This window comes from Jonquetella sp. BV3C21, from assembly GCF_000468895.1.
Taxonomy (GTDB): domain Bacteria; phylum Synergistota; class Synergistia; order Synergistales; family Dethiosulfovibrionaceae; genus Jonquetella; species Jonquetella anthropi.
In genome coordinates this window covers 56,673-112,429 of sequence record NZ_AWWC01000008.1, presented here as the reverse complement: position 1 = coordinate 112,429, position 55,757 = coordinate 56,673, and the positions used below count along the sequence as shown (strand labels likewise).

Annotated in this window: 55 protein-coding genes and 1 riboswitch (2 of these 56 cut by a window edge); of the genes, 26 read left to right on the top strand and 29 right to left on the bottom strand. The window is 60.9% G+C overall.

All coding sequences use genetic code 11. The features are described from left to right. From HMPREF1249_RS02395 to HMPREF1249_RS02385, 3 genes are all read left to right on the top strand, one after another. On the top strand, positions 1 to 208 hold the 3' portion of the coding sequence (locus HMPREF1249_RS02395) for an MFS transporter (protein ID WP_008521654.1). 1,034 nt of this gene lie to the left of the window's left edge; the window shows 208 of its 1,242 coding nt (coding positions 1,035-1,242); its start codon lies beyond the left edge, outside the window; the stop codon is at positions 206 to 208. Further along, on the top strand, positions 195 to 512 hold the full coding sequence (locus HMPREF1249_RS02390) for a GIY-YIG nuclease family protein (RefSeq protein ID WP_008521655.1): 318 nt from the start codon (positions 195 to 197) through the stop codon (positions 510 to 512). The genes HMPREF1249_RS02395 and HMPREF1249_RS02390 overlap by 14 nt, the downstream gene beginning before the upstream one ends. A gap of 160 nt (positions 513 to 672) precedes the next feature. Beyond that, positions 673 to 1,365, top strand: coding sequence for a Crp/Fnr family transcriptional regulator (locus HMPREF1249_RS02385; RefSeq protein WP_231366869.1), 693 nt, complete (start codon positions 673 to 675; stop codon positions 1,363 to 1,365). 63 nt (positions 1,366 to 1,428) lie between these two features. On the opposite strand, the gene HMPREF1249_RS02380 is transcribed toward HMPREF1249_RS02385, so the two are convergent. Further along, positions 1,429 to 2,622 (bottom strand): pyridoxal phosphate-dependent aminotransferase, encoded by a 1,194-nt coding sequence (locus HMPREF1249_RS02380; protein ID WP_008521657.1) that lies wholly within the window; start codon positions 2,620 to 2,622, stop codon positions 1,429 to 1,431. A gap of 315 nt (positions 2,623 to 2,937) precedes the next feature. Between HMPREF1249_RS02380 and metG the strand changes: the two genes are divergently transcribed. From metG to HMPREF1249_RS02340, 8 genes are all read left to right on the top strand, one after another. Next, positions 2,938 to 4,866: a methionine--tRNA ligase gene (gene metG, locus HMPREF1249_RS02375; RefSeq protein WP_021775771.1), complete on the top strand. Its 1,929-nt coding sequence runs from the start codon at positions 2,938 to 2,940 to the stop codon at positions 4,864 to 4,866. 76 nt (positions 4,867 to 4,942) lie between these two features. Continuing rightward, positions 4,943 to 5,725 (top strand): TatD family hydrolase, encoded by a 783-nt coding sequence (locus HMPREF1249_RS02370; RefSeq protein ID WP_008521660.1) that lies wholly within the window; start codon positions 4,943 to 4,945, stop codon positions 5,723 to 5,725. After that, on the top strand, positions 5,725 to 6,840 hold the full coding sequence (tgt, locus tag HMPREF1249_RS02365) for a tRNA guanosine(34) transglycosylase Tgt (protein ID WP_008521661.1): 1,116 nt from the start codon (positions 5,725 to 5,727) through the stop codon (positions 6,838 to 6,840). The genes HMPREF1249_RS02370 and tgt overlap by 1 nt, the downstream gene beginning before the upstream one ends. Further along, positions 6,837 to 7,796 (top strand): L-threonylcarbamoyladenylate synthase, encoded by a 960-nt coding sequence (locus HMPREF1249_RS02360; RefSeq protein ID WP_008523170.1) that lies wholly within the window; start codon positions 6,837 to 6,839, stop codon positions 7,794 to 7,796. The genes tgt and HMPREF1249_RS02360 overlap by 4 nt, the downstream gene beginning before the upstream one ends. 202 nt (positions 7,797 to 7,998) lie before the next feature. Further along, positions 7,999 to 9,216, top strand: a complete 1,218-nt coding sequence (locus tag HMPREF1249_RS02355; RefSeq protein ID WP_008523171.1) for a CdaR family transcriptional regulator — start codon at positions 7,999 to 8,001, stop codon at positions 9,214 to 9,216. Positions 9,217 to 9,312: 96 nt separating this feature from the next. Then, entirely contained in the window at positions 9,313 to 10,569 is a 1,257-nt protein-coding gene (locus tag HMPREF1249_RS02350) for an amidohydrolase family protein (RefSeq protein ID WP_008523172.1), read from the top strand. Between the two features lie 21 nt (positions 10,570 to 10,590). Further along, on the top strand, positions 10,591 to 11,004 hold the full coding sequence (locus HMPREF1249_RS02345; RefSeq protein ID WP_008521669.1) for a hypothetical protein: 414 nt from the start codon (positions 10,591 to 10,593) through the stop codon (positions 11,002 to 11,004). A 1-nt stretch (position 11,005) separates the two neighbouring features. Continuing rightward, positions 11,006 to 12,187, top strand: a complete 1,182-nt coding sequence (locus HMPREF1249_RS02340; RefSeq protein ID WP_021775795.1) for an aspartate kinase — start codon at positions 11,006 to 11,008, stop codon at positions 12,185 to 12,187. A 56-nt stretch (positions 12,188 to 12,243) separates the two neighbouring features. Here the strand turns inward: HMPREF1249_RS02340 and HMPREF1249_RS02335 are convergent, their stop codons facing one another. From HMPREF1249_RS02335 to HMPREF1249_RS02325, 3 genes are all read right to left on the bottom strand, one after another. Then, the gene (locus tag HMPREF1249_RS02335) at positions 12,244 to 12,774 is read right to left on the bottom strand and encodes a hypothetical protein (RefSeq protein ID WP_021775777.1); all 531 of its coding nucleotides are present in this window, start codon (positions 12,772 to 12,774) and stop codon (positions 12,244 to 12,246) included. Positions 12,775 to 12,926: 152 nt separating this feature from the next. Then, complete coding sequence (gene metK, locus HMPREF1249_RS02330) at positions 12,927 to 14,117, bottom strand: methionine adenosyltransferase (RefSeq protein ID WP_008521673.1); 1,191 nt, start codon at positions 14,115 to 14,117, stop codon at positions 12,927 to 12,929. A gap of 84 nt (positions 14,118 to 14,201) precedes the next feature. Then, a riboswitch (SAM riboswitch) is annotated at positions 14,202 to 14,307 on the bottom strand. A 54-nt stretch (positions 14,308 to 14,361) separates the two neighbouring features. Continuing rightward, entirely contained in the window at positions 14,362 to 17,952 is a 3,591-nt protein-coding gene (locus tag HMPREF1249_RS02325) for a hypothetical protein (protein ID WP_008523176.1), read from the bottom strand. A 237-nt stretch (positions 17,953 to 18,189) separates the two neighbouring features. Between HMPREF1249_RS02325 and HMPREF1249_RS02320 the strand changes: the two genes are divergently transcribed. Further along, complete coding sequence (locus HMPREF1249_RS02320) at positions 18,190 to 18,423, top strand: glutaredoxin family protein (RefSeq protein WP_008521675.1); 234 nt, start codon at positions 18,190 to 18,192, stop codon at positions 18,421 to 18,423. Positions 18,424 to 18,469: 46 nt separating this feature from the next. Here HMPREF1249_RS02320 and HMPREF1249_RS02315 read toward each other — a convergent pair whose 3' ends face one another. Together HMPREF1249_RS02315 and HMPREF1249_RS02310 are read right to left on the bottom strand one after the other, a co-directional pair. Continuing rightward, complete coding sequence (locus tag HMPREF1249_RS02315) at positions 18,470 to 18,937, bottom strand: hypothetical protein (protein WP_008521676.1); 468 nt, start codon at positions 18,935 to 18,937, stop codon at positions 18,470 to 18,472. 39 nt (positions 18,938 to 18,976) lie between these two features. Beyond that, on the bottom strand, positions 18,977 to 20,221 hold the full coding sequence (locus HMPREF1249_RS02310; protein WP_008523177.1) for an MFS transporter: 1,245 nt from the start codon (positions 20,219 to 20,221) through the stop codon (positions 18,977 to 18,979). Between the two features lie 189 nt (positions 20,222 to 20,410). On the opposite strand from HMPREF1249_RS02310, the gene HMPREF1249_RS02305 reads away from it, so the two are divergent. Then, positions 20,411 to 21,811: a phosphomannomutase/phosphoglucomutase gene (locus HMPREF1249_RS02305; RefSeq protein ID WP_008523178.1), complete on the top strand. Its 1,401-nt coding sequence runs from the start codon at positions 20,411 to 20,413 to the stop codon at positions 21,809 to 21,811. A 74-nt stretch (positions 21,812 to 21,885) separates the two neighbouring features. Here the strand turns inward: HMPREF1249_RS02305 and dnaB are convergent, their stop codons facing one another. The 19 genes from dnaB to ptsP form a co-directional block, all read right to left on the bottom strand. Continuing rightward, entirely contained in the window at positions 21,886 to 23,247 is a 1,362-nt protein-coding gene (gene dnaB / locus HMPREF1249_RS02300; protein ID WP_008521679.1) for a replicative DNA helicase, read from the bottom strand. After that, positions 23,247 to 23,693 carry a 50S ribosomal protein L9 gene (gene rplI / locus HMPREF1249_RS02295; protein WP_008521680.1) on the bottom strand — a complete coding sequence of 149 codons (447 nt, stop codon included), beginning with the start codon at positions 23,691 to 23,693 and terminating at the stop codon, positions 23,247 to 23,249. Before rplI ends, dnaB begins: the two co-directional genes overlap by 1 nt. Then, positions 23,690 to 24,622: a DUF2232 domain-containing protein gene (locus tag HMPREF1249_RS02290; RefSeq protein ID WP_008521681.1), complete on the bottom strand. Its 933-nt coding sequence runs from the start codon at positions 24,620 to 24,622 to the stop codon at positions 23,690 to 23,692. The genes rplI and HMPREF1249_RS02290 overlap by 4 nt, the downstream gene beginning before the upstream one ends. 74 nt (positions 24,623 to 24,696) lie before the next feature. Beyond that, positions 24,697 to 24,945: a 30S ribosomal protein S18 gene (gene rpsR / locus HMPREF1249_RS02285; protein WP_008521682.1), complete on the bottom strand. Its 249-nt coding sequence runs from the start codon at positions 24,943 to 24,945 to the stop codon at positions 24,697 to 24,699. Between the two features lie 31 nt (positions 24,946 to 24,976). Next, the gene (locus HMPREF1249_RS02280; RefSeq protein WP_008521683.1) at positions 24,977 to 25,489 is read right to left on the bottom strand and encodes a single-stranded DNA-binding protein; all 513 of its coding nucleotides are present in this window, start codon (positions 25,487 to 25,489) and stop codon (positions 24,977 to 24,979) included. 13 nt (positions 25,490 to 25,502) lie between these two features. Continuing rightward, a complete protein-coding gene (rpsF, locus tag HMPREF1249_RS02275; protein ID WP_008523181.1) occupies positions 25,503 to 25,787 on the bottom strand; it encodes a 30S ribosomal protein S6 in 285 nt (94 codons plus the stop codon). A 72-nt stretch (positions 25,788 to 25,859) separates the two neighbouring features. Continuing rightward, the gene (locus HMPREF1249_RS02270; RefSeq protein ID WP_008521685.1) at positions 25,860 to 26,153 is read right to left on the bottom strand and encodes an FtsB family cell division protein; all 294 of its coding nucleotides are present in this window, start codon (positions 26,151 to 26,153) and stop codon (positions 25,860 to 25,862) included. 2 nt (positions 26,154 to 26,155) lie between these two features. Continuing rightward, complete coding sequence (argS, locus tag HMPREF1249_RS02265) at positions 26,156 to 27,841, bottom strand: arginine--tRNA ligase (protein WP_021775764.1); 1,686 nt, start codon at positions 27,839 to 27,841, stop codon at positions 26,156 to 26,158. 75 nt (positions 27,842 to 27,916) lie between these two features. Then, positions 27,917 to 29,761 carry a hypothetical protein gene (locus tag HMPREF1249_RS02260; RefSeq protein ID WP_021775799.1) on the bottom strand — a complete coding sequence of 615 codons (1,845 nt, stop codon included), beginning with the start codon at positions 29,759 to 29,761 and terminating at the stop codon, positions 27,917 to 27,919. 12 nt (positions 29,762 to 29,773) lie between these two features. Next, entirely contained in the window at positions 29,774 to 32,623 is a 2,850-nt protein-coding gene (secA, locus tag HMPREF1249_RS02255; RefSeq protein WP_021775781.1) for a preprotein translocase subunit SecA, read from the bottom strand. 45 nt (positions 32,624 to 32,668) lie between these two features. After that, complete coding sequence (gene pgsA / locus HMPREF1249_RS02250; protein ID WP_008523188.1) at positions 32,669 to 33,238, bottom strand: CDP-diacylglycerol--glycerol-3-phosphate 3-phosphatidyltransferase; 570 nt, start codon at positions 33,236 to 33,238, stop codon at positions 32,669 to 32,671. 108 nt (positions 33,239 to 33,346) lie between these two features. Beyond that, the gene (gene nrdR, locus HMPREF1249_RS02245; protein ID WP_008523189.1) at positions 33,347 to 33,829 is read right to left on the bottom strand and encodes a transcriptional regulator NrdR; all 483 of its coding nucleotides are present in this window, start codon (positions 33,827 to 33,829) and stop codon (positions 33,347 to 33,349) included. A 58-nt stretch (positions 33,830 to 33,887) separates the two neighbouring features. After that, on the bottom strand, positions 33,888 to 34,349 hold the full coding sequence (locus HMPREF1249_RS02240) for a GatB/YqeY domain-containing protein (protein ID WP_008523205.1): 462 nt from the start codon (positions 34,347 to 34,349) through the stop codon (positions 33,888 to 33,890). Between the two features lie 5 nt (positions 34,350 to 34,354). Then, the gene (gene rpsU / locus HMPREF1249_RS02235; protein ID WP_008521692.1) at positions 34,355 to 34,534 is read right to left on the bottom strand and encodes a 30S ribosomal protein S21; all 180 of its coding nucleotides are present in this window, start codon (positions 34,532 to 34,534) and stop codon (positions 34,355 to 34,357) included. 36 nt (positions 34,535 to 34,570) lie between these two features. Further along, entirely contained in the window at positions 34,571 to 34,903 is a 333-nt protein-coding gene (locus HMPREF1249_RS02230; protein WP_008521693.1) for a histidine triad nucleotide-binding protein, read from the bottom strand. A gap of 93 nt (positions 34,904 to 34,996) precedes the next feature. After that, positions 34,997 to 36,340, bottom strand: a complete 1,344-nt coding sequence (locus tag HMPREF1249_RS02225; protein ID WP_021775792.1) for a MiaB/RimO family radical SAM methylthiotransferase — start codon at positions 36,338 to 36,340, stop codon at positions 34,997 to 34,999. Further along, positions 36,337 to 37,224: a 50S ribosomal protein L11 methyltransferase gene (locus HMPREF1249_RS02220; RefSeq protein ID WP_008521695.1), complete on the bottom strand. Its 888-nt coding sequence runs from the start codon at positions 37,222 to 37,224 to the stop codon at positions 36,337 to 36,339. The genes HMPREF1249_RS02225 and HMPREF1249_RS02220 overlap by 4 nt, the downstream gene beginning before the upstream one ends. A 78-nt stretch (positions 37,225 to 37,302) precedes the next feature. Continuing rightward, positions 37,303 to 37,776, bottom strand: coding sequence for a prepilin-type N-terminal cleavage/methylation domain-containing protein (locus HMPREF1249_RS02215; protein ID WP_008523207.1), 474 nt, complete (start codon positions 37,774 to 37,776; stop codon positions 37,303 to 37,305). A gap of 21 nt (positions 37,777 to 37,797) precedes the next feature. After that, on the bottom strand, positions 37,798 to 39,510 hold the full coding sequence (gene ptsP / locus HMPREF1249_RS02210; protein WP_008523208.1) for a phosphoenolpyruvate--protein phosphotransferase: 1,713 nt from the start codon (positions 39,508 to 39,510) through the stop codon (positions 37,798 to 37,800). 208 nt (positions 39,511 to 39,718) lie between these two features. Here ptsP and HMPREF1249_RS02205 point away from each other — a divergent pair, with 208 nt between their 5' ends. Both HMPREF1249_RS02205 and HMPREF1249_RS02200 read left to right on the top strand, forming a co-directional pair. Further along, positions 39,719 to 40,207, top strand: coding sequence for a YchJ family protein (locus HMPREF1249_RS02205; protein WP_008521699.1), 489 nt, complete (start codon positions 39,719 to 39,721; stop codon positions 40,205 to 40,207). A 9-nt stretch (positions 40,208 to 40,216) separates the two neighbouring features. Further along, on the top strand, positions 40,217 to 41,734 hold the full coding sequence (locus HMPREF1249_RS02200) for a DUF1846 domain-containing protein (RefSeq protein ID WP_008521700.1): 1,518 nt from the start codon (positions 40,217 to 40,219) through the stop codon (positions 41,732 to 41,734). A gap of 91 nt (positions 41,735 to 41,825) precedes the next feature. Here HMPREF1249_RS02200 and HMPREF1249_RS07985 read toward each other — a convergent pair whose 3' ends face one another. Genes HMPREF1249_RS07985 through HMPREF1249_RS02190 form a run of 3 tightly spaced genes read right to left on the bottom strand, consistent with a single transcriptional unit; the run spans position 41,826 to position 42,912 of the window. Beyond that, the gene (locus HMPREF1249_RS07985) at positions 41,826 to 41,963 is read right to left on the bottom strand and encodes a hypothetical protein (protein ID WP_008523210.1); all 138 of its coding nucleotides are present in this window, start codon (positions 41,961 to 41,963) and stop codon (positions 41,826 to 41,828) included. A 54-nt stretch (positions 41,964 to 42,017) separates the two neighbouring features. Then, positions 42,018 to 42,188, bottom strand: coding sequence for a hypothetical protein (locus HMPREF1249_RS02195; protein WP_008521702.1), 171 nt, complete (start codon positions 42,186 to 42,188; stop codon positions 42,018 to 42,020). 10 nt (positions 42,189 to 42,198) lie between these two features. Next, complete coding sequence (locus tag HMPREF1249_RS02190; protein ID WP_008521703.1) at positions 42,199 to 42,912, bottom strand: hypothetical protein; 714 nt, start codon at positions 42,910 to 42,912, stop codon at positions 42,199 to 42,201. Positions 42,913 to 43,098: 186 nt separating this feature from the next. Here HMPREF1249_RS02190 and HMPREF1249_RS07980 point away from each other — a divergent pair, with 186 nt between their 5' ends. The 4 genes from HMPREF1249_RS07980 (at position 43,099) to nrdD (ending at position 46,275) form a co-directional block, all read left to right on the top strand. After that, complete coding sequence (locus HMPREF1249_RS07980; protein ID WP_008523212.1) at positions 43,099 to 43,245, top strand: hypothetical protein; 147 nt, start codon at positions 43,099 to 43,101, stop codon at positions 43,243 to 43,245. Positions 43,246 to 43,335: 90 nt separating this feature from the next. Next, a complete protein-coding gene (locus HMPREF1249_RS02185; protein ID WP_008523214.1) occupies positions 43,336 to 45,387 on the top strand; it encodes a ribonucleoside triphosphate reductase in 2,052 nt (683 codons plus the stop codon). After that, positions 45,388 to 46,077, top strand: a complete 690-nt coding sequence (locus HMPREF1249_RS02180; protein WP_008521706.1) for an anaerobic ribonucleoside-triphosphate reductase activating protein — start codon at positions 45,388 to 45,390, stop codon at positions 46,075 to 46,077. It abuts the gene before it with no gap. Positions 46,078 to 46,131: 54 nt separating this feature from the next. Next, positions 46,132 to 46,275 (top strand): anaerobic ribonucleoside-triphosphate reductase, encoded by a 144-nt coding sequence (gene nrdD, locus HMPREF1249_RS07975; protein WP_008521707.1) that lies wholly within the window; start codon positions 46,132 to 46,134, stop codon positions 46,273 to 46,275. A 447-nt stretch (positions 46,276 to 46,722) separates the two neighbouring features. Here the strand turns inward: nrdD and HMPREF1249_RS02170 are convergent, their stop codons facing one another. Then, on the bottom strand, positions 46,723 to 47,400 hold the full coding sequence (locus HMPREF1249_RS02170) for a flavin reductase family protein (RefSeq protein WP_008523215.1): 678 nt from the start codon (positions 47,398 to 47,400) through the stop codon (positions 46,723 to 46,725). Between the two features lie 158 nt (positions 47,401 to 47,558). On the opposite strand from HMPREF1249_RS02170, the gene HMPREF1249_RS02165 reads away from it, so the two are divergent. The 7 genes from HMPREF1249_RS02165 to pgsW all read left to right on the top strand — a co-directional run. Next, on the top strand, positions 47,559 to 49,481 hold the full coding sequence (locus HMPREF1249_RS02165) for a S9 family peptidase (RefSeq protein WP_008523216.1): 1,923 nt from the start codon (positions 47,559 to 47,561) through the stop codon (positions 49,479 to 49,481). A 259-nt stretch (positions 49,482 to 49,740) separates the two neighbouring features. Next, positions 49,741 to 50,322, top strand: a complete 582-nt coding sequence (locus HMPREF1249_RS02160; protein WP_008523217.1) for a DUF6305 family protein — start codon at positions 49,741 to 49,743, stop codon at positions 50,320 to 50,322. 55 nt (positions 50,323 to 50,377) lie between these two features. After that, positions 50,378 to 51,673 (top strand): hypothetical protein, encoded by a 1,296-nt coding sequence (locus tag HMPREF1249_RS02155; RefSeq protein ID WP_008521713.1) that lies wholly within the window; start codon positions 50,378 to 50,380, stop codon positions 51,671 to 51,673. A gap of 13 nt (positions 51,674 to 51,686) precedes the next feature. Continuing rightward, positions 51,687 to 51,872 carry a hypothetical protein gene (locus tag HMPREF1249_RS02150; RefSeq protein WP_008521714.1) on the top strand — a complete coding sequence of 62 codons (186 nt, stop codon included), beginning with the start codon at positions 51,687 to 51,689 and terminating at the stop codon, positions 51,870 to 51,872. 12 nt (positions 51,873 to 51,884) lie between these two features. Continuing rightward, positions 51,885 to 53,090, top strand: coding sequence for a deacylase (locus HMPREF1249_RS02145; protein WP_008523218.1), 1,206 nt, complete (start codon positions 51,885 to 51,887; stop codon positions 53,088 to 53,090). A 72-nt stretch (positions 53,091 to 53,162) separates the two neighbouring features. Continuing rightward, positions 53,163 to 54,779: a dipeptidase gene (locus HMPREF1249_RS02140; protein WP_008523219.1), complete on the top strand. Its 1,617-nt coding sequence runs from the start codon at positions 53,163 to 53,165 to the stop codon at positions 54,777 to 54,779. 75 nt (positions 54,780 to 54,854) lie between these two features. Further along, positions 54,855 to 55,757, top strand: the 5' portion of a protein-coding gene (gene pgsW / locus HMPREF1249_RS02135) for a poly-gamma-glutamate system protein (protein ID WP_008523220.1). The gene runs 3 nt beyond the window's last position; the window shows 903 of its 906 coding nt (coding positions 1-903); it begins with the start codon at positions 54,855 to 54,857; its stop codon lies beyond the right edge, outside the window.

Here is a 55,757-nt window from a genome sequence, read left to right as displayed (position 1 = left end):
GGGCCACTTCTTCGGCCTGTACAGCCTGTCGAGCAAGTTCGCCGGCATCGTGGGACCGATGCTCTGCGGCCTGACCGCTTCGATCACCGGCAAGCCTCACGCCGCCATCGCGGTTATCGGGCTGACGTTCGCCGGCGGGCTTATTATTCTCCGCTTTGTGGACGTCGAGCGCGGGCGACGAAGGATTCATTCCGATGAGCGGCGCTGACTGCTGGACCTACCTGCTTCGCTGCCGGGACGGTTCGCTTTACGCCGGCTGGACGGTTGACGTCCAAGCGCGGCTCAAGGTTCACAACAGCGGACGAGGCTCCCGGTACGTCAACTCCCGGCGGCCCGCCGTCCTCGCCGCCAGTTGGCGCTGGCCCGACAAAACGCTTGCCATGAGCGCCGAGGCGACCATCAAGCGGCTCAGTCGCGCCCAAAAGGAAGCGCTCATCACCGGAGAACTCCAGCTGCTCGCCTCGGGCGGCCACGTCGTCGTCGCGGCGGGGGACGTCCGGCCGAATCACTAAGGAAGCGCCTCATAACAGGTCAGCCGAAGCCCTAGGGGCTTCGGCTGTTTTTCAGAACGTCCGGACGACGCTCAGCTTTTTCCCCTTTGAAGTCCCAGTCTAGCGTGGTAGATTAGGAACGCCTAACAGAGGCAAACGAATGAGAGAAGGGGGCAAGGCCATGGGACAAACGCTTCGTCAGATTTGGGACGAGACGGCCTGCCGGCTTTTAGCCGAGCGGACGCCGCTTTTTGCCGGCTTCGACCCTCACGACCTGCCGCTGGCGCTCGCCTGCCTCGGCGCGAGCCAAAAGGAGTACGCCAAAGGGCAGACTATCATCAATCTGGGGGAACCGCTTCGTCTGGCCGGCGTCGCCCTGTCGGGAACTCTCCACCTCGAAACCTGTTCCCCCGACGGCGAGCGGCAGATCATCATTCCGCTGGAGCCCGGCGACCTGTACGGCGGCACCGAGGCATGCGCGGGACAGACCTGCGCGCCGTTCCGGGTCGTGAGCCTTCAGCCGTCCCGGGTGCTCCACATCGACCTTTCGAGCGTCGTCCACCCGACCGTTCCCGTCTGTCCCTACCGGGCAAAGGTGATGGAAAATCTCCTTCGCCTTCTGGCCGGCCAGAACCTTCAGCTTCAGCAAAAACTTGAAATGCTTTCGGCGAAAAGCCTGCGGGACAGACTCTTGGAATACCTGAAACGACAGAGCCAAAAGGCCGGCAGCCCGTCGTTCCTCATCCCGTTCTCCAGAGCTGAGCTGGCCGACTACTTAGGAGCCGATCGAAGCGCCCTGTCCCGGGAGCTGGGCCGCATGAAGTCCGACGGCCTGATCGACTTCTGCCGCAGCCGTTTCTGCCTCAAGATGTGACAAGCTGACAGAAAAAAGGCAGCCCCTCGAGGGCTGCCTTCATTTTTTAGGTCCGCTTCGACATCAACGCCGAGCGATAGACTCGACAAAGCCGCGAATCTTTTCTAAGCCGCGGACGATCGCGCTTTCCGACGCGGCAAACGACAGCCGAAAGAAGTTCTCCAGCCCGGGACCGAAGTCCCCGGCCGGGACGACTGCCACGCCGCAGCGTTCGAGCAAATCGGCGGCGAACCACTCACCGCTCAGCCCAGTCCCTTCTGTGCTGACGAGAGCGTAAAAGGCCCCCTGCGGCCGGACGAACGTCAGGCCAGAAATTTTTTGGAGGCCGCTCACGACCAGCTCGCGCCGCCGCGCAAAGCTCTGGAGCATCGCGCGCACCGCCGTTTCCGTCGCGGGATCGGCCAGCCCGCGGGCAAGCCCCTCTTGGACGAACGTGTTTCCCGACGCTGTCGTGTACTGGTGAACCTTCACCATCGAGCTGACCAGTTCCTTGGGCGCGCTGACGTAGCCCACCCGCCAGCCCGTCATGGCGTAGGTCTTTGAGAAGCCGTTGACCAACAGCGTCCGCTCCCTCATGCCCGGCAGACCAGCCATCGAGCAGAACGCGCTTCCGCCGTAGATCAGCCGGCTGTAAATCTCGTCGCTCAAGACCAACAGATTATGCCGCTCGGCCAGCCGAGCCAAGCCAGCGAGCAGCTCTTGAGGGAAAACCGCCCCGCTGGGATTGCACGGGTTATTCACCACGATCATCCTCGTCCGGACCGTGACGTGACGTGCCACCTCGTCCAAGTCGGGCTGAAAGCCGTTCTCCGGCCGGCATGGGACGAGGACGGGACGGGCGCCGCAGAGCCGGACGACGTTCTCATAGCTGATAAACGCGGGCGTGAGAATAATCACCTCGTCTCCCGGGCCGACGAACGCCCACAGGGCGTGATGGAGCGCCTCAGCCCCGCCGGTGGTAATCAAAATTTCTTCTTCCGGGTCGTATGACAGGCCGCTTGACGATTTCATCAGACCGGCCACGGCTTGGCGCAGTTCCAGCACGCCCCGGTTGGAACAGTAATGGGTTCGGTTGGCCAACAGGGCCTGACAGGTCCCGTCCTTAATCGGCTGGGGCGTGTCGAAATCCGGTTCGCCCACGCTGAACGAGATGACCGGCCGGCCCGCCCTTTCCATAGCCCGAGCCTTGTCGAGAACCGCCCGTATCCGGGAAGACCGGACGCCTTCCAGCCGGCCTGCCGGAGAAAAATCCGCCATGTTCACGCCTCCTGACGTCTCAAAACTTATCAAACCCGACCGCCCTGTTCGGCGGCCGGTGTTCGGGTGAGGATAACTTTACAACAAAACGCCCGAGTTTTCACCGGCTTTCAAAACTCCCGCCGGATCAAACCGAAAAACTTCGGCCTTCCGGCGCTCTGCGCTAAGAAAATGATCAGAAAATTAAAAAGAGGCCTGCAAATATGCCCTTTCGGGTCATCGAAGTGTTGAACGACTGCCGCTTCCGCGCTAGAATAACAAAATCACCCGGCGGCCGCGGGCTTCAGCGGCCCCCCTGGTTAGGAGGCAGAAGTCATGAGCAAAAGTTTTTACATCACCACGCCGATTTACTACGTCAACGATATCCCCCACATTGGACACGCCTACACCACCATCGCGGCCGACGTGATGGCCCGGTTCAAGCGAATGTCCGGGTATGACGTCTTCTTCCTTACCGGCACCGACGAGCACGGCCAGAAGGTCGCCCAAGCGGCAGCGGCCAAGGGAGTTGACCCGCAGAAGCTGACCGACGGCCTGTCGGAGAAGTTCCGCGAGCTGCTGCCCGTCATCGGGGCCAGCAACGACGATTTTATCCGGACAACCCAAGAGCGGCACATCAAGACCGTTCAGGCGATCTTCCAAAAGCTGCTGGCTCAGGGCGACATCTACAAGGGAACGTACAAGGGGCTGTACTGCGTGCCCTGCGAGGCGTACGTGCCAGAAAGCAGCGCCGGCGAGGGAAGAACCTGCCCGGACTGCGGCCGGCCTTTGATTGAAATGGAAGAAGAGAGCTACTTCCTCCGCACGTCCGCGTGGGCTGACAAGCTGCTGGCCTTTTACGAAGCCAACCCGAACGCCATCGGCCCGCAGCAGCGGTACAACGAGGTCGTCAGCTTCCTCCGCGGCGGCCTGAAAGACCAGTCGATCTCCCGCACGACGGTCAAGTGGGCGATCCCCGTCCCGGGCGACGAGCGGCATACCATCTACGTATGGTTCGACGCGCTGATCAACTACCTGACCGCCTGCGGCTACGGGACCGACCAGAAGAAAATGGACGCGTTCTGGCCTGAGGTCAATCACCTAGTCGGCAAGGATATCATTCGGTTCCACTGCATTATTTGGCCGATCATGCTGATGATGCTCGGCCTGACGCCGCCCAAGCAGGTCTTCTCCCACGGCTGGTGGACCGTCGAGGGCGAGAAGATGTCCAAGTCCAAGGGGAACGCGGTGAACCCTCACGAGATGATCGGCCGCTACGGCCGCGACGCGTTCCGGTATTTCCTCTTCCGCCAGATGCCCTTCGGGCTTGACGGCGACTTCTCTGAAGAGGCTCTGGCCAAGCGGATCAACAGCGATTTGGCCAACGACTTGGGCAACCTGCTGAGCCGCACCGTGACGATGGCGGTCAAGTATCAGGAGGGCGTCGTCGCCGCGCCGCAGAAGCGCGAGGCGCTGGACGAAGAGGTGGCCGCGCTGGGGGCGAAGACGGCAGAAGAGTACCGCTCGCTGATGGATGGCTACGGGTTTGAAGACGCCTTGAAGGCCCTTTGGAGCCTGATTAGCCGCGCCAACAAATATATCGACGAGACGATGCCGTGGAAACTCTCCGGCCCGGAGAACGCCGAGCGGCTCAACCAAGTGCTTTACACCCTGTGCGAAGTCCTTCGGCTGTCTGCTCTGGGAGTTGCCCCGTTCATGCCCGAGTCGGCAAATCGAATCTGGGAGCAGCTGGGCCTCGCCGGCTCGCCCGAGTCGGTCGGCTGGGAGAGCTGGAAGTGGGGCGGCGTGGAAGAGTACCGCACTCACCGGGGCGACGCTCTGTTCCCGAGAATCGACATGGTTCAGTGGGCCAAGGACAAGGCGGCCAGAGACGCCGCCAAGCTCGGCCCGACCGATCGGGAGCCTGAGATCTCGATCGACGACTTCTCCAAGATCGAACTGCGTGTAGCCCAGATCGTTTCGGTCGAACCGATTCAGCGGGCGAAGAAGCTCTACAAGCTCACGATTGACTTGGGCTTTGAAAAGCGCGTCATCGCGTCCAGCATCAAGGAGTTTTACACGCCCGAGCAGCTGACCGGACGGCGGATCATCGTGGTAGCCAACCTCAAGCCGGCGGTCATGTGCGGCGTGGAAAGCAAAGGCATGCTTTTAGCCGCGTCGGTCCGCACGCCTGACGGCAAAAAGGAGACCCTCTCGCTTCTGGCTCCTGTGGAGGATATTCCTCTGGGAACCCGGGTTCACTGACCGTTTCAGGCCCTCGAGCGCCCCTGCCCGAGGGCCTTTCTCTTTGCCACCCCAAAGGAGACCAAATTTTTTCCTGATGACGTATATTGACAGCCACTGCCACCTCAACTCACCCGAACTCGAAAGCCTGATGCCCGACGAGCTTGACGCCTGCTCGGCCGCAAATGTCCGCGGCGCGGTGATCGTGGGCACGACGCTTGACGACAGCCGTCAGGCGATATCGTTGTGCCGCCGGTGGGGCGGCCGCATGGCGCTAAAAGCGACGGCCGGCGTCCACCCTCACGAGACGTCCGCCCTCCCGGACGGCTGGACGGACCAGCTGAAAGAGCTCCTCGGCCAGCCGGAGACGGCCGCCCTCGGCGAGATCGGCCTCGACTACCACTACAACCTGTCGCCGAGGGACCGGCAGTTGGACGCGTTGCGCCTTCAGCTCCGCCTGGCCGGCGAGACGAAAAAGCCCGTGGTCTTCCACGTCCGGGAGGCGTACGGCGACTTCTGGGCCGTCACGGACAGCGAACCGACCCCATGCGGAGCGGTCCTCCACTGTTTTGACGGCACTTCGGCCGACGCGGCGGCCGGCCTCGAGCGGGGCTGGTTCATCGGCGTCACCGGCGCGGTCACGTTCGCTTCCCGGGACGAGCTGCGCGAGACGCTGGGCGGCGTGCCGTTGGAGTCCCTTTTGGTTGAAACCGACTGCCCCTACATGGCGCCCGTCCCCTTTCGGGGCAAAACGAACCGGCCGTCGTGGGTTCCATTGGTGTACAGCAAGTTGGCTGGGGTGAAAAACGTGAGCGTCGGCGAGCTGGCCGAAGCGGTCAGAGCGAACGCGGCGCGCCTTTTCGGACTGGAGGTCCTGTGATGTTCGAGTTCAAAGTTCTGGCCGAATGCCCGGAAACCGGCGCGCGGGCCGGCGAGTTCGTCACCCCTCACGGGGTAATTCCCACGCCGGTCTTTATGCCCGTCGGCACTCTTGCCACGGTGAAGGCCATGTCGCCGGACGAGCTGAAAGAACTGGGCGCTTCGATTATCCTTTCAAACACGTATCACCTGTGGCTCAGGCCGGGGCCGGAGCTGGTCGAGAAGGCCGGCGGCCTGCACGGCTTCATGAACTGGGACCGGCCGATTCTCACCGACAGCGGCGGCTTTCAGGTCTTTTCGCTGTCCAGCCTGAATCAGATCACCGAAGAAGGCGTTCACTTTCGGTCTCATCTGAACGGCGCGCCGCTTTTCCTGTCCCCTGAGCTCTCGATGGACATTCAGGAAAAGCTCGGCGCGGACATTGCCATGTGCTTTGACCAATGCCTCAAGCTGCCGGCTACCCGCGAGGAAGCCGAGCGAGCCACAGAACTAACGCTGAAGTGGGCCGGACGATGCAAGACCGCCCATAGCCGAAGCGATCAGGCGCTGTTCGGCATCGTCCAGGGCGGCCTGTTCGACGACCTTCGATCCCGCTGCGCCGACGAACTGACGCGGCTCGACTTCAACGGCTACGGCATCGGCGGGCTGTCGGTCGGCGAGACGGCCCAAGAGATGTACGCCTGCCTTGACAAGCTTACGCCGCTTCTGCCTCGGACGAAGCCCCGCTACCTGATGGGCGTGGGGCGGCCCGACAACCTTCTGGAAGGGGTCGCCCGCGGCGTCGACATGTTCGACTGCGTCATGCCGACCCGTGACGGACGGACTGGCACGGTCCACTCGTCCCGAGGCAAGTACAGCATTAAGGCCTCCCGATTTGCCGAGGACTTCGGCCCACTCGATCCGGACTGTTCCTGCTACGCCTGCACGCATTTTTCCCGCGCCTACATTCGCCACCTGTTCAGGTGCGGCGAGATCCTCGCGTCCCGGCTCATTTCATGGCACAACCTGCACTTCTTGGTCGGCCTGATGCGCGGCGCCAGAGCGGCGATCTTGGACGGGACGTTCCCGGAGTTCAAGGCCCGCGCCCTGAGCCTGATGGGGGGTAGCTACTTATGACCCAAGTCCTGCCGTTCGACCCAAACAAGCCGAACCGCGCCGTCCTCAACCGAGCCGTCAAGCTCCTGTCGGACGGCCGGCTCGTCGCCTTCCCTACTGAAACCGTCTACGGATTGGGCGGCAATGGCTGGGACTCTGAAGCCGCCAAGCGAATTTACGCCGCCAAAGGGCGGCCGTCGGACAACCCGCTGATCCTTCACTTTCCGTCCCCGGAAGCGGTTGAGCTGTCGGCAGACGTCTCCGACCGAGCCAAAAAACTCATGGCCCGGTTCTGGCCGGGCCCTCTGACGCTCGTCCTGCCGGCCAAGCCGATCGTCCCGCTTGCCGTCCGAGGAGGACTGGACACGGTGGGCTGCCGAATGCCGTCGCACCCGACGGCCCGCGCTCTCCTTTCGGCCTGCCCGTTCCCTCTGGCCGCGCCGAGCGCCAACGTGAGCGGACGGCCCAGCCCGACCGACGCGGCGACCGTCGCGCAGGACCTGAACGGCCGGGTTGATCTGGTCATCGACGGCGGCCCCTGCTCGGTTGGGCTGGAGTCCACCGTGCTGGACATCACAGGAGACGCCCCAGTTTTGCTTCGCCCCGGCGGCGTTTCGCTTGAGGAACTGGAATCAGTCCTCGGCCCGGTCGCCTTTCCCCGCGGCGCGCTGGAACTTCGCCGCTCCCCCGGAACGCGATACCGGCACTACGCCCCGGCCGTGGCCGTGTTGCTGTGGAAGGCAGATGAACCGTTCGACTGGCCGAGCCAGTTCTGCTTCATGGGACAGTCGGAGCCGCCCGTCCGCCCAGCCCGCCAGATTCTGTTTGATGATCTGGCGGCGTTCGCTCACGGCTACTTCGCCGGCCTTCGGGACTTGGAGCGGGAAAACCTGCCTATCGTCGTCCAATGGCCGGACGGAAGCGGCATCGGCCGAGCCCTTCAGGACCGACTCAAGCGGTCCGCCGGCTTGGAATAGGCCGGAAGTTTTGAAAGGACCATTATTTTTTCACATTTTGGGGATAAACTAGGGGCTTCTTTTGTCTTTTCCCGTCGCTTTTTTGGGGAAAATATCGTAAACTGATATTGTGACGTTTGTATCATTTGGTCTCAGGACAAGCGATTTATTTTTGAATCAGCAGTTTAACGGTAAAAAGGGATTTCCAGGAGGGACGGAAGAAATGCTTAGGCCTATTGCGCAGGAATTGGCGGAAACTATCGCCCGAACTATCGGGTACGACGTGGTTATTACCGATCTGGCGGGCATCATCATCGGCTGCAGCGATCCGACGCGGGGAATCGGGACGCTCAACGAGGCCTGCGCGCAGGTCGCCGCGTCCGGACAGCCCCGCTGGGAGAGCGAGGAGGACGCCAAACTTCTCAAGGGGACGAAGCCGGGCGTCACCTACCCAATTCTTGGCGTCGACCGAAAGGTCGCCGGCACCATCGCCCTGACCGGCGCGCCCGAACTTGTTCGTCCGTTTGCCCTGCTGGTGAAGACCCAGGCCGAGCTGTACTTAAAAGAGCGCATCGCCGCGGCGGAACTTCAGGAGCGAGAGCGCAACTTCCAGGCGCTTGTCAGCGACATCGCCCTGTTCAAACAGGGAATCAACGACCCGAAAATCTACGAGACGCGGGCCGAGCTGATGGGCTACACCCCCTCGTCCAGCTACTGCGTCGTCGCCCTCAACGAGACGTCCCAGCCGGACGAAGGGAGCTCTCACGGGGCCGATTACTCGGCCCAGCAGCGCCTGCTTTCTGAAATCAGGACATGCTTCGGCAACCCGGGCGACCTGTGCGGCTCCACGAGCCCGCACCGGTTTGTGGCGTTTTGCGCCGTGAACTGCGACGACGATACGTCCTCCCGAAGCGTTCTGGACGACGTGAAAAAGCGCTGCGAGACCCTGCTGAACCGGCTGACTGCCGCCAAACTGCCGTGCAAAATCGGCATCGGCGGGATTCACCGAGATATCGACGGCCTGTCGGCATCGTACCGCGAGGCTTTGGCAGCGCTCCAGATGGGCGGCAACGCCGACTCATCCGAGCCGATTCACTGCATTTCCGGCTATCGAATTGAAGAGCTGCTTCTCAAGTCTGAGATGACCCTGCAGGACGCGCTGGTCGAGCGAGAGCTGGCGCCGCTTTTCGCCCGCAACGACGGCGACGAGCTTCAGGACACGATTGCCGCGTGGTGCGAGAGCGGGTTCAGCGTCGTCCGCGCCGCTGAACTGCTCCACGTCCATCGGACCACTGTGGACTACCGGCTCGAGAAACTCCAGCGGATCTTATCAGTCGAGCCGCGGGACTTCCGCGAAATGAGCCGGCTTTACTGGGCCGTCGTGCTGTGGAGAAACGGCAGAAGCAAGAACTCCCCCCGGCGCCGGTCAAGACGTCGGTAACAAAACGCCCCGGTTCGTAATGAACCGGGGCGTTTTTCGTCAGCTTGACCGCGCCACGTTTTGCCTCATAATGGTACCCGAACAGGGGGGATCGACATGTGGTTTTCCGGAAAGATTTGGGACGGGACGAAAGAGTTTGAAGGCGCGCTTTCGGTGGACTACCGGGGAAGGATCGACGCGATTCGGACGGGGTTCGCCGCCGAAGGGACCGTCTTCGACTCGGACTGTCTGATCCAAGCCGGCGATTTTAACGCTCACTCCCACCCAGAACAGTCAATCTACACCGACATCGTTGACCCGTCATGGGATCTGGGCACCTGGTGCCGGCACACCATTTACCGGCATTCGGTTTCCCTCACGGCCCGATCCGTCCGGCTGGCCTGCCGGCGGGCGTTCGGCCGTATGGTCCGGCTCGGCGTTTCCAGCGTCATGGTCTCGTTCTACCTGCACGGCAACCGGGACAACGAGAACGCCCGAGCCGTGATCGCCGCCGCTCGGGACGTGGGGATTCGGCTCGTCTTCGGGCGGATGAACTACGACATCATCAACGAGAACGCCTACGAGGGGAAAAAGGCGTCCCAAAAGAGCTACTACGAGCCGATCGAAGTGGCGGCGCGAAACGTCCGCGAGCTGATGAGCGAGGAAGACGACCTCGTCACGGTCTGCCCGGCGCTTCACAGCTTTCACGCCAACACGCCTCAGGCGATCGCCGCGGGAATCAGGCTGGGAGCCGAGCTGAACAGGCCGGTCCAGCTTCATCTGTCGGAAGACCAAGGGGACGTGAAGCTGTCCCTCGACGCCTTCGGCGTGCGGCCGCTGGTCTATCTGCAACAGCTGGCCGACCGAGGAGAAATTCCGGGCCTCGACGGCCTGATTTTCTCCGACTGCTGCTGGCTCGACGACGACGAGCGGTCCGTGCTGGCGAAGGGCAGGGCGAAAGTCGTCCTGAACGCCCGAATGAACGCCCGCGTCAAGGCCGGGTTCCCCGATCTGCCGGCCATGCTCGCGTCAGGGGTCGTCCCTTGGCTTGGCACCGACGGCGAAGCCAGCAACGACGACCTGTCCGTGTCGGGCGAGCGGGCTTTTTTGGCGAAGAAGTTCAGCGGAGTCGTCAGGCCTCAGACGATCGAGCGGCTCGGCCAAGCGCCGTTTTTCTGCGGCACGTCGACGGTCGGAGACCTGCGGGTCGGCGGCTGGGCGGATTTCCGCGTTCTTCGCCGCGGCAAAGTCAGCGAGCTTTTCGTCGGCGGCAGGCAAGTTCTCCGGGACGGACGGCTGACCCAGCTGGACGAGGAACGCGACATCGAGGCCCCGCTTGCGGACGAAGTTGCGCGCCTGACGGGCGGAAAATAGCGGCCGCATGAGCGGCCTGACATGACGAGGAGTGATTCTTTGGAGCGCCAAGTTCACGGGGTCCAGTTCGACCCCGAAACGATGAAGATCAAGATCTGCAAAAAATGCAAGGGCGTCGGGTTCGGCCAAGACCTGACTGGGAACCGGTTCAAGTGCAGCGAGTGCGGCGGAACCGGCCGGATTATCGTCAAGACGCTCAAAAACGAGCTGGGACTTGACGAGCTGGGACCAAACCTGTCGTTTGACGACGAGACCATGAAGGTTCGGATCTGCCGGAGCTGCGGCGGGCTGGGAACGCTCCGCTGGGGTTCGGACGAGCGGTCCTGCGAGGACTGCGGCGGCTCGGGACGAGTGATCGAGCAAAAAATCGTCACCGAGTACCAATTGAACGAGGTTGAAGGGCTGGAAAACCCTGACGGCCCGCGGGAGGTCTGAGATGCCGGCAGACTGCCCGCCGGTCATGATCGTCAAGTTCGGCGGCAGCTCGGTGGCGACGCCAACGCTGCTGGCCCGAGTGGCTTCCAGAATCCGCTCGTTCTGTCAGGACGGCTGGCGCGTCGCCGCGGTGGTATCGGCCATGGGGCGTACGACCGACAAGCTGTTGGAGTTGGCCGACACCGTCTCGCCTCACGGCCGGGACGAGCGGGAAGTCGACCAGCTTTTAGCCACCGGCGAAATCCAGTCCGTCGCACTGCTCGCCTTGGCCCTGCGGGCCCAAGGCGTGATGGCCCGTTCCCTCACGGCCGGGCAGTGCGGCATTTGCGCGGCGGGCAGGCACGGACGTGCCCTCATCACATCGTTTGACGCCCAAAGCGTCCGACAGACGCTCGATGAAGGGGCCGTCGCCGTGGTAGCCGGTTTTCAGGCTTTGGACAGCCGGGGCGACGTGATGACCCTCGGCCGAGGCGGCAGTGACCTGACGGCCATCGCTCTGGCAGCGGCGCTGGACGCCCGAGTGTGCTCCATTTACACCGACGTTGGCGGCCTCTACTCGGCCGACCCGAAAATCGTTCCGGACGCCCACAAGATTCCCCAAATGGACGTCTCGCTGTGCTGTGAGCTTTCTCACGCCGGTTCACGGGTTCTCCAAGCCCGCTGCGTCGAACTGGCCGCGCGGCTGAACGTTCCGGTGTATCTGGCGTCCAGCTTTGACGAAACGGAGGGATCTTGGATCATGAAGGACGTGAACGAGCGGAGCGGCATTGCCGCCCTCGCCCACGAGACCGGCTGGGCCGAAGCGGTGTTCAGCCGGACGGAAAAAACATGGAATCTCCTCTCGTCGCTGGACGATCAGGGAGCTTCGCCGCTCGACTTCGCCGTCACTGAGACGCGGCTCACGGTCTGGTTCAAACAGGGCGATAAGGCGGTCGACGACGCTTGGCGCCGGTGGAACCTGACGCCGCTGGCAGTGACCCGCGGACTGGTCTCGCTGTCATTGATCGGCTCGGGGATCGGCAACCACCCGGAGACGGCCCGCGCGCTGACCCAGCTGCTGATCGACCAGAAGACGCCGCCGCGGCGGCTGACGACCAGCGGCAACCGGCTAACCTGCTTGGTGGCCACCGACCGAATTGACGAGCTGCTGAACGCCGTTCACCGCCGATTCCTGTGCGAATAAAAAAAGAACGCCCCGAAGGCCGGTTCGGCCTTCGGGGGCTCGTTTTTCATAACGAACTATTTGGTTCGGCGCTTCGCGTCCAACAGGACGGCCTTATTGGCCAACTGGGCGGACGAGTACTCCACCGTGACGGTGGCGGAGAACACGACCCGCAAAAGCGTCTTGTCACCGCGCCACGACAGCGCCGGCGACTGAGGGCCAAACACGGGCTTGAACGTGCCGGAATAGTCAGGCTCGCCGTAGGTCTGAATCAGCCACTTTTTCAGCTCTGCCTTCTGGTCCTCGCTCAGCCGCTCCCTCGAGCTGGCTGTCACGTCCCAGAATCCCAAGTCAGGGTCGAATCCGTACACCGGGGTGTCCATCGTCACGCCACCCAAGACGAACGTTTCGGTCGGCGACGTATACCACTTGCTGGTCAAAACAGGCCGGGATCCGTAGCGGGCGTCCTGCTGAACCGACAGATCCGGCCGCGAGTCCTTCGACCCGCCCCAAGTGATGTTCCCGAACCCGTCAGGCTCGTTGGTGAACGCCCACCCCGCCGACGATACCAGCAGAAGTGATAGTGCTGCCAAAATGCTCTTCTTCATCTGCGTCCTCCTCTCATCAACTAGGAACCCTTTGGCCGTAGAAACTTTTAACTTATTTTAACATCCGACGACAAGAAAGGAACCCGGCAAACGACGCCTTCCGAACTCGTAAAAAGCCGCGCTGCCTGAACACGGCGGCGCGGCTTTTTATGTCAGCTCAAAAGGCGGCGAAGCTCATCAGCCTTATCGGTGTTCTCCCACTTGGGCAGCGGGTCGAGGTCAATCCGGCCCATGTGCCCGTAGGCGGCCAGCCGCCGGTACTGGGGCCGGCGAAGGTCCAGCGTCCGGATAATCGCCGCCGGACGGAAGTCGAAAACTTGGCGCAGGGCCTTGGTCAGGGCCTCTTCAGACACCTGAGAGGTGCCGAACGTCTCGACCATCAACGACACCGGCTCGGCCACCCCAATGGCGTAGGCCACCTGAATCTGGCAGCGATGAGCCAGCCCGGAAGCGACGACGTTCTTCGCCGCGTAGCGGGCCATGTAGGCCGCCGAGCGGTCAACCTTCGTCGGGTCCTTGCCGGAGAACGCGCCGCCCCCGTGGGGAACCATGCCGCCGTAGGTGTCGACGATGATCTTGCGCCCCGTGAGCCCTGTGTCGGCGTGAGGGCCGCCCAGAACAAACCGCCCCGTGGGATTGATGAGGAACTTCGTCTTGCCGTCCATCAGGTTTTTCGGCATGACAGGCTCGATAACGAGGCGCTTCACGTCGCTACGAAGCTGCTCGAGGGAGACTTCCGGGTTGTGCTGGGTCGAGACGACGATGGCGTCCGCCCGAACCGCCTTGCCCCCTTCGTATTCCAAAGTCACCTGAGTCTTACCGTCCGGGCGCAGGTACGTCAGCTCGCCGACCTTGCGGACCGCGGTGAGCCGGCGGGCCATTCTCTGGGCCAGAGCAAACGGCTCGGGAAGGAACTCGGGCGTCGCGTCGGTGGCGTAGCCGATCATCATTCCCTGATCTCCGGCGCCTACCGCCTCGTCATTGCTCTCGTCCCCGCCCTTGCGCTCCAAGGACTGGTCAACGCCCATCGCGATGTCGGGAGACTGCCGGTCGATGGAAGTGACCACCGCGCAGGTATCGCAGTCGAAGCCGAACTTGCCACGGGTGTAGCCGATCTCGCGGACAACGCCCCGGGCAATGTCCGGATAGTCGAGCCGCGCCGTGGTGGTGATCTCGCCGGCGATCTGGACGAGTCCAGTCGTCACAAGGGTCTCGCAGGCCACCCGGCCCATTGGATCTTCGGCCAAAACCGCGTCAAGCACCGCGTCGGATATCTGGTCCGCAATTTTGTCCGGGTGGCCTTCGGTCACCGATTCAGAAGTAATAAACACTCGTTCTTTCATGCCGTTCTCCTTTCGATTATCCCCTGACGGGACAGGAAAAAGGCCTCTTCTCACCAATGAGAAGAGGCCGCGTTCACCGAGCTTCTCTCATCATCCGGCGAACTCGTTCGCCGCTGGTCTTAGCACCATACCTTTTCAGGCAGGTTGCCGGGCTTCATAGGGCCAGTCCCTCCGCCGCTCTTGATAAGAGTATTCGTTTGTGAGTGCATTATACCGTAATGCCGCAAAATATCAATCGTCTATCTTACTCCTCTGCCCCTTGAATCAGGCTGTCGACGATCTGTTTCAGAATCTGGTTCGTGGCCTGCTCCCCGACCGAGCTGCCCTTTCCTTCGCCGGGGCCGACTGGGATCTTGAACTTCAACGAGTAGCTGGTCTCCTGCTTCTTCGACTCGTCGCCAATGTGCCCAGCCCCATACGCCCAGTCATTCTTTCGGGCGAAGGATATTTCGTTCTCGATTTTCAGGTCGTCGACCCGAAGGTCGTCATACGGCCCGGCCACGGTGAACGACACGTCCCTGAACTGGTTCTTTGCGTTGCCGATGAGCCCTTGGACAAAGCCGCTGGCCAGCTCCTTGGGATCCGCGCCCTCCATGCCGCCTTGGATAAGAACGCCGATACCGCCCAAAAGGCTGTTCAGCGCCTTGACATTGAAGTTGCCGTTTACAGCCAGTTTGACCGTATCCCGGCTGCCGGCCAAAAGGTCCTTCGGGACGCCGGGCACAGACTCCAACGATTGACGCCACACCGGCCCGCTGAACGCCACGTATGAAAATACCGGGTCGTCTGCCCACGCGGACATGGTGCTCCCGGGCAGGATGAACACCTCGTCCGGGGTGGCCCGAAATGTGATCAGAGCCTTTTTAATCTTCACAGGAGAGCCGGACGTCACGAGCTTCATGTACGGCACGTCGTTAATAAAGACGTCCTTGCCGATTACCTCGCCGGTCAGCGCGCCTGACAGCAGCCCGCCCATCTGGAAATCAGCCTTGGCGTGAAGCTCCATCGCGCCGGAAAATTTCCCCGGCACCTTGAACGGCGCGACGAGGCGGTCTACCTGAATGTTTGACGCGTCGAGAGCCGCTTTCAGATTTTGCGATTTCAGGTCGCCCGTCGCCTGAATGGTTACGGGTGCGCCGACCAAGGACGCCGTTCCGGCGGGTATCTTGAGCACCGAGCTTCGGACCGTCATCGGCAGCGACAGGTCGTCCAAGGCGATCCACCGCGTTCCGAGCCGATCTGACGAGACCAAGCCGTCCGCTTGGACGCCCGCCTTCGGCGTGAATTTTCCCTTCACCTTCCAACTCAGCCGACCAGCTAAAACGTCTTTAGCGTCAGGAACTAGCGCCGAAAGCGGTATCCCTTGGGCGCTGGAATGGAACTCCGCCTTGATCCCGTTTTTCAGCGTCACAAGCGCTTTAGCCTCCGGACGCCGGTCGCCCAGCCCGGCCGCCATCGTCACGTCGATTTTGTCCAGCTGGGTCATCACGGCCTGAGCTTCCGGCTTCAACACCGTGATGGCGCCGCTTTGTATCTTGTCAGACCAAACTCTGGCGGTCACGGACGGCTGGAGCAGGCTCCCCTTCGCCGTCAGCTGTCCGGATATCAGGCCGGACAGCGGCGTCATCGGCGGCACGACGGACGACAAATCAAAACGCGACAGCTCAGCGGTCAGATCTACCGTGCCGCCGGCCCCGTCTGCCGGAAGGGAGAACGTCCCTTCGCCTTTGAGCAGATTGCCGTCCGGCCCATCGGCCGAAAGGCGAACGCTGTACTTTCCAAAGCCTGACGCTGCCAGCACACAATTTTGAAGCACCAGCCGCCCCACAGCCAGCTGAGGAAGATTCACTTGGGCGTCCAATTGCGGTTTGCTGACCGTTCCGCCCAGCTTCACCTTGCCGTTGACGAAACCGCTCAGCGGCATTCCGAGCGCCCGGAGGTCCAGTTTCGACGCCGTACCGAAAAGGTTCAAAGCCGGGTCGGCCTCTAACGTGACGTCTCCGGATAAATCCGTCTGCCCGCCCAGCAATTTAACCCCAGCCTTGTTCACCATCAGCCGTTTGCCATCCCAGTCGGCAGAAAAAACCGCGTCTTTCAGAGCCGTGCCGGAGACGACCGCGCTGGCCGCGGAAACTTTGGCGGCAGCTGACCGCTTTGGCCCCTGCAGGTGCACCGACGCCGACGCGGAGTTCTTGCCCAGACTGCTCACCGGACTGGCAGGCCAGCCCTTTTTCAGTCCCTTGGCGGTGAAACCGCCCGCCGAAGCCTCCAAGTCGCCCCAGAGACCGCCGGACGCGAGCCGAAACGCCCCGGAGGCCTTTAAAGAGCCGCCGAACAGCCCTGCTTTCAGCGAAGAAAGTTTAATTTCCTCCATCGAGCCGAGGGCCTCTGCCGACAGCGAGTCAACGGTCACTCCCTTGCCGCCGAGGCCGGAAGCCTGCAGCGAAAGCGAGAAGTTCGGGTTCTGCCTCGGCCCCTCGGCGCTTGCCGACGCGGTCACCTTTCCTTTAGGAGAGACGCCCGGAAGCAGTACCGAGAGCCCCGACAGGTTCGCCCCTTTGAGCGATGCCTTGGCCTTCACGGTCTCCCCGACGGTTCCGGAAGCGTTCAGGCTCCCGCCCAGCACTTGACCGGACAGGGAAAAATCCGCGTTTCCCAGGTCGAACGCCGCCTGACCTTTGAGTTTCTGAGCCGTCAGCCCCTGCCAGGACAGTCTAGCGTCGGAAAAGGACGCCTTGCCGCTCAGTTCCTTCAGCGGCCCGGCCAACTGAACGTCAACGGCGCCTAAGCCAACGCCGGCGCCTGTGCCTTTCACGCCCGGCGCCTTATCGAGCCGCGCGCCGGTCAATTTAACCTGCAGGAAAAGTGGGAAGTTCGGATCCCCGGCGTCAAACGTCCCGTCAGCCGCCAACGCCCCGCCGAAAACCGTCCCCGAAGCGCCGTCCACCGACGCCATGCTGCCGTCGTACTTAAATGGAAGAACAAAACTCCCTATCAGCGACCCGAGCGCTGCCAGATCTTGGCCGCTCAGCCGCCCCGAGATGGCCCACCCGTTTTTCGTTGGGACGAGCCTGACTGAACCCGACAGGCTTCCGCCCAGCTGAAGCGGCTCAAGGGACCGTTCCAGCTCCTTCAACTTATCGAGCTTCAGCCCTGACAGCGTCACGTCAAACCCTTCGGAGAGCCTGCCAGACAGAGTGATCGACGCGTCCAATGCTTGAACCGTCACGTTCCCGGCCGGGTCGTTCAGGTCCGGGCTCACGAGGCCGGACAGGTGAATCGGCACGCCCTGCCACGAAAGGGACGCCTCCAGCTGGCTGAACTTTTCGCCCGGAGCGACGGACAGCCTCTCAACAGCCCACGGCAGGTCAGTGCCCTGCCAGTCCTCAATCAACACCGTTCCCAACTGAAGGGGGCTGTGAAACGGCTCCTGCTGCTTCTCTGGCTCAGACGGAAACGCGGCGTCCACGTCTTTAAAAAATTCGGACAGGTTCCCAGCCGTCAGCCTCAGGCCGGACGACCGAAGGTCGAGCGAGCCGCCCAACGGCGACAGGGACAATCGGCTCAGCCCAAAGCGAAGGTCTTTCAGCTCCAGCACGTCAGAACCGCTTTGAGTCCGCAGCGACAGGCCGGTCAGGTCATATCCTGACCCCAAGTTGCCGCGAAGATCGTCAAACGTCACGTCTAACGGAACGCCGGCCAAGTATTGTTTTCCGTACCGGGACGCCAGACGGGCGCCCCAATCCCCGACGAACAGCAGAACAGCGCAGGCTGCCACGAGGATAATCAAAACCGTGCAAAGCCCAGCAAGGCTTCGACGATATATTTTTCTCATGCCAGTTTCCCTTCTGTCGCCTAGGCGGCAAACTTTTATTAAAGTCTAAACTGACGGCCGGCTCAAGACAAGGGAAAAACTGACAGTTCTTCCGTAATGTAAACCTCGTCGAGTTATTTTCCGTTACGTAAAATCGGGGATAGAATACCGGCGGGAAGCCCTCTCGTCGCCAGTAATTTCTTGGGTATAATAGGACTAACTTCTAGGGGGTTTCCCCCTGACGAAAGGAGAACGAACATGACCATTAAGGTATACTCTTCACCCACTTGCACTTGGTGCGCCAAGCTTAAGGATTACCTGACAAAAAAAGGCGTTGAGTTTGAGGCAATTGACGTGTCGAAGGACCGGGCCGTCATCAAGGCCCTGGTAGAAAAGACCGGACAGATGGGCGTTCCCGTGACGGAAATCGACGGCGAGTACATCATCGGGTTCGACAAGGCAAAACTTGACGCAAAACTTGGTCTGAAATAAAAAACGGCAGAGCCTTAAAAGGCTCTGCCATTTTATTTTTCAGGCTTCAGCAGTTGATGACGAAGTGATCGTACTCGGAAAAGACTTGGAACTCCTCAAAGCCCTCTTCCTTGACGATCTCCTCCACGTCCTCTTCCTTCTCCACGTTGAAGATGTCCACGCCGTCGGCGGTGTAATTCACCAGCAGGCAGGCGCAGCCTTCTTCCTTCCCCCGCTCGAACATCTGCAGGTACCGCTCCAGCTCAATCAGATCGAGGAAAAATACCTCGCCGTCCAGCTTCTCTCCCTCGTCGGCCACGGCCTCCAGATAATCCTGCTGGCGGGAGCGCAGCACCGACTGATACGTGGCCGGCACGTCGAGCTCCATCGGCTTGTCGAGACGCTCGGAGAAGCTACCGATCTGCTTACCGTCCAAGTAGATATCCCCGTTGTACAGGATATCCTCTTCGCAGTCCTGCTCGACCAAGTTATGAACTTCAACCCCGTTAATCGAGGCATGTTCGATTTTTTCCACAGCGAATGACCTCCAATAGTTCGTTTGAAATCTTTGGGGCTATTGTAACTCACTTTCTTCGCCTGCGCCAGAGACGGAGCCGCAGTCCGGACGGCGCTCCTTCAGACATGGGTGAGCCATCACGGCGGAAACGACAGCCAAACAGGCCGCCACAATCGCAACGGCTGTTCCCTCCATGCCGTGGGACTCCAAGCTGCCGCCTAAAATCGGGCCGGCCGTCATGCCGATGCCGAACGCAATGTTGTACGCGCCCATCGACACGCCGGAGCCGTAGATGTGGCTTCGCTGGCTCACAAATGCCAGCGTCGCGGGGATACCGATGGCGTTGGCGCCCCCGTACAAGACCGATACCAACATGAACCCGGCGAAGGTGCGGGGCAGAGGCAGAGCCAGCAGGACGGACCCGGTCAGGATACAGCTGACGACTGCCAGCCATCGTTTAGAAATCCGATCCGCCAGCCAACCTGAGACCTGCTGGAGCAGTGCCGACGAGATGGACACGCCGGCGACCAGATAACCGATCTGGGAGACCGACAGGCCGTGCCGATTCGCCAGAATTGGGATCAGAAGCATCGTCATGCCGCGGCCAAAGGTGGTCATCAGCTGGTACAGCATGACCCGAAAGAGAACCGGGTCAGCCAGAATGCCGCCCATAGACCGCCACAGGGACTTCGTGTCGTGAGAGGAATCGCCGATTCCCTTGGGAACTTTTATCAGGCTCGCGACCACCGCCACAGAGCAGCTGACGAACATGACGAGAAACGGTGCTTTAACGCCCCAGTGCTCGTAGGTTACGCCGCTCAGCAGAGGCCCTAAGCCGACCCCCAAGTAGGTCGCCATCTGCATCGTGCCGAAGAAGCGTCCTTCCTTGCCGGGCGGCGCCACCTCGGCGCCGATAGCCATCGCCACGGGAATGACAAACGCGCTTCCGACCCCGTTCAGCAGGCGAACGGCCATCAGGTGCCACGCTTTCGACGCGAAGATGTACCCAACCGACGCGGCGGCGTAGAGGCTCAAACCGCCCAGCATGAGCGTCCGGCGGGGAAATCGGTCCGCCATCGGGCCGGAAAAGAACGTGGCTGTCATTCGGCTCAGCGAAAATGCGCCCATGACCGCTCCAAGGAAAGCCCCTCCAGCGCCCATGCGAACCGCGTATAATGGAAGCAATGGATTCACGATGCCGATTCCCAGCATGCAGATGCACAGGGACATGGACAGGACAAAGAGAAGTCCCCATGGACTGTATTCCTTTTCCCCCCTCGGCTTTCCGCTATCCAATGCCATCCGCACTCCCCCCGTTTCTGATCGTATTATATCAACGGCCCTTCTCCAAAAACGGGATAAAGGCGGCGCGCCACGGCAAGATGATTTGCAATTTACAATTTTTATTATTGCGTTCAGCTATTCGACTGCCCGAATTTCGCTTCGTCACGTCGGCTATTTGCCCTCAAAAAGCTCGAAGGAGGAACCTCCATGACACCAGCTCTTTCCCCAACCATCTTCCGGGAATACGATATCCGCGGCATCGCGGATACTGACCTGTGCGACGCCAACGTCCTAGCCATCGCCAGGGCGTTCGGGACCTACCTGACCCGCAAGGGCGGCCGTCGGGTCACGGTCGCCGGCGACGTCCGGCTCTCGACCGAACGGATCCGCGCGAGCGTCATCGCCGGCCTGACCGATTGCGGGCTGGACGTGATCGACCTCGGCGTCACCACCACGCCGCTGCTCTATTGGAGCCTGTTCGAGCTCAAGCCCGACGGCGGCGTCATGATCACAGGCAGCCACAACCCGAAGGAGATGAACGGGCTCAAGCTGGCGCTCGGCAGGGCTACGCTGTATGGCGAGGAAATTCAAAAAGTCGGCCGTATGGCTTTGGAAGGTGACTTCGATTTGTCAGCGCGCAAGGGAGGGACGGAGAAGAAAGACCTCTGGCCCGACTACTTGGCCATGCTGAAAAGCAAAATCGTCCTCGACCGACCTCTGCACGTCGTGACGGACACGGCCAACGGGACGGCCGGGCTCGGGATCCGTCAGTTCCTCACGTCGTTAGGCTGCAAGGTCACGGCGCTTTACGAGACGCCGGATGGGACGTTCCCGAACCACCACCCGGACCCACAGAAGTCAGCCAACATGGCTGACTTGGCCAAGCTTGTGAGGGAAGTCCACGCCGACATCGGCTTCGGTTTTGACGGCGACGCGGACCGAATCGGCGTCGTTGACGAAAAAGGCGAGATCATCTGGGGCGACGTGCTCATGGCACTCATCTGGCGCGAGCTTCTGCCCAAGCACCCAGGCGCGACCGCCATCATCGAGGTCAAGTGCTCTCAGGCGTTAGAGGACGAAGTGCGTCGCTTAGGCGGCGTCCCGTACTATTACAAGGCGGGACACTCGCTCGTTAAGGCCGAGATGCGGCGAATCGGCGCGCTCTTCTCCGGCGAGTACTCGGGACACATGTTCTTCGCCGACGAGTTCTACGGCTTCGACGACTCGTTCTACGCCGCCGGCCGGTTCCTCAGGCTCCTCTCCCGGACGAAGGGGCCGATGTCCGCGCTGGTCAGCGACATGCCGAAGTACATCGGCACCGAGGAAGTTCGTATCCCCTGCTCGGACAGCGAAAAATTCGAGAAGGTCAAGGAGATCACCGATCAGGCCGTCAAGGACCACGAGGCCGTGACGGTTGACGGCGTGCGAATCCTCTACGGTGACGGCTGGGGGCTGATTCGAGCGTCGAACACTCAGCCTGTGATCGCCCTCAGGTGTGAGGGCAAGGACAGCGCCGCGCTGGAGCGAATCAAGTTGGACCTCAGGCGCCGCGTCCAGGCCGTCGGGCTGGACGACTTCAGCTGGACGCCCGAGCCGCCAAAAAAGTAACGGCGTGAAGACACGAAAGCGCCCGTTCGTCCCGCAACCGCGGGATGAACGGGCGCTTTTTCTGCCGTGGCATCTTACATTCTTGAAGGGTCAAGCCGAGTGCTGGCGTCCTCGAAGCGAGTGAACTCCTTGATAAACACCAAGTTCGCCGTCCCTGTCGGGCCGTTGCGGTGCTTGGCGATATCGACAAATGAGACGCTGCTCGTCTCTTCGGGGTCCTTGTCCTTATCGTAGTACTCCGGTCGGAAGAGGAACGCCACCAAGTCGGCGTCCTGCTCGATAGCGCCGCTGTCGCGCAGGTCGGACAGCTGAGGCCGCTTGTCGTTTCTGCTTTCGACGGCCCGTGAAAGCTGGGAGAGCGCCAACACCGGCACGTCCAGCTCCCGAGCCACGGCCTTCAGGCCACGCGATATCTCGGCCACTTCCTGCTGTTTGCTCTCCGCCTGGCGAGCCGAGTTCATCAGCTGAAGGTAGTCGACCACGATCAGCCCCAAGTCCTCGTGCTGAGCCTTAAACCTTCGGCACTGGGCCTTGAGCTCCATGGTGGACATCAGGGACCGGTCGTCGATGTAAAGAGGCACCTTGTCCAAGACGCTGGCCGCCTCGGTCAGATGAACCCAATCGCCGCCCTGCATCAGGCCGCTGAACATGTCGTGGATATTAATCCGAGCCTCGGCGCCGAGCAGACGCTGAGCCAGCTGGAGCGCCCCCATCTCGAGGCTGAAGACCAAAACCGGCTTGCCCTGCTTGACCGCCACGTTCCGGGCCACGTTCAAAGCGAGCGCCGTTTTCCCCATCGAAGGACGGGCGGCCAAAATGTTCAGCGCGCCGCGCTGCAGGCCGCCGGTCAGCCGGTCAAGCTCGCTGAACCCGGTGGGAACGCCGGTGGTCAGATCGCCGTCCCGAGCGCAGGCCGCCTGAATCTGTTCAATTGCCTCAGACAGCAGGTCGCCGACCCGCTGGAAGTTGGACGAGTTGCGCCGGCGGGAGATCTCAAAAATCATCCGCTCGGCCTCTTCCAACAGCTCCTCGGTCTCGCACTGCCCCTCGTACCCTAACTGGGCGATTTTCTGCCCCGCCTGAATCACGCGTCGTCTCAGCGCCCGCTCTTGAACGATGCGGGCGTAGTACGCCGCGTTCGCCGCCGTGGGCAGCATGTCCGCGCACTCGACCAAAAAGTTTTGGTCCGACGCCGGATCCCCGTCACCCCGCCGGTTCAGCTCATCTTTCGTCGTCAGGACGTCGACCGGCCGTTCCCTCCGGGTCATGTCGCACATGACCTCGAACACCCTTCTGGGCTGGGCGTCGAAGAAGTCATCCGGGGACAGAATGTCCTGAACCTCAATGAGGGCGTTTCGATCCAGCAGGCAGCCGCCGATCACCGCACGTTCAGCCTCTGGGCTCGACGGGAGGGATCTGACCTGCGGGACGGGCATTACTGAGCCTCGACGGAAACGGTCATGGAAGCGTCGACGGCAGGGTGAAGCTTCAGGGTCAGCGGATAACCGCCGAGGGCCTTGATCACGCCGTCGAGCTTGACGTCTTTTTTATCCACGCTCACGCCGTACTGGGCCCCCAGGGCCTCGGCGATCTGCGCGCTGGTAACGGCTCCAAACAGCTTTCCGCCCTCGCCTGCCGGGATAGACACCCGAACAACTTTCCCGGCGATGCGGGCCTTCACCGACTCGGCTTCCGCCCGAAGCTTTTCGTCCTTCCGGCGCTCCGCCGCGTCGCGTTCCGCCTGAACCTTCATCGTCGAGGCGGTCGCCTCAACGGCCAGCCCGCGGGAGATCAGGTAGTTGCGCCCGTACCCGTCGGAAACTTCCACGACTTGGCCCTTCTTGCCCAACTTGCGGACATCTTCTTTAAGAATAACCTTCATTGTTTCACACCTCCGTAGCGTTTCCTGATGTCAAGCCACAGGTCTACGACACCCAGCACCACGGCCCCCTGCTCGAGAACCGGCACGGCAACCGCAGCGATAAGAAGCGGAACTGAGATCCACCCGCTTAATCCGAACCGTTTTGCCCACCAGCCGGCCAAGGACAGCCCCTGTACGAGTAGCAGCGCCCGAATGACCAGCTCAAGGTTCACCCCGACGATAAAAGCGACTTGGGCCGCCTGAAACGACAGCCGCGACAGCACCAGCGCCGCCAAGCTGAAAAGGTACGCCCAAAGAACGCTGGAAGGCATTCGCAGCTCCGTCACCTTGGGCAGCTTCGGCATCGGCAGGGCCGTCCGACGGAGCAGTAGCGACGACAAACCGTAAGAGAGGGCTGTCAGCCACATGGCGCTCAAGACGAGAATCGACGGAAACACGGTCGGCACCACCGCAGCCGCTTGACGCACCGCGCCGAAATACGCCGCGGCCTGAGGCGCTTGGAGCAGCACGTTTCGGTAGAGGCCAGTCAGGCTGGCGACGAGAAGTTTAGCCGGCCCTTGGCCTGTGGCGTAAAAGAGCCAGCCTCCCAACGCCGTCATGCCCAATATCGTGGCGGTCAGCCCGGCCAGAAACGTTTCCCCGGCGCTTTGGCTTCTGGCCGCGAGACCAAGGCAGAGCCCACAGGCCCCCCAAGCTAAAAAGAAAGCCAGAGCGTGATAGGGCGACAGGACAGCCGCAACGGTCCCGGCGGCGCAGGCGAGCGCCCCGACGCCGCCGGCCGGCCCAAGAAGACGGGACGCGACGGCCAACGGCACGGCGCACAACATCACGGCGAAGCTGACGAATGGAAGGTTCCACGCCGCATAGAACGCCCCGGACAGGACGCCCAAGGACAGAGCCGCCGCCGGTGAACGCATCCGAAGATTCATCTGGGCATCCCCTTTCTTTGAAAAAAGGGAGAAGAAGCCGCGTCGGCTTCCCCTCCCCTGCGTCCAAATCTGAACTAATCGGCAGTGTACGGCAACAGAGCCATAAAACGCGCCCGTTTAATGGCAATCGTCAGTTGGCGCTGGTGCTTGGCGCAGTTGCCAGTCACCCGGCGGGGAACGATCTTCCCGCGCTCACTCACGTATTTTCTCAGCCGATCCACGTCCTTATAGTCGGCGTGTTCGAGCTTATCAGCGCAATAATAGCAAACCTTCGGACGGCGCTTACCCCGCCGCCGGTTGTTGTTTCCTCCCTGAAAGGGCATTTCCTGACCTCCTCAATAATGTTTCTGCTGGCTAAAAGGGGATCTCCGCTTCGCCGCCGGAAGGACCGACTTCGGAGATATCCATCGGGAAACTGTCGTCCTCGCCGTATGACGAGAAGCCAGACCGAAGATTGGCCGGCTCGTCGCCGCGCTTAGGAGCGCCGTACGATTGGCGAGGTCCTGAACTTTCGGACTGATCGCCGTCCCGGCTTCCGCCGCCGAGGAACTGAACTGTGTCGGCGACGACTTCAGTCACGTACCGTTTCTGTCCGGACTTATCCTCATAGGACCGGGTGGCAATGCGCCCCTCAACGAGGGCCGCCCGCCCCTTGGAAAGGTACCGCTCACAGTTTTCGGCCTGAGCGCCCCAGACGACGATGGGAACAAACGCCACGTCCTCCTGAAGCTCTCCGTTCTTGCCCTTCCACGTGCGGTTGACCGCCAAGGTAAAACTCGCTACCGGCGTCTTGCTAGACGTGTAGCGAAGTTCCGGATCCTTCGTCAGGTTTCCTACCAGAATCACTCGGTTAAATCCCCGTGCCATGGTGAAAAGCCTCCTACTTCTCGTCCCGAACGGTCACCATGTGACGGACGACGTTCGGACGCAGCTTCATCAGCCGATCGAGCTCCGACAATGCCGACGGATCGAGCTTCAGCTCGAACACGACGTAAATGCCCTCGTTGAGGCCCTTGATCTCGTAGGCTAAACGGCGTTTTCCCCAGAGGTCAGACTTGGTTACTTCTCCGGAGAGACGGGCAACCAACTCCTCAATACCCTTGATTTCGGCGCTGTGCTCTTCGACGGACGGATTGATAATGACCATCATTTCGTAGAGACGCACGTGCACCACCTCCTCCCTATGGACTGTGGCCCTCCTCATGAAGGGCAGGGAACTGCATTTAGGGATTATATATCAGTTCTTGGGCTCCTGCAAGGAGCCGTCGTCCAGACGGTAGATTTTCTCCCCGGGAAACGCCATGTTCAAATCCCGACGGGCCGCCCACGCCTGCCCTTCAGGCGTTTTCAGGAACTCGACGTGATCTTTCCGGCGGGCCAGTTGGTCTTGAGCCGCGCGGGCCTCCTCCTGTTTTTGGGCCAGATACGCCTGAACTTCCTGACGATGAGCGACCTCCCGCCGCCAGGTGGTGACGTACACTGCAGCGCCCAGTCCTAAAACCGCGAGGAAAATAGCCCACCGAAGCCGCATCTTTACATCCTTTCAGGCGCTGAAAATCCCAGAATGCCGAAACAGTTTTTCAGGACCGTCCTGACGGCCTGAACGAGAGCCAAATGGCTCGACCGAAGCGGCTCGTCCTCGTCGAGGATCCGGCAGCTGTTGTAAAAGGCGTGGAAGTGCCCGCTCAGCTCGTGGACGTACGTCACCAGCAGGTGAGGCTCCAATCCCGCGGCCGCCCGTTCAAGCTCGCCCGGGAACGTCTCAAGAGCCGTCAGAAGGCGTTTTTCCTCCGGCGACGTCATCAGACGCCCGTCAAACGGAAGCGGCTTGGTCATGTCGATGTTTTTCTCCTGCGCCTTGCGCGTCAGGCTGGCAATCCGCGCGTAAGCGTACTGGACGTAGTACACCGGGTTGTCCGATGACTCCCGCTTGGCCTGATCCATGTCAAAATCCAGCTGGCTGTCCGAGCGTCGCATCAGGAAATAATACCGGGCCGCATCGACGCCGACCTCATCCAGCAGCGACGCCAAGGTCTCAAACTTTCCGCCTCGGGTCGACATGCCGACGATCTGGCCGTCTTTGACTAGGTTGACGAACTGAATCAAAAGGACGTTGAAATCGCCCTCGTCCTTCCCAAGGCCGCGAAGCGCCGCGTTGATCCGCGGCACGTAGCCGTGGTGGTCGCAACCCCACACGTCAATGACCCGGTCAAAGCCCCGGTCGAATTTTTCTTTATGGTACGCCACGTCGGAGGCAAAATACGTGGGCTCCCCGGTGGAACGGAACAGAACCCGGTCTTTGTCGTCGCCGAAGTCGGTGGACCGGTACCACAGGGCTCCGTCCTTCTCGTAGACATACCCCGCTTCCCGAAGCGTCTCCACGGCCTTCCTGACTAAATCGCGGTCGTACAGCGACTTCTCCGAAAAGAACTGGTTAAACTTCACACCAAACCGAGCCAGATCGCTTTTGATGTTCTCCAGAATATGCTGGGCGCCGAACTGACGAAGGTACGCCAGAGCCTCGTCCTGAGAGGAGTTCACGAACTTGTTGCCGACCGCCTCAATGACCCGGCGGGCCTCGTCGTAAATGTACGCGCCTTTGTACATCGCTCCCGGCGCGTCGTCGAACGGCAGCTTCTCCGGGCAGCCCTGCAGCTCAAAATACCGGGCCAAGATGGACTTGGCGAGAATGTTGATCTGCAGGCCGGCGTCGTTGACGTAGTACTCCTTTTCGACTTTCCAACCGGCAAACGCCAAGATGTTGCCGACCACATCGCCGACAGCCGCGCCCCGACCGTGCCCCACGTGCAGAGGGCCTGTTGGGTTGGCGCTCACGAACTCCACCTGAACGGACCGGCCAGCGCCGACAGAGCTTTTGCCGTAGTTTTCCCCGTTTTCAGCGATTCGGGCCACCAAGTCGTCCATCCACTGGTTTGAAAGGCGGAAGTTGATGAACCCAGGGCCGGCCACTTCCATCGAAGCGATATGCTTTGAATCGTCGATCAGCGACGTCAGCCGCTCGGCCAAGTCTCTGGGTCGCGTTCCAAGGATTTTGGCGCACTTCATGGCGACGTTGGTCGCCCAGTCGCCGTGAGATTCGTCCTTGGGCCTTTCAAACTCGACGCGGCACGTCTCAGGAAGCTGAATGCCCTTTTCCTGAGCGATCTTCGCAAGCGCGGCGGTAACGCTGGTTTGCAGTGCAGCAAGACTTTCGTTCATGTGCTTCTTCCTCTCTTGAACAGAAAAGCTCCGACGTTCGCCGGAGCTTGCAAAATGACTTTCCGAACTGCTGACTTACAGCACCAGTGCCAGCGAGTTGTTCTTCCAAAGCCCCCAAAGCCCAAGAAGTTTGTAGAACTGCTCAGCCCAAGAGCTGTCAACTTCTGTGGTCTTGACGATGATCTTTTCCTGACTGGTCACGGCGTTTTGAACCCGGTTAAACCTTTGAGTAACCGAGTACTCGGCGCCGGGAAGAACCTGACTGCCTCTGTTCGGAAGCACCATCGGGTGCATCTTTCCCGGGATCTTAACCGTGTAGCTCTGCTCCATGACGAACGGGAACTTCAGCCCCACCTGTCCGGAAAGAGCTCTCAGCTGATCAAACGCCGGCAGTTCAAGGGACGGCAGGGAGACCATCAAGCCCTTCTCTGCCGGAACGGCGGATTTTTTCGAAACGGCGAACTTGACCTTGACGCTTCCGTCCGGCTCTGTCGAGATATCAAGCGGCGTACCGTGATACCAGTCGCCCAAGCTGCTGAAGTTCTGCAGCCCGTCTTTTCCCGCGCCATTCGGGAAAACGATACTGGGCCATGGACGGCGGACGATGAACGTGGCGGTTCCCGAAACCGTGCCGTCATTTTGAGCGTTCAGGTCCCAGACGGCAGTCAGCCGCATGTTCACAAAGCTTCCGGCTTTCATATAGCGAGGAATGACTTTCCCGCTGGATTTCCCTTTAGGCTTTGCGCTGGACTTCACGCCGAACAGATACCGACCGTCGAGAGCCTCCGGCTGCCGCCCCGGGTCGCTGGTCCCGCCGGGGAAGTAAAACCACGCTTTGCTTTGGCCGGGCGCCTTGATGGACAGAGCGGGCCGGTACAGGACTTCCGGCGCGTCGGGCATGTCTTTTTGGATCCCCATCGGAGACTGCCACCAAATATGAGCGTCGAAGCCGCCCTGACGAAGCCGCGCGCACATCGCCGCCGCCAATTCAGTGTCCGTCAGCGGAAGTTCCCGATATGCCAAGTCCCGTGCCACTCTGGCGCCTGACATATGAATCCGGCTGTCTTTCCACGCCGCGTCAAGTTCTTGGACAATCTGCTGGGGCGTGTCAGAGGCCGAAAACGGGCGAATCGCTCCGGGGAGGTTTTCAGCCGGCTGAGACTCAGCGGACTGCATAGCCTCTGCAATTCTGTTCGTCCCGGACGTCAGGCTGAGAACCAAGTACGGATCCGACCGGTCAATCAGCCCGTAGCTTCCCCGTCTGGCTGGCTGCTGGGCGTAATACCAGCGGTACCAGAAGTACGGCTTCTCGTCGGAAATCGCAGGCGACTGGCCTAAACTTGAGTTGTAATACAGCTCTTGGTCGGTCGACAGCCGAATGGCAATTTCCCCTTCTCTGACCGGATACGGCTCACCAAGCCACACCATGCCGCTGGCTGGCCGGCCGGCCGGCCCGATCTGCCGGTACGACAGGACGATGACGCGGGTTCCGTCGACCCAGTGGGGCCAGTTCATCCAAGCGACGCCGCCTTGCTCAGCGCCGGACCGAAGGGGAATGTCCTCTTGCGTTCCAGCCGAACTCTCCAAGTCGAAGCAGGTCGCCTGATCGACGACGAGTTCCCCGCCCGCAGGGACGATCAGCTGGTTCTGCAGCCAGTCGAACGGCATGGAAGAGTCGGCCAGCACGATGAGACGAACGTCTTTGACGGCCCGCCCGTCCTCATCGGTCAAAAAGTGAACTGTCCGCTGCCAGACCACCGCGTGGCTGCCAGCCTGTTCCAGAGTTGGAGAGTTCTCCTCCAAGTACTGCACGTCCTGCAGCGTCACGGTTTCGGCTGCCGCAAGGCTCACCGCCGACAGCAGAACCAACGCTGCCGCCGCGGCCAAAGATCGGGTCAGACGGTTCAGTCGCATCATCATTGCGCCACCTCCCTACGCGTTCCGGCCGCAGCAGTTCTTGTACTTTTTCCCGCTACCGCAGGGGCACGGGTCGTTCCGGCCGACTTTTGGAACCCGCTTCGGCGCGGGGGCCTCCCCGGCGCCGAAGTATCCGCCTCTGGACATGGGGCCGCCGAACCCGGAGTTGCTCTGACCGGGCAGCGGCATGGAAGCGCCGGAAGGCGCGTGATATCTGGACTGTTCCTGGCGGCGTCGGTCTTCATCGGAGACGAGAGACACCTTGAAGAACAGCTTGATGATGTTTTCCCGAACTCGAGCCATCGTCTCCTTGAACAGGTTGTACGACTCGAAGTTGTACTCCATCAGCGGGTCTTTCTGACCGACGGCTCTCAGGCCAATCCCTTCACGGAGCGCGTCCATTCCCAGAAGGTGTTCCTTCCACGCGCCGTCAAGGACGTGGAGGGAGATAAACCGGAACACGCTGTTGGCCACGTCGTGGGTGAGTTCTTTGACCCGCTGGTCGAACCGGTCGCCCACCTCGGCCACGATCGCCTCCCGGGCTTTTGCCATGTTGTGTCGGTCGTCCACCCCGGCCAGATGATTTTCAACGCCCGGCCAGAACACTTCCTGCAGCCGAGCCGCCGCCAATGACGGTTCGCTGGGTGCGTCCTCCGGGAACGCGGCGTCCATGATGTCTTCGACGACGCTTTCGGCCATCTGGCGCCCGTGCTCGATCAGGTCTTCGGCCAACAGGATATGGCTCCGCTCGCCGTAGACGGCCTCGCGCTGCTGGTTCATCACGTTGTCGTACAGCAGAAGCTGACGGCGGATGTCGTAGTGAACCATTTCAACCTTTTTCTGGGAGCTCTCGATCGCCTTGGAGAGGAGCTTGGCCTCCATCGCCTCGCCCTCTTCCATGCCGAGCCGCCCTAAAAGCCCCTGAAGCTGGTCCGCCCCAAACAGGCGAAGCAGGTCGTCTTCCAGCGACAGGTAGAACTGGCTCGCCCCCGGGTCACCCTGACGGCCGGAACGGCCGCGGAGCTGGTTGTCGATGCGCCGAGCTTCGTGACGTTCGGTGCCGATAATGCACAGGCCGCCCAGCTGAAGAACCTTTTCTTTTTCCTTCGCGCAGGCGTCGGCAAACTCGCGGCGAATAGAGTCGCACGCTTCCTTGTCCTTGATCGGGTCAAGGTTTCTCTCCTTAAACGCCTCTTTAGCCAAGAAATCCGGGTTGCCGCCCAGCACGATATCGGTTCCGCGCCCCGCCATGTTGGTCGCTACGGTGACGGCGCCCAGCCGGCCAGCTTGGGCGACGATGGCCGATTCCATCTCGTGATACCGGGCGTTCAGCACCCGGTGAGGCACCTTCCGCGCTTTCAGAAGGCGGCTGACGTTTTCCGACGTGCTGACCGACGCGGTTCCGACGAGGATCGGACGGCCGGTGGCGTGAATTTTTTCGATGACGTCAGCCACGGCGGCGAACTTTTCGACCTTGGTCCGATAGATCAGATCGGTTTTGTCCTCCCGGATCACCGGCTGGTTCGTGGGAACGACGACCACGCCGAGCCCATAAATTTCCTTGAACTCTTCGGCCTCGGTCGCCGCCGTGCCGGTCATACCGGCCAGCTTGGCGTACAGCCGGAAGTAGTTCTGCAGCGTGATGGTGGCAAGCGTCTGGCTTTCTTTGCCGACCGTGACCTTTTCCTTGGCCTCGATAGCCTGATGCAGCCCGTCGGAGTACCGGCGGCCGAACATGAGCCGACCGGTGAACTCGTCGACGATGACGATTTCCCCGTCCTTGACCACGTAGTCCACGTCGCGCTTGAACAGGCTGTGGGCCTTGATAGCCTGCTGAATCCGGTGCGCCAGGTCGGCGTGCCCCATGTCGGAGAACAGACCGGGCACGTTCAGGAGCTTCTCGCACTTGGCAATGCCCCGGGACGTCAGCGAAATGCTCTTTTCCTTCTCGTCCACCTGATAGTCCGCGTCAGGCTCGACGATTTCCTGTTTTTCGAGGAAGTTGCGGGACTGAAATTCGTTGGGGTCTTTGACGTAGCCTTCCAGCTGACAGGCGATGTCGTCGGCAATTCGATAGGCTTCCGGGTCGTCCTGCGAGGGACCGGAAATGATCAGCGGCGTTCTGGCCTCGTCGATGAGGATTGAGTCGACTTCGTCGACGATGCAGAAGTTATGGCCCCGCTGGACCATCTCTTCCGCGCTGTTGACCATGTTGTCGCGCAGGTAGTCAAAACCGAACTCGCTGTTGGTCCCGTACGTGATGTCCGAGTCGTACGCTTTCTTGCGCTCCTGCTGGTCCATGAAGGCGTAAATAACGCCAACCGAACAGCCCATCGCCTCGTACAGCGGTTTCATCCACTCGGCGTCGCGCTTGGCCAAGTAGTCGTTCACCGTTACCACGTGAACTCCCCGCCCAGTATAGGCGTTGAGGATGACCGCCAGAGGTGCTACAAGGGTCTTTCCTTCGCCGGTCTTCATCTCGGCGATGTTTCCCTCGTGAAGCGCCATCGCACCCATCAGCTGGACGTCAAACGGCCGCAGGCCGAGCTTGCGGTGAGCCATCTCCCGGGCCAGTGCAAACACTTCCGTCAAGTGCTCGTTGGACGCGCTGCTGATCTGGGAGAGGCCTTCCTGAAAGTTCGCCGCTTCTTCCGGGTCAACGGTGTGGTTGGCAGGGACTTTCCATTTGGCCGCCAGTTCGCTCAGCTGGGCGCGAATGGCCAGAGCGCGCTCCTTGATGGCCTCATCGGTCATCTCGCGAATTTTCGGCTCCAGCGCGTTGATTTCAGCGACCTTTGCCCGGTAGCGTTTCAGTTTTCTCTCGTTCGGATCGAGCCCAAGAGCCTTTTTCAGTCCTTCAAACATCACGTCACCTCTCGAAAAGGGCGTCCGCCTCAGCGGACAGCCCATTTAGTTGCTGTCGGTAATCAGATCCCAACCGTTGGCCACGTACACGGCGCCGGACCAGACGGTCAGAGCCAAACTTACCCACATAACTTCTATTGCCAGAGGAAGCTTAAAGATCATCATCACGATAGCGATGATCTGAGAAACCGTTTTAATTTTGCCGAGCCGGGAGGCCGCGATGACCTGTCCTTCGGCGGCAGCCACCATTCTGAGGCCGCTGACGACGAAGTCCCGGGCCACGATGACCATGACCATCCAGCCGGGCAGGCGGTGAAGCTCCACAAGGGCGACGAGCGCGGCGATCACCAGCACCTTGTCGGAAAGCGGATCAATGAACTTGCCAAGGTTCGTTATCAACCCGCGGCGCCTGGCAATGTAGCCGTCAACTGCGTCAGTCGACGCGGCAACGATAAACACGAGCCCGGCCAGAAGGTCGCTGTACGTGACCGACAGCCCCACTGCCGCCAGAGGGGTGACCGTTTGGTCGATCTTCGTCGTCAGCAGCAGCATGACAAGCGGAGCCAAAAATATCCTCGACAGGCTCAGCATGTTGGGCAAATTAATGGACTTCACAGGTTCGCCTCCTCCAGGCAGGGACAAAACTGTCATATTATGACACAAAATGAAGAGCCGCGTCATTCGGCTCTTCACGATCCTTCTGAACCGCCATGCGGCGGATCATCAGTTCTCGCTGCTATCCTCCCGGGCCACGTCCTCGCGAATGAGCCGGCGTATTTCCTCTTGGAAGGTGTTCAAATCGGTGAACTCCCGATAGACTGCGGCAAATCTCACGTACGCCACCTTGTCGAGCTGCCGCAGCTCTTCCATCACCAAGTCGCCGATCCTGCTGCTGGGAATTTCGCCGCCTTCGCCACGCAGCTTCTTTTCGACCGACGCCGCGGCTTCCTCAATCGCCTCCAGAGAAACGGGGAGTTTTTCACAGGCGCGGCTCATCCCCCGGACGATCTTTTCCCGGTCGAACGCCTCGCGGCGCCCGTCCTTCTTGCGTATCCAGAGGACTTGGCCGCCCTCGGCCCGTTCGTATGTGGTAAACCGATAGCTGCACAGCGGACACTCGCGCCGGCGGCGAATCGCTTCCCCGCCTTCGACTGGTCGGGTCTCAATTACCCGAGTGTCGGAAAAATCGCACCGAGGACACTTCACGCCTTTCACCTCCATAAGACAAAAGGGGTCCGGAGCAGGCTCCAGACCCCTCAATGACTTATCGGGACATTCGATCGGAAACGACGGCCCGGACGGCCGTTCCATCCGCCTTCCCCTTGACTTTGGGCATCACAGCGCCCATGATCCGGCCCATATCCTTGGCCGTTGGGGACGTAAGTCCCAGCTCGTCAAGCGTAGACTGGACCAGCGCCTCAAGCTCAGATCGGCTCATCTGAGGAGGAAGGTATCCTTCAAGGATTTTGGCCTCTGCCAATTCATCGTCAGCCCGCTCTTGTGCTCCGCCTGCGGCGTACTGTTCCGCCGCCTCTTGGCGCTGCTTGATCTGCCGGCGGACGATCTGCTGGACGTCCTCGTCGGTGATCTGATAGGAGACGCCCTTGTCGGCCTGAAGTTTCTGAGCCTCGGACTTAAGAAGCCGCAGGACAGCGACTTCCCGGTCTTGGCGGCTCTTCATGGCTGTTTTCAGATCTGCGCAGATCCGTTCCAACATAGTTGACATGGCCCTTATCCTCTCGCCCGGCGGCGGGAGAGCTCCTGGCGCTTCCGCTTCTTCGCCTCGCTCGGTTTCTCGTAGTGTTCTTTCTTCCGGGCCTCGCGAAGCACACCTGTCTTCGAAACGTCCCGCTTGAAACGGCGCAGGACGTCTTCAATCGACTCATTTTCTTTTCTTACCACGGTCGTCAAAACAAATCCCTCCTTTCTTTGCCACTCATGTTCTACCTAGCCCGGAGGCCAGCCCAGCAGACGTCCTGCTAGGAGATGAACATGAAGATGGGGGACTGTTTGACCAGCCGCCGCTCCACAGTTGACCACTAGCCGAAAATCTTCGATCTTCAGCTGACGGGCTACCAAGGTGCAGGCGGTCATGAGGCGGCCCCACAGCGCTGGGTCTTCTACCGCCGAGGCGCTCTGAACATGGGCCTTCGGCACAACCAGAATATGCACCGGGGCCTGAGGCGCCACGTCTTTGAACGCTATGACGTCTTGGTCCTCGTAAACCCGCTGCGCTGACAGTTGGCCTTGGACGATACCGCAAAACGGACACTTATCCATCAGCGGTCACCTCACTTGTAGATGCATTGTAACCTACAAAACGCGCTCCGACAATAGCCCAATTAATGCCGTGGGCGAAGCCTTTCATTCGGGCTAATTTTTGGGTCCGTCCGCTTCGGGCCGGTTCGTCTCGTTTGGGCGCTCAAGGTACAAAACGCCGTCTTCCTTCCAAATCGGCTGAACCGTGTACCACTTGTCCCTTTCGTACGAAGCGGGCAGGTGAACTTCAATGTAGTCGCCCGTGTACCCCGACGGCGCGCCCTTTCCTCCCCGCTCGGCGTACACGACGACGCTCCGCCCCAGCGACCGCGCGGCCTGCTCGTCCAGCAGAAGACGGCCCAATCGCTCAAGTTCTTCCAGCCGCCGCTTCCCGGTTTGGCGGTCAACCTGATCGGGGAACCGAGCCGCCGGCGTTCCGGGCCTGATCGAAAAGATGAAGCCGTGTATCCGTCCAATCCGAGCCTCCTGCAGGACTTCTAGCGTCCGGGCAAACGCCTCGTCAGTCTCGCCGGGAAAGGCGACCATCACGTCGGTCGAAACGTGCAGACCGTCGCCAAGCGCGCGCCGAAGTTTTTTGACCAGTTCAAGGAACTGTCCGCTCGTTCCCGGTCGGCGCATCCGGCGAAGCACCCCGTCGTCGCCGCTCTGCAGCGGCAGATGAAGATGCGGGGCAAAGACAGTCAGAGACGCCATGGCGTCAATGTCCCGTTCGTCAATGCCAAACGGCTCCAGCGAGCCGAGCCGCAGCCGCTTCAGGCCGGGAACGTTTCCCACCGCCTCAATTAAATCGGCAAGGCCACGTCCGCTTTCCTTTCCCCATTGTCCGAGGTGAACGCCAGTCAAAACGAGTTCGGTTCGTCCCGCTTCGACAAGCCGCCGCGCCTCGGCAACGGTTCGCTCAAGAGGCCGGCTCACCGACGGGCCTCTCAGCGACGGGACGATGCAGTAACTGCACCGGCAGTCACAGCCGTCCTGCACCTTGATGAACGCCCGGCTGTGGGCGACCGACGTCCGCTCGTCCAGTTCGTCCCAAACGCCGGCCAGCGGGCTTCTCAGCGCGTAAAAGGAAGATTCGGACGTCCGGAAGGAGAGCTCCCGCTCCACGAGGGCGAGAATTTCGCCTTTATGCCCGTTGCCCACCAGCAGGTCAATGCCCAGCTTTTTGGCCAACGCCTCGTCAGCCCCTTGGGCCCAGCAGCCGGACGCGACGAGAAGCGCCCGCGGGCAACGCCGCCGCAGGCGTCCGATGAGCTGACGGCTTTTCCTGTCCGCCATCGCGGTAATAGAACAGGTGACGACGATTCCGACGTCGAACGGCCCATCGGAAGCGACCGACGCGCCGGCAGACAAAAAAGCGGAGGCCAGAGCCTCCGCTTCAGCTGCGTTCACCCGGCACCCGAGAAATTCGATTCTGACCGCCGTCCCGGCGAGGCTCACGAAGAGGCCTCCGCCCACAGTCCACACCAGTCTCCGCAGTGAATTTCGTCCACCAGTTTCAGACCGGCTGACGGGAAAAGCTTTTTGAACTCTTCCCCTTCGGCGATGAGCATGCCGGAGAAGATCGCCCGCCCGCCCTCTCGAAGGACCTTCGAGACGTCCGGCAGCATTTCACAAAGAGGCTCGAAAAGGATATTCGCCATCAGGAGATCGACTTTTCGGTCAAACCCCTTGAGCAGGTCGCCCACCTCGACGGCGATCTTTTCGGGGGGGATGTCGTTCAAGTCCCGCGAGTTGTGAAGCGCTTCGTCCACCACTGACGGGTCCAAGTCTCTGGCGTAGACCTTGGAGGCCCCCAGCTTGACCGCGGCGATGGAGAGAATAGCCGAACCGCAGCCGATGTCAGCTGCCACGTCGCCGGGCCGAATTGCCCGCTCTAAGAGCGACAGGACGGACTGAGTGCTCTCGTGATACCCTGTGCCAAACGACGAACCGGGGTAAATGTACAGCGGGATCCGGCCGCTGGACGGCGAAAAGCCCTCGCTGTGCCACGGCGCCATGACGGTGAGCCGGTTTCCCACGTTGAGCGGCGGAAACGCGTCCATCCACTCGGTATGCCACGGTCTGTTCTCGATTCGCCCCATATCCCGAATTGACACCTCAGGCCAGCAGTCCATCAATCCCGAAAGCCTCTCGAGCCAAGCGCCGAGGTCTTTCGAGCTTCGATAATAGATCTGCAGCTGGGCGTTTTCTCCCCGGCTGGTGTCCTCGCTTCCCAAACAACCTGACGCCTCGGCCAGCGACGCGAGAACCTCCTCGTGTCCCTTAGGGGCCTGAAGCGTAATGTACCACCAGAACGATTCACCGTTCACCACGTTGACCATATCATTTACCTCCGCGGCGTTAGAAAAAGCCGCCGTGATTATAGCAAAAACGGAACGTCGGGATGACCCCTAAACTGTCTAGAGGATTCTCAGCCAGACCGTCGCTTCAGACGCCTGAAACTGGGCAGTCGGCTCCGATGAGCCGTCGCCGCCCAGCAGGTCCAGAGCAGCAGCCTGAAGGGCCAATTTTTGTGCCACGCCGGACGACGGTGTAATCCCCGAGTACCCGATAAACCACTTGTCAGACGCCGTCCCAGCCGAGGGAAAGAGCTTGTATGCCCCGTTCACCTGCGTCAGCTTGGTCCCGCCGTGAAGGTACGGCTCAAGCGCCGCGAGAGTAGGAACTTTGCCAGCGTCGTCCGTTCCAGCCTTGTCAGAGACGTACAGCAGCGCGGCAGCACGGATGCTCTGCAGGTCGCTGGCGATACGCGTCGCTTCCGCCTTGTCCGTTCCGCCTCCAAGGGTCAAAAGCATCGTACTGGCCAATGCCGCCATGATGGCGAGCGCTATCAGAAGTTCAACAAAACTGAAACCGGCGCGGCGCTTTTTCATCAGGTGTCCTCCTTAAATCGTCTACTCGGTCCGGCAGAACTGGCCGAACGTCTCCTCGCAAAACCGACGGACGTCGGTTTCGCTTCCCATGCCCAAAACCTGACGTGCCCACTCTTCGGCCTGCCGGTCTTCCAGCTGGGTGATGACCCAGTTCGTCCGAAGCAGGCTCGTCGGGTTGACGCTGAAGTGACGCAGCCCCATGCCGAACAGGACAGGAATCAGCGTGGGAACTCCGGCCATTTCGCCGCACAGGTGAACCGGCGTTCCGGCCGCGTCTCCGGCGTCGATGACCATCTTGATGAGCCGCAGCACCGCCGGAGCAAACGGCGAATAAAGGTTCCCCAACGACCCGTTCGCCCGGTCAGCGGCCAACGTGTACTGAACCAAGTCGTTGCTGCCGATGCTCAAAAAGTCGCTCTCCCGCGCCAGCACGTCCGCGGTCAGCGCGGCGGCCGGCGTTTCAACCATCACGCCCAAGGACACTTCCGGGTTGAACTGCTTGTCCTCCCGGCGCAGCTCGTTTTTCAAGTCCTCCAGAACGGCCCGGGCGGCTCGGACTTCCTCCACAGAGGTCACCAGCGGCAGCATGATGCCTAAGTCCCCGTCGCCGCTGGCCCGCAGCAGCGCCCGAAGCTGCTCCCTGAAAATATCGCTTCTCGACAGGGAATAGCGGATCGCCCGATGCCCCAGCGCCGGATTGGTCTCTTTTGGAACGGCCAAGTAGTCTGGGATCCGGTCGCCGCCGATGTCAAGGGTCCGAAAGATGACAGGACAGCCAGTCATGGCCAAAAGAGCCCGCCGGTAATCGCCGTACTGCTCTCCGCAGGTAGGCAGACGGTTCTTTGACAGGTACAGGTATTCGGTCCGGTACAGCCCGATACCGCCGCCGCCCAGATCGGCCAGAGTGTCCACGTCAGCTAGGTCTGCCACATTGCCGTGAACCGTGCAGAGCGTCCCGTCCCGGCTTCGGGCCGGATGTCCTTTCAGCTTGGACAGCTGCCGCTCGAACTCCTCGCGGCGGGCGGCCCGCTGGGCGAAGGCCGCGCGGTCGTCTTCCGACGGGTTGAGGATCACCTCTCCCGTCGTCCCGTCAAGGATAACCGGGTCGCCGGTCTCGGCGAGATCGGCGATCTCATCAACGGAGATGACCGTTGGCACGTGACAGTTCCGAGCGGAGATGACGCCGTGAGAGTAGTACGTGTCCTTCTGGCAGACGACCCCGGCGAACACGCCTCGCTGGAGCATGGTCTGGTGCCCCTTGTCGAGCTGACGGCATACCAGCACAATCGGCTCGTTTGCCCGGCTGATCAGCAGAGGGCCTGACACGTGAAGGAGCAGCCGGCACAGTCTGGAAGCCACGTCTTTCACGTCGTCGGCCCGGGCCTTCAGGTCGTCGTTGTCCATGTTCTCGAAGACCTGAACGAACTTGTCGGCTGTCACCTTGACGGCCCACGGGGCGTTCACGTTTTCAGTGATAATCCACCCCTTGATCTGACCGATGAACTCGCCGTCCCGGAGCATTGTCCCCGGCGCGACGCCCGCTTCCTCCCCGCCTTCAGGAAAGGTTTGGCAGAGGGCCGACATCTCGCCAGCCACGGTCTCGATCGCCAAGTCGAGACGCTCCAGCTCAGCTTCGACGTCGTCAACGAACTCCCGATCGATTTCAACCTGCTCTTTCCAGTCAAGGTACACCCGTCCGACAGCAATTCCCGGCGACGCTCCCACTCCGTTCATGGCAAGACCTCCCCGAATACCGCCTCACGTTCGAATGTTTTTATCTTATCACAGCAACGGTCCGTCGACTTCATGCCGTGGATGACGCTTCACTTTTGCGGACACCTGACTATAATATAAAAGGGCCTCGGTCGGAACGATGTCTCCGAACGAGGCCTTTTTGCATTCAAAACGAAGAGTTTCTCGAAGCTGAAAGGAGTTTCCAATCATGAGCGAATGTCCCTGCGGTTCCGGACGATACTACACGGCGTGCTGCGGCCGGTTCATCGACGACGGCGCTTCCCCTGCGACCGCCGAGGAGCTGATGCGGGCGCGGTACACCGCGTACGCCACCGGCAACGTCGAGTACGTGCTGAACACCCACGACCCGAAGACCCGAGAGTCAGTCAGCGAAGAGGCCACAAAAGAGTGGTCCCAGTCCGCCCATTGGCTGGGCCTGAAGATCCTCCACACCGACGCCGGCGGTCCCAAGGACAACCGCGGCACGGTGGAATTTGTAGCCAGCTTTGAAATCGAGGGCAAGAAAGTTGACCACCACGAGCGGGCCTCGTTCCTGCGGCACGACGGCAAGTGGTTTTTCGAGGACGGCGACATCGTCGGCGAGACGTACGTCCGCGACACGCCCAAGGTCGGCCGCAACGACCCATGCCCCTGCGGCAGCGGAAAGAAATACAAGTTCTGTTGCGGCCGCAGCTGATTCAGTCAAATGCTGAACGTACGGGGTTTTGACAACGAGAAGTACCTAGCCGAGCAGACCGCTGCCATCAAGCAGCGGCGCGAACGCATCGGCGGGAAGCTGTACTTGGAGTTCGGCGGCAAACTCACCTCGGATCTCCACGCGGCCCGCGTCCTGCCCGGCTTTGACCCAGACGTAAAGATGCGGCTGCTGGGCGGCTTTCGGGATATGGCAGAAATCATCATCTGCCTGTACGCCGGCGATATCGAGCGCAAGAAAATCCGCGCCGACTTCGGGATAACCTACGACGCCGACGTGCTTCGGCTCATTGACCGGTTCGGCGAGCAGGGGCTGACTGTGGCGGGCGTCGTCATTAACCGCTACGAAGGCCAGCCGACCGCCGACCTGTTCCGCCGCCGGCTAGAACACCGGGGCGTGAGAGTCTACACCCACCGGATGACGAAAGGCTACCCGACCGACCTTGAGACGATCGTCAGCGACGAAGGCTACGGGGCCAACTCGTACGTGCCCACCACCAAGCCCATCGTCGTCGTCACAGCGCCCGGCCCGGGTAGCGGGAAGCTCGCCACCTGTCTCAGCCAGCTGTATCACGAGCACCGGCGGGGCGTTCAGGCGGGATACGCCAAGTACGAGAGCTTCCCGGTGTGGAACATGCCCCTCAAGCACCCGCTGAACTTGGCCTACGAGGCAGCCACCGCTGACTTAGGCGACGTCAACCTGATCGACCACTTCCACCTGGAAGCGTACGACCAGAAAACGGTCAACTACAACCGCGACTTGGAAGCGTTCCCAATCCTTCAGCGAATCCTCCAGCGAATCACCGGACAGGACTCGTTCTACCGTTCGCCCACCGACATGGGGGTCAACCGGATCGGCTTCGGCATCGTGGACGACGACGTGGTCCGCCGGGCCTCCTGCGACGAAATCGTCCGGCGGTACTTCCGCTACTCCTGCGAGTGCGCCCAAGGAATCACCGACGATGAGGTCGTCCAGCGCGTCGAACTCATCATGAAGGAGCTGGGGCTCCAGCCCGAAGACCGGGCGGTCGTCATTCCTGCCCGAGAGGCCGCCAAGGAGGCCCGAGCCAAGGGCAAAGGCTCCGACGGCATCTATACCGGCTGCGCCATCGAACTTCCCGACGGCTCGATCGTCACGGGCAAGAACTCCCCGCTGCTTCACGCCGAAGCGGCGGCGGTTCTCAACGCCATCAAGACGCTGGCCGGCATCCCGGACTCGATCGACCTCCTGCCTGCCTCGCTCATTCACTCGCTGGCCCACTTCAAAAAAGAGATCCTCGGCGGGACGAAGCTGACCATGAACCTTGACGAGACGCTCATCGCCCTCAGCCTGAGCGGCACGGTCAACCCGGTCGCCGAGGCGGCGGTCGCTCAGCTTCCCAAACTCCGCAACAGGGAAGTTCACACGTCCCATATTCCCAGCCCGGCCGACGAGAGCGCGCTGCGCAAGCTGAACGTCAACCTGACGAGCGACCCGCACTTCTCCAGCAAGAGCTTGTTTGAAGATTAACCGGCGCGTGCCCGCGAAGTCTAGCAGAACATAAAAGGGCCGCCGCCCGCGTAACGCGGGCGGCGGCCCTTTTAACGTTCCAACGTAACGATCAGTCCAGAACCGACGTGCACTTGACGAATTTCTGACGCCGGTACTCAAACAGCACCAAATGGGCCACGCCGCCGGCAAACTTCATCGTCCGACGCACGTACACCGTCATGCCGTTCCAAGAGACCGGATCGTACATATCCATGGCCGCCTCAGGTTTCCCCGACTCTACCAGAGCCGTCGCCGGTTCGCCTCAGCAGCCTCGATAGTACCCCCAGGTCAGCGTCTGAACGCTGCCCGTGCTCTTCAGGTATTGAACGACCTCGCCGGACGCGTCAAACCTCTGCGGCACGACCGCCCAGGCGACGGACGAAATAGAAACCGCGGCAGCCGCCCCGGCGAGCCATCTCACGAAGCCCCGCACTGCGCCGTCCTTACTTCAGCCCCGTGGCCGCCCGAACCTTGATCGAGTCGTCAGCCAAGCTCACCGACTGAACTGCCATCGGGACGACCAAGTGCTCAAACGAAATGCGCGGAGCCGCCTTGACCGTCGCCTTGGCGACAGCGTCGGCCGACACCAGACCGTTGTCGCAGGTCGCGGAGGTGATCTTCAGCGCGCCGCACCCGTTCTGAACCTCGTAATTCCCGTCCATATGCACCGTCGCTCTCAGCGGGATCATCGCCTTCCGGCTGTACACGCCCCACAGGCCGATCGTGTGCTCGGTAAACATCGACTTGTTCACGCTCAGCCGCGGAAAGTCCCGCCCCACCTTGGCGACGAAACCTTCCCGACTGATTCGCCCGGTCAGAGACCCGCCGCCGATCGACTTGATCAGCAGGCTGCTCCCGTTGGCCGAAAAGGTCACGTCTCTCAGCTCGATCATCAGGTCGTCATAGACCACGTTGTCGATCGAATACCCTTTAACTCCCAGGTACACTTTTGAGGCGTGCCCCTCTCCCAACCCCTGATCGGACGCGTCGACCGAAGCGGTCAGTGACTTAGCTCCTAAAAAAGAAGAGCGGAACGCGTCGGTCATCGCGTCGCCCCACTCCAAAGCCGTCTGAGGCGCCGCCTTCATATCCGACGACGCAAACGCCGGCACGGCCGAGGCAAACAGCGCAACCGCCAGAATAAACCATCGCTTCATTTTCCCATCTCCTTTGAGTCTGTCATTCGATGATCGGGACAACTTAAAGTGCCCCTGCGCAGTTCGTACGTTTCTTTTTATTATATTGTATCGATATCGAACCGCCGAACAACCGTTAGAATGCTTGAGAAATACCGCCCGTCGCCTCCCGTCGGAGCGAAAAAACAGATACAAGGAGGATCTTCCATGTCAGCTGCCAAACTCATCCTGTGGTTCTGCGCCGCCGTCTTCCTCGCCCTGTCGGTCCGCTTCTTCCGGGCCAAGCGGCCGTTCCACGCCCTCGTTGACCTCCTGCTGGCCGTCGGCATCATCGGAGTCATTTTCAACCAGTAACATCTTCCCCCTTGCGAAACACTATATATATGGTATAGTGTTTCTGCAATCGCCACATATATGGAGACATCGCAGTGGGAGGAAAGCGCCATGCTCATTCGTTACATTTTCAAGCGCGACGGAAGTCAGGTCCTGTTTGATCGGGAAAAGATCCGCGTGGCCGTGATGAAGGCCGCGGCGGCGGTCGGATCGTCGGATCCGTCGATCGGAGAGAACGTCACCCGTCAGGTGGAGTCCTATCTGGCCATATTTTACGACCACGACTCTATCCCGTCGGTCGAACAGATTCAAGATCTGGTCGAGCGGATTCTCATCGAAAACGACTACGCCGAGGTCGCTAAAGCCTATATCCTGTACCGCCGTCAGAGAGCCCGGATCCGGGACACCAAAGAGCTTTTGGGCGGCGCGGCCGACCTAGTGAACCGTTATCTGGACAACATCGACTGGAAAGTCAACGAGAACAGCAACATGAGCTACTCGCTCCAGGGGCTGAACAATTACATCGCCTCGGAGATCACCGCCCAGTACTGGCTGAACGAGATCTACACGCCCAAGATACGGGACCTTCACACCTCAGGCTCGCTTCATATTCACGACCTGAGCAACCTGTCGGTGTACTGCTGCGGCTGGGACCTGATGGACCTTCTCACGGTCGGATTCGGCGGCGTCACCACAAAGGTCGGCTCCAAGCCGGCGCGGCACCTGCGCTCACTTTTGGGGCAGATCGTCAACTTCTTCTACACGCTCCAAGGCGAAGCGGCCGGCGCTCAGGCGTTTGCCAACTTCGACACCTATCTGGCGCCGTTTGTCGCCGCGGACAAGCTCCCCTATGAGAGCGTCGTCCAGTGCATTCAGGAGTTCGTCTTCAACCTGAACGTCCCGACCCGCGTCGGCTTCCAGACGCCGTTCACCAACATCACCATGGACCTAACCGCGCCCAAGGCGCTGGCTAAACTGCCGGCCATCATCGGCGGCGAGCCCATCGACGCCACGTACGGCGACTTCCAGCGGGAAATGGACATGATCAACCGGGCGTTTGCCGAAGTCATGCTGGGCGGCGACGCCTCCGGAAAGGTGTTCCCCTTCCCCATCCCCACCTACAACCTGACCAGCGACTTCAACTGGGACAACCCGGTCCTTGACCCGGTATGGGAGATGACCGCCAAATACGGCATCCCGTACTTCTCCAACTTCATCAACTCGGACATGAACCCCGACGACGCCCGATCCATGTGCTGCCGGCTCCGGCTGGACAACCGGGAACTGCGCAAGCGCGGCGGCGGGCTCTTCGGCTCCAACCCCATGACCGGATCCATCGGCGTTGTGACCATCAACATGCCCCGGCTGGGATTCCTCTCCAAGGGAACCGACGACCTGCTCGCCCGGCTGGACGACCTGATGGACACGGCCCGCGACAGCCTCGAGATCAAGCGGAAAGTCTTGGAGCGCCTTACCGACGCCAACCTGTACCCCTACTCCAAGCACTACCTGCGGAGCGTCAAAAAGGCGTCGGGCCACTACTGGAACAACCACTTCAACACCATCGGCATCAACGGCATGAACGAGTGCCTGCTCAACCTGTGCGGCAAAGACCTGACGAGCCGCGAGGGAATCAAACTGGCCGCTTCGATCATGAACCACATGAAGGAACGGATGAGAACCTACCAGCTGGAGACCGGCAACCTGTACAACTTGGAAGCCACGCCGGCCGAGGGCGTCACCTACCGGTTCGCCAAGGCCGACCGGGATCAATTCGGCGGACAGGTCATCTGCGCCAATCACCGCCACATGCTGGAAGACGGCGCCGAGCCGTACTACACCAACTCGTCCCAGCTTCCCGTCGGCTCAACCGACGACATCTTTGAAGCCCTTGAGATGCAGGACGAACTCCAGACCATCTACACCGGCGGCACGGTCCTCCACGGCTTTCTGGGCGAGCGGGTCACCGACGGGGCGACCGTCCGACGGCTCGTTCGGAAAATCGCCGAAAACTATCGGCTGCCGTACTTCACCATCACGCCCACGTTCTCTATCTGTCCGATTCACGGCTACATTCCGGGCGAACACGAATACTGCCCCATCTGCGACGCCGAGCTTGCCGCACAGGAGGCAGCCTGCTGCTCCTGCAGCGCCGGCGACTAAATGCTCATCGGAGGACTGCAGAGGACCTCTCTCATCGACTACCCCGGACTCGTCGCTGCGACGGTTTTCACCCTCGGTTGCAACTTCCGCTGCCCATGGTGTCATAACGGCCCGTTGGTCGACCAGTCGTCGGACCTGCTGGACGAAGAGGACTTCTTCTCGTTCCTCGCCAGTCGAAAACGCCTGCTGGACGGCGTCGTGGTCACCGGCGGCGAGCCGACAATCCACCGCGACCTGCCGGAGTTCATCCTCCGAATCAAAGACATGGGGCTGAAAGTCAAACTTGACACCAACGGAAGCCACCCGGCAATGATGGCCGACCTGATCGACAAAAAACTCGTCGACTACATCGCCATGGACGTCAAAGCCGCGCCGTCGGCCTACCGACTCGCCGCCGGGACAACCGTCCAGCTGGAAACGCTCCGTCAGGCCATCGAGCAGACTCGGCGCCTTCCGCACGAGTTTCGGCTCACCCTCGTTCCGGGCATTCACACCGTCGACAGCATGGACGAATACGCCCAATTTTTGGTCCGCGGGCCGCTCTACCTTCAGGCGTTTCGGCCCGTCGAAACGGTACTGGCCGCCCCGTTCCGGGGCGCCCGCCCCTTTACCCCGAGCGAATTGGCCGCGTTTCGCGACCGATTAGCGTCGCTGATGGAAGGACCGGTCGTTCTTCGGTCTGCCATCTAGCGAATACATCAATTTCGATCGATCATCAGATCGTCTATTGAAGGAGGACTTATCATGGAAGAAAAGCGCACAAAGTGTGAAGTGTACTCTCGGGTCGTCGGTTTCCTTACTCCCGTTTCCCAGTGGAATAAAGGCAAGAAGGAAGAGTTCAAAGACCGCAAGACCTACGACGCCACGATGGCCCACCGTGATTTTTAAGACACGGCACAAACAGAGCGCCCCGCCTTCGGCGGGGCGCTCGCGTTTTCTGCTGGACAGGCAGCCTAGGCGGACACAACGCAAACAGGACTGCGGTTCGTTACGATGTTTCGGCTTTCCAAAGACCGCTTTAGCCAAGGCTTTGTCTGGCTCTTTGACGCGGGCGGACGGGGCGGTCGTCTTTCACGCGCTTGGATTGGCTATGACCGTGCCGTTGTTTATTGACTGAGTTGCGTATTCCCCGCCTGTTCCCTTGACAAACTGGCGGGGCGTGCTATTCTTGCATCAGAAAGCGGCTCTTCGTGACTAGAGGTCCCTGTGGGCAATTGGAGCCCCGTTGGTTCTTCTATTTCTCGAAGAGCCGTTTCTTTTTTAGGAGAAAACGAAACGAAGCAGAGCGCCCCGCTAAACGCGGGGCGCTCTGCTTTTGTCTTTTAAAAAGACGTCCTACTCCTGCTTCTCAAACTTAGCCTTCAGAGCTTCGCCAGGGGTTCCCAGCACGTCGCCGACGTGGTAGTACTTGCCGGTTCCGGGCCAGTAGAGGAAGAGCTTCATGGCTTCGGGCTTCAGCTCGCCGCTGGTCGGGTCGATACAGTTCTTATCGATCCACGTTTTGTTGACTTTGGCGATGAAGAACGTGTGGGATCCGCCGTCGAACGCCTCTTCAACTTCACATTCCATGGTGACAGGGAAGTCCACCAAGCAGGGGGCGTTGACCGTTTCAGCCTTCTCGGTCTTGACGCCAGTGACGGCGAACTTGTCCAAGTCGGGGAGCTTTTTCAGGCTGTGATTGCCGAAGAAGTCCATCTCGGCGAGGAACTTCTCGCTGGGAAGGTTCACCGTGAAAAACTTGGAGGCCATGATGTTGTCATGGGTGGCCCGCTTCTTGTTGACTGCCACGCCGATGCGGGCCGGCGAGCTGCTGACGATGCCCCACCGATCGATGAGAGCCGCGTCGGCCTTTCCGTTTGCGTCGTACGTGGCCACAGCGATGACTGTGGACGGGGCGACCCGAGGCCCAAGCTCTTTGCCGTTTGCCGGGTTCACCGCGACCCTCTCAACTGCCAAGGCCGGAACGGCCAACAATGACGCGCACATCAGAACTGCCAAGACGCTCTTTTTCATGCGAACACGCTCCTTTAATTAGCTCTAACTAACATATTGATTATACTCTGCCGCCGCTAAAAATCAACGGTTCAGCGGCTTTCGCCTGCCGGCAGGGAGCGGACTGTTGGTCTATAATCAGGCTGTTGTGACTTGTCAAAGACGAAGGAGGAGTTCCTTTGGCCAGAGCTGTGCAGCGTGATGATCTGCTTTCTTTTCGTTTCCTTTCCCGACCGGCCGTTTCGCCCGACGGCGGGACGATCGCCTTTTTGGTTCACCGGGCAGACAAGGAGTCAAACCGTTACGAGTCAAACATTTGGACGTGCCGCCTCAGCGACGGCGTTCTTCGGCAGATGACCTTTTCAGGAAGAGAAAAGTTTTTCTGCTGGAGCCCGGACGGCTCGTCGCTCGTCTTCGCTTCCGAGCGGACCGACGACGAGGGGACGGTCTTTTACCGGCTTTCTCTCGAAGGCGGGGAGGCCCAACGTCTCTTTTCCCTGCCCCAGAAGGCCGGGGCCGTCTGGGAGCTGCCTGACGGGCGTTTCCTCGTTCGGGCCCGCTGGGTTCCGTCAATTGAGAACCCGGATGAGGCCAACTATCAGATTTTTGACCAGCTGCCGTTCCTTGCGAACGGCCAAGGGTACATCGGTTCGGAACGGACCGGCTTAGGCGTTTATGCCCCTCAATCCGGGACTTGGAAGCGGCTGACCGACGAGACGTTCGACTTGGCAAGCTGCACGATGAAGGACGACTTCAGCCAAGTCCTCGCCGTGGGCTGCTCTTTTACCGACGTGAAGCCCCAGACGAACAGCGTCTGCCTGTTTGATCTGGCCGACGGGACGTCGCGAGATTTGACCGAAGGCCTCGCGATGTCCTTTTCGTCCGCCGGCTGGCATGGAGACGACGTGATCGCGACCGGGTGCGACCGCGCGGACCGCGGAGTCCACAAGAACCCGACGTTTTTCAAGCTGGCCGACAGCGCTTTGACGCCTCTGAGCCCGACGCTCGACACCGGCCTTCACAGCACGGTTGGCTCGGACTGCCGGTACGGCCAGGCCGATCAGACGGGCGAGTTCTTCGACGACGGGCTCGGCCTGGTTTACTGTTCCACCGAAGGGTTCCGAAGCTTCCTTTTCCGGCTAAACGCCGACGGTTCGAGCAGCCGGCTGACCGACCTGTCGTCTGTGGATTCGTTCTGCGTCCGATCGGGCGTCACGGCGTTCGTCGGGATGGAGCCGAACGGCCTGCAGGAGCTTTACGTTCTGAACGGCTCGGGCGTCCGGCGGCTGTCCCACTTTAACGACGCAATTTTGAGTGAGCTTCAGGTGCAGCCGGCGCACTACGTTTCAGTTCAGTCAGGCGACGTGACGCTCGACGGCTGGTACATTGAGCCGCTGAACTGCCAGCCGGGGAAAAAGTACCCGACGATCCTGAACATTCACGGCGGCCCGCGGGGAGTTTACGGCGACGTGTTCTTCCACGAGATGCAATGCTGGGCCGCTCAGGGGTACGGCGTGATTTTCACGAACCCGCGGGGCAGCGACGGCCGTGGAAACGATTTTGACGATATTCGGGGGGCGTACGGCGTCACTGACTACGGCGACCTGATGGCGTTTGCCGAGTGGTGCGCGGCTCATCTGCCGTTTGTGGATTCCGATCGGCTTGGCGTCGCCGGCGGTTCGTACGGCGGGTTCATGGTCAACTGGATGGTGACCCACACGGATCGGTTCAAGGCGGCCTGCGCCCAGCGGCCGATCAGCAACTGGGTGTCCAAGTTCGGCAGCTGCGACATCGGCTACTACTACGTGGAAGATCAGCACGTAGGGCTGCCGTGGGACGGCAGGCCCGGCCCGTGGGACGATTCGCCGCTCAAGTACGCGGCGAACGCGAAGACGCCTCTGCTGCTCATTCAGTCGTCTGACGACTTCCGCTGCGAGGCCAGCCAGTCGTTCCAGATGTTTACGGCGATGAAAGTGTTGGGCGTGCCCTGCCGGATGTGCTTCTTCCACGGGGAAAATCACGAGCTGAGCCGCAGCGGCAAGCCGCGCAACCGGCTGGCGCGCCTGCGGGAGATCAGCCGATGGTTCGACGAGATGCTGTAAACTTTTTCCGGCTAAAACGGGAAGGGCCATGCGCCCTTCCCGTTTTTGACGGCCGGCCCTTCGGTCCAACTCGTTTGAGCGAAGGACTGTCAGCTTATTAAATTTTCTTGAGATAAACGAATATTCCGTCTTCGAACGAGTTTCCCCACAAAACGCTCAGAGCAGGATAGAATGAATTACAGGCTTTTGTGCCCTGTGCATTTCAAGTTCGATGCACCTTATTTTAGGGGTATCCCTATTCTCTAAGGAGGCTGGTTGGATGAAACGCATTCTCGCATTGAGCGCCTTGGCAGTCATGCTGATGGGCAGCGCGGCTTTTGCCGCTTTGAGCGGCGCTGATGTTCCCAAGGGCAACGATCCTCTGCTGATTACCAACGCTGGGCAGGGACCCGGAGGCAAGATGGGACGTCTGCTGTTCACCCGCGCCGGGGTTCAGGGGCTGACGTACAACGCCGAACCGAAGGCCGACGACGTGGAAGCCGGCGGGTTCAAGACGATGGTAGTGGTTATTGGGTCGTCCGCCAAAGGGCTGGGCGCTTCGGGCATCACGATCGATCAGGAAATCGACCGGCTCGTTCCGATGCTCGACCGGGCGAAGAGTCTGGGAATCCAGATTGTGACTGCTCATATCGAAGGCAAGGCCCGCCGCGGGAAGCCCGGCAGCGCCGACGAGCGGTCCATCGACACGGTTCTTCCCTACGCCGACTACATTGTCGTCAACAAGGAAAGCGACGAGGACGGACGGTTCACCGAGTTCGCCCATGAGCACGACATTCCCATTACGTACCTTGACAGCGCTATGGATCTCAAGGCCTACGCCGAGGCGATGTACAAGAAGTAACGGCCTCTGACGCGCCTTATCCGGGCGCTTTGTCTGATTGGAGGATGTGTGCCCTATGTACGCGGAGACATCAATTGTTTTAGCGGCAATGGTGGTGACGTTCGCCCTAGCCAGCTGGAAACTTAAGTCACCGGAGATTTCCATGGTCATCACGGCAGTCGTCGGCGCGCTGGTCGGCCGGCTGGGCTTTCCCGTCCGGCTGCTCGTCGAAGGGACGTTCACCTACTTCGACGTGGCGTTCACGTTCCTCACCGCTTCAATTTTCATCAACTTTTACAAGGAAACCGGCGCGATGGACACGCTGGTGCGCAAGATGGTCGACCGGTTCTACGACAGCCGATGGACGCTCTTTTTCCTTCTGGCGGTCATCATGCTCATTCCCGGAGCTCTGACCGGCGCCGGCAGCGTTTCCATGTTCGTCGTGGGCGGCATGGTCGCGACGGTGCTGCGGTTTATGGGCATCAGAGACGACCGAATCGTGTCGTTCATCTACGTGACGTCGATGCTGGCCGCCGTGGCGCCGCCGATTAACCTGTGGGTCATGCTGATGTGCGCTCAGGCGAATATGCCCTACGTGGGCTTCGACGTGCCGCTCTTGGCCCCGATTATCCTGATCACGATCTTCACGGTGTTCTACCTGCTCCGGGGCGCCAAGCCGCAGGAAAAACAGGTGATCCTTGACTCCCTGCCCCCGATTCCCGAGGGCATGAGCTGGTTCCGGATTTTGACGCCGCTCGTTGTCTTCATCGCGCTGATTCTGGCGTCCAAGTACGCGGCGTTCTACGTGCCCATTCTGGGCATTCCGCTGATCTTCATTCTCTCCACGCTGGTCGCCATGCTCCTGTCGCCCCGCAAGGTCGGCGCCAGAGGCTGGCTCAAGGTGCTGAACGAGACGACCGAGCAGGTGTTCCCGCTGCTTGCAACGGTTATCAGCGTCGGCGTTCTGGTCAACATCATGACGGCTACCGGCGTGAGAGGCCTGATCGCCATCACGTTTGTCACCCTGCCGGTGGCTCTGATTTACGTGTTCGCCCCGATCGTTCTGCCGTTTGCCCAAGGCTCGCTGAGCTACAGCAGCGGCATTATCCTCGGCACGCCTCTGATTTTCCTGTTTAACTCCATCGGCGTGAACGTGACCATCGTGGCGACGGCGCTGAGCCTGATTTACCCGCTGGGCGACTGCCTGCCGCCGTCCCGCATTTCCGGCCGCGTGGCGATTGAGGTTTCGGACTATAAGGGCTCGTATATGTCGTTCTTGCGGTCCATCGTCGTGCCTGCCGTCTTCATGGCGGCCGTGGCGCTGGTCATGCTGATTTTCGCCAACAAGTTCCGTTGGCTCATCGTCTATTAAGGAGGCCGGACAGATGGACGAATTTCTTCGTTTCGCCAATGAAATCATTCACCAGTTCTATTTCATCATGTCCGGAGTGGTCGCTCTGGTGCTGCTGCGTGGGCTGTTCGCCCGCAACACCCGCAGGACTATCGTGTACGATATCGTCTACGCCTACACGATTATCCCCTTCCTGCTCCGTGCGCTGCACATCAAGTAGGGAGGCCGGACAATGACTCAGAACTCTTCTCAGGCTCAAGGCGCGTACGAGACCGGCAAGACGATCCGTCAGCTGGTCTTCCTCGCGCTGGCGCTCGTGCTGGCGTTTTTCGGCGGCAAACAGTTCGTCGAGCTGCGCAACACGAGAGAAGCGATCGTCGTTTCGCCGGCGTTCACGAAAATGTACATGCTCAGCGACTGGTTCGCCCCTCTTAAGGGAACTGGCATGGACACGCCGGTGTACCTGTTCGATTCGGGCAAGCCGGGCGGGACGATGCTCTACTTGGGCGGCACTCACCCGTACGAGCCGGCGACGATGGTTTCAGCGTACGTCATTATGGAAAACATTAAGGTCGACGCGGGACGCGTGTTCGTCATTCCTCACGCCAACCGCAGCGGCGCGACGGTCGGCATGCTGGGCAACGCCTACCCGCTCACCTTCGGCATCAAAACGCCTTGGGGCGAGAAGCGGGTCCGCATCGGAGACCGCAACTCTTCGCCGCTGGATCAGTGGCCTGACCCGTTCACCTACGTTCATTACCCGTCGGGCCAGAACTTGGACTACACCGACTCGCGCAACCTGAACCGCTCCTACCCGGGCCGGCCCGGCGGTTCGCTGACCGAACAGCTGGCGTTCGCCCTGATGGAGCTGACCCGCAAGGAAAAAGTAACCCTTTTCGTGGACAGTCACGAGGCGTCCCTGATGTACCCGGTGGTCGCCACGTACGTGGCCCACGATCGGGCGCTTGATATGGCGATGATGGCCGCGATGGAGCTCACGGCGACCGACTTCCCAATGAAGTGCGAGTCCTCGCCGAAGGGGCTGCGCGGCCTGTCCCACCGCGAAGTGGGCGACTTCGCACCGACGCCCTACGTTATCCTGATGGAGACGCCTGAGCCGTTCATCGACCGGGTCGCCGGCAAGATCACCGAAGACCTGATGGTGGAAGGCAAGGACGAGTTCCTTCAGACCGCGGCTGAGCACGGCCTGCTGTTCTGCGACTACGATATTTCGGTCGGCGCTCCCATTTGGGATCGGGTCGGCCGTCACCTGTCCGGCACTCTGGCCATGCTGCGCAACATGAATGACTTTCTCAGCGACCCGGAGCGGACCATTCAGGTCTCGTTCCCGGACTATCAGGCTGTGAAGGCCAACGGGTTGGGCGCGTACCTGCACAACCCCGCCGAGGCAGACCCGTCAAAGGTTTTCTGGGACTAGTCAGTCCCTGCAGCACAGCTCCGCGCGCTCATTTCTTGTGGCGAACCATTTGACCGACGAGGAGGATGAACGATGAAGAAACGTACACTTGGCCTGCTTGCCGCCGCTGCCGGACTGGTCCTTGCTTCCGGATCCGCCTGGAGCTGCACCGTGCTGGGCATCGGCAAGAACGCTACCGCCGACGGCAGCGCGATGATCACGCACAACGACGACTCACGGACCGCAAACTCCCGGCTCTTCATTATTCCTGAAGCTGACTGGCCGGAAGGGTCCAAGCGCCCGATCATCAAGGACGCTCACGGCTACGAGGGCGACGCTCAGCAGATGGACGAAATTGACCAAGTTCCTCACACGTACCGGTATTTCTTCTCCCGCTACTCGTTCATGAACGAAAAGGGCGTGGCCATCGGCGAGGCGACCAACGGCGTTCAGGTGACCGACGAGCGGAGCAAGAAGGTTCAGCAGATCATGGAAAAAGACGCCGTCGGCTCTGCCGACGCTTGGGTCGTTCAGGACGTCGCTCTTGAGCGCGCCAAGACTGCCCGCGAGGCCGTTTCCGTCATGGGCAAACTGGTCGAGGAAGTCGGCTGGTACGACTCCGGCGAGACCATGCCGATCACCGACGGAAACGAAGTTTGGATCATGGAGTTCTACGGCAACAAGATTTGGGCCGCGTGGCGCGTGCCGGATGATCAAGTGTTCGTGGCCGCCAACCGGGCTCGGCTTCGCCACCTTGACCTGACCGACAAGGACAACGTGATGTACTGCCCCGACCTGGTCGACTACGCCGTCAAGAACGGCTTCATCGCCAAAGAAGACGTCAACATGAAGGACTTCAGCCCGGCGGACGTGTACTCGCCCAACACCGAGCTGTACGCCATGCGCCGCGAGTGGCGGGTGTTCTCGCTCATCGCCCCGGAAAGCTTCAAAGGCGGTCCGGACGACCTCGAGATGCCCATGTCCTTCAAGCCTGACAAGAAGCTGACCGTGGACGACGTGTTCCGGATCACCGGCGACTGGTACGGCGGCACCGATTACGACCTGAGCAAAGGCCCCGCTGCCGGTCCGTGGGGCAACCCGCTTCGCTACGCCAACTCCTCTAAGGAAAACCCCGACGCCACGTGGGAGCGGTCCATCAACATGATGCGCACCTGCTACGTCCACATCGCCCAGGTCCGCGGCGACCTGCCGGAAGAGGTCCGCGGCATCAGCTGGTACGGCTACGGCGCACCTGACACCACCTACATCACCCCGCTGTGGCCCATCATGACCGAACTGCCCGCCCTCTACTCGATCGGCGACCGGTTCCACGACTACGACAGCAAGTCGGGCTGGTGGACCTGCACCCGCGTGCAGGAACTGGCGACCCTTCACTATCAGGACGCCAGAAAGGACATTCACGCTGCCCGGGAGCCCAAGCTGAACGCGCTGTACCTGCAGACCCGCATGATTCAGGACAAGGCCGCCGAACTCATCAAGGACGGCAAACGCGACGAAGCGATCAACCTGATCACCCAGTTTGCGTGCGCCAACGCCACCGACTGGCACGAGCGCTGGCTCGCCCTTGGCGACAAGCTCATGCAGCGCTACTCGCTGGGCTACGTGAACTACAAGACCACACCGTACCCCGAGTGGTGGAACAAGTTCGTCGGCTACGGCTCCGTCGAACGCAAGAACAAGAGCAAGTAACCTGTTCATAAAACACGCGGCCGTTCGTTGGACGGCCGCGCATTTTTATCTTCCCTCTCTCCGAGGTGTTCGGACTTGAAGCTCATCAGACTGACCGCCGTTATTCTCCTGGCCCTCTGCTCCACGAGCCGCCCCGCGCCGGCGCTCGAATCGGCCGGCCGGCTCATGGCTAGGTGCGAAGCCGTTCTCTGGCAGCAGAAGCAAGACGCCGGACGCGGCCTTGAACTCGCTGACCCAAACCACAGCGGCCTGATCGGCCCGGAGTGGAGCCCGCTGGTCACGGATATCGGCCATTGGGGCGACAAGGTCGCTTCCGCCCGGCCCGAAATGGCCGACGCGCTGGCCGGATATTTCCGCCGCGCCCGGCTGAAACGCGGCGACGTGATTGCAGTCAACGCCAGCGGCTCGTTCCCCGGCTTCCTTTTGGCTACGCTCTGCGCCGCTCAAACGCTCGGACTGCAGCCGGTCGTCGCCTACTCGCTCGGCGCGTCCAGCTACGGCGCGACCGATCCGAACTTCCCTTTTCCAGCCGCCTTGGAAATCCTGCGCCAGCGCGGCCACCTGAAGGACTTTCCCCTCTTGATTTTCCCCGGCGGCTCTCAGGACCGAATGGAACAGACGCTACTCGAGGCCCCGCAGCCGACCGTCAAAGCGCTGATGAATCGCTGGCCTCAAAACGCCGTCTTCCCGGACTCGCTGGACGACGGCATCGCCCGGCGGCAGAAGTTCTTCGACTCGTACCCGGTCAAGTGCTTCGTCTCCATCGGCACGCCTGAGACGAGCACCGGCCTCGGCGACGAGATTTTAAAGCTCCCGCGGGGGCTCGTCCTTCCAGTGGCTAATTACCCGCTCGCCCAAGGGCTCATCTGGACGTACCTCCGGCGCGGCATTCCGGTAGTTCACCTGCTCTACGTCCGGGCTATCTGCCAAGACAATCGCGTCGTCTGGCACGACCAGCCCGACGCGCCAATCGCCCGA

What these genes read in the sequence shown, in the direction of transcription:
- HMPREF1249_RS02390 (WP_008521655.1), top strand. Translation starts at nt 195, where the DNA reads ATGAGCGGCGCTGACTGCTGGACCTACCTGCTTCGCTGCCGGGACGGT.
- HMPREF1249_RS02385 (WP_231366869.1), top strand. Translation starts at nt 673, where the DNA reads ATGGGACAAACGCTTCGTCAGATTTGGGACGAGACGGCCTGCCGGCTT.
- HMPREF1249_RS02380 (WP_008521657.1), bottom strand. Translation starts at nt 2,622, where the DNA reads ATGGCGGATTTTTCTCCGGCAGGCCGGCTGGAAGGCGTCCGGTCTTCC.
- metG (WP_021775771.1), top strand. Translation starts at nt 2,938, where the DNA reads ATGAGCAAAAGTTTTTACATCACCACGCCGATTTACTACGTCAACGAT.
- HMPREF1249_RS02370 (WP_008521660.1), top strand. Translation starts at nt 4,943, where the DNA reads ATGACGTATATTGACAGCCACTGCCACCTCAACTCACCCGAACTCGAA.
- tgt (WP_008521661.1), top strand. Translation starts at nt 5,725, where the DNA reads ATGTTCGAGTTCAAAGTTCTGGCCGAATGCCCGGAAACCGGCGCGCGG.
- HMPREF1249_RS02360 (WP_008523170.1), top strand. Translation starts at nt 6,837, where the DNA reads ATGACCCAAGTCCTGCCGTTCGACCCAAACAAGCCGAACCGCGCCGTC.
- HMPREF1249_RS02355 (WP_008523171.1), top strand. Translation starts at nt 7,999, where the DNA reads ATGCTTAGGCCTATTGCGCAGGAATTGGCGGAAACTATCGCCCGAACT.
- HMPREF1249_RS02350 (WP_008523172.1), top strand. Translation starts at nt 9,313, where the DNA reads ATGTGGTTTTCCGGAAAGATTTGGGACGGGACGAAAGAGTTTGAAGGC.
- HMPREF1249_RS02345 (WP_008521669.1), top strand. Translation starts at nt 10,591, where the DNA reads ATGACGAGGAGTGATTCTTTGGAGCGCCAAGTTCACGGGGTCCAGTTC.
- HMPREF1249_RS02340 (WP_021775795.1), top strand. Translation starts at nt 11,006, where the DNA reads ATGCCGGCAGACTGCCCGCCGGTCATGATCGTCAAGTTCGGCGGCAGC.
- HMPREF1249_RS02335 (WP_021775777.1), bottom strand. Translation starts at nt 12,774, where the DNA reads ATGAAGAAGAGCATTTTGGCAGCACTATCACTTCTGCTGGTATCGTCG.
- metK (WP_008521673.1), bottom strand. Translation starts at nt 14,117, where the DNA reads ATGAAAGAACGAGTGTTTATTACTTCTGAATCGGTGACCGAAGGCCAC.
- HMPREF1249_RS02325 (WP_008523176.1), bottom strand. Translation starts at nt 17,952, where the DNA reads ATGAGAAAAATATATCGTCGAAGCCTTGCTGGGCTTTGCACGGTTTTG.
- HMPREF1249_RS02320 (WP_008521675.1), top strand. Translation starts at nt 18,190, where the DNA reads ATGACCATTAAGGTATACTCTTCACCCACTTGCACTTGGTGCGCCAAG.
- HMPREF1249_RS02310 (WP_008523177.1), bottom strand. Translation starts at nt 20,221, where the DNA reads ATGGCATTGGATAGCGGAAAGCCGAGGGGGGAAAAGGAATACAGTCCA.
- HMPREF1249_RS02305 (WP_008523178.1), top strand. Translation starts at nt 20,411, where the DNA reads ATGACACCAGCTCTTTCCCCAACCATCTTCCGGGAATACGATATCCGC.
- dnaB (WP_008521679.1), bottom strand. Translation starts at nt 23,247, where the DNA reads ATGCCCGTCCCGCAGGTCAGATCCCTCCCGTCGAGCCCAGAGGCTGAA.
- rplI (WP_008521680.1), bottom strand. Translation starts at nt 23,693, where the DNA reads ATGAAGGTTATTCTTAAAGAAGATGTCCGCAAGTTGGGCAAGAAGGGC.
- HMPREF1249_RS02290 (WP_008521681.1), bottom strand. Translation starts at nt 24,622, where the DNA reads ATGAATCTTCGGATGCGTTCACCGGCGGCGGCTCTGTCCTTGGGCGTC.
- rpsR (WP_008521682.1), bottom strand. Translation starts at nt 24,945, where the DNA reads ATGCCCTTTCAGGGAGGAAACAACAACCGGCGGCGGGGTAAGCGCCGT.
- HMPREF1249_RS02280 (WP_008521683.1), bottom strand. Translation starts at nt 25,489, where the DNA reads ATGGCACGGGGATTTAACCGAGTGATTCTGGTAGGAAACCTGACGAAG.
- HMPREF1249_RS02270 (WP_008521685.1), bottom strand. Translation starts at nt 26,153, where the DNA reads ATGCGGCTTCGGTGGGCTATTTTCCTCGCGGTTTTAGGACTGGGCGCT.
- argS (WP_021775764.1), bottom strand. Translation starts at nt 27,841, where the DNA reads ATGAACGAAAGTCTTGCTGCACTGCAAACCAGCGTTACCGCCGCGCTT.
- HMPREF1249_RS02260 (WP_021775799.1), bottom strand. Translation starts at nt 29,761, where the DNA reads ATGATGATGCGACTGAACCGTCTGACCCGATCTTTGGCCGCGGCGGCA.
- secA (WP_021775781.1), bottom strand. Translation starts at nt 32,623, where the DNA reads ATGTTTGAAGGACTGAAAAAGGCTCTTGGGCTCGATCCGAACGAGAGA.
- HMPREF1249_RS02240 (WP_008523205.1), bottom strand. Translation starts at nt 34,349, where the DNA reads ATGTCAACTATGTTGGAACGGATCTGCGCAGATCTGAAAACAGCCATG.
- HMPREF1249_RS02230 (WP_008521693.1), bottom strand. Translation starts at nt 34,903, where the DNA reads ATGGATAAGTGTCCGTTTTGCGGTATCGTCCAAGGCCAACTGTCAGCG.
- HMPREF1249_RS02220 (WP_008521695.1), bottom strand. Translation starts at nt 37,224, where the DNA reads ATGGTCAACGTGGTGAACGGTGAATCGTTCTGGTGGTACATTACGCTT.
- HMPREF1249_RS02215 (WP_008523207.1), bottom strand. Translation starts at nt 37,776, where the DNA reads ATGAAAAAGCGCCGCGCCGGTTTCAGTTTTGTTGAACTTCTGATAGCG.
- ptsP (WP_008523208.1), bottom strand. Translation starts at nt 39,510, where the DNA reads ATGAACGGAGTGGGAGCGTCGCCGGGAATTGCTGTCGGACGGGTGTAC.
- HMPREF1249_RS02205 (WP_008521699.1), top strand. Translation starts at nt 39,719, where the DNA reads ATGAGCGAATGTCCCTGCGGTTCCGGACGATACTACACGGCGTGCTGC.
- HMPREF1249_RS02200 (WP_008521700.1), top strand. Translation starts at nt 40,217, where the DNA reads ATGCTGAACGTACGGGGTTTTGACAACGAGAAGTACCTAGCCGAGCAG.
- HMPREF1249_RS07985 (WP_008523210.1), bottom strand. Translation starts at nt 41,963, where the DNA reads ATGTACGATCCGGTCTCTTGGAACGGCATGACGGTGTACGTGCGTCGG.
- HMPREF1249_RS02190 (WP_008521703.1), bottom strand. Translation starts at nt 42,912, where the DNA reads ATGAAGCGATGGTTTATTCTGGCGGTTGCGCTGTTTGCCTCGGCCGTG.
- HMPREF1249_RS07980 (WP_008523212.1), top strand. Translation starts at nt 43,099, where the DNA reads ATGTCAGCTGCCAAACTCATCCTGTGGTTCTGCGCCGCCGTCTTCCTC.
- HMPREF1249_RS02185 (WP_008523214.1), top strand. Translation starts at nt 43,336, where the DNA reads ATGCTCATTCGTTACATTTTCAAGCGCGACGGAAGTCAGGTCCTGTTT.
- HMPREF1249_RS02180 (WP_008521706.1), top strand. Translation starts at nt 45,388, where the DNA reads ATGCTCATCGGAGGACTGCAGAGGACCTCTCTCATCGACTACCCCGGA.
- nrdD (WP_008521707.1), top strand. Translation starts at nt 46,132, where the DNA reads ATGGAAGAAAAGCGCACAAAGTGTGAAGTGTACTCTCGGGTCGTCGGT.
- HMPREF1249_RS02170 (WP_008523215.1), bottom strand. Translation starts at nt 47,400, where the DNA reads ATGAAAAAGAGCGTCTTGGCAGTTCTGATGTGCGCGTCATTGTTGGCC.
- HMPREF1249_RS02160 (WP_008523217.1), top strand. Translation starts at nt 49,741, where the DNA reads ATGAAACGCATTCTCGCATTGAGCGCCTTGGCAGTCATGCTGATGGGC.
- HMPREF1249_RS02155 (WP_008521713.1), top strand. Translation starts at nt 50,378, where the DNA reads ATGTACGCGGAGACATCAATTGTTTTAGCGGCAATGGTGGTGACGTTC.
- HMPREF1249_RS02150 (WP_008521714.1), top strand. Translation starts at nt 51,687, where the DNA reads ATGGACGAATTTCTTCGTTTCGCCAATGAAATCATTCACCAGTTCTAT.
- HMPREF1249_RS02145 (WP_008523218.1), top strand. Translation starts at nt 51,885, where the DNA reads ATGACTCAGAACTCTTCTCAGGCTCAAGGCGCGTACGAGACCGGCAAG.
- HMPREF1249_RS02140 (WP_008523219.1), top strand. Translation starts at nt 53,163, where the DNA reads ATGAAGAAACGTACACTTGGCCTGCTTGCCGCCGCTGCCGGACTGGTC.